The organism is Aurantimonas sp. E1-2-R+4, assembly GCF_036549515.1.
Taxonomy (GTDB): Bacteria; Pseudomonadota; Alphaproteobacteria; order Rhizobiales; family Rhizobiaceae; genus Aurantimonas; species Aurantimonas coralicida_A.
The window spans coordinates 1-54,911 of record NZ_JAZHLK010000024.1 but is presented as its reverse complement, the minus strand read 5'-3'; the positions used below and the strand labels follow the sequence as shown (position 1 = coordinate 54,911).

Here is a 54,911-nt window from a genome sequence, read left to right as displayed (position 1 = left end):
CGCGCGCTCGTGCGGGAGGTGCTGGGTTGAGCGAGGTTTGGGCACTTGTATGGGCGAATGCAGAGACAGCAACCTACGTCGCTTCTTACCCCGCGACCGCTGCTAATCGCATCCGTAGACGCCACAGACCTTCAGGCCATTGCCGAACTGATTAGTTGGACTGTCTGGATGAAACTGACTGCCCGCACCGAACTGATTGTTGATGCTGTCCGGCGAGAATTGGCTGCCGTACCTCCCGAAGGGGTTGGCAACGCTGTTCGGATCGAATTGGTTCGAGTTCAAATTACCGCGGAATTGCCCATCGTTGCTATAGAGTCCGGGGCTGTTTGAGCTACTGCCAAACTGCCCGCCACCGCTGCCTGTATAGGGGTCTGGCCGGTATGGATTGGCGCCGTAAGTGCCATAGGTCTGGGCAAGCGAAGGGGTAGCGATAGCGAGCGCAATCGTCACTGCAGCTGTAAATTTGAACACACGTTCCTCCCAGAAGCTTCATCGATGGGCTTTCTCGTACAACAGTGGGCCGGGGCGCAGAAAAAGGAAAGGCCGGCGTTGCGACCGGCCCTTTTCTGGAACCTGACTGCGGGGGCAGGTTATCGGATGAAGCCTTCAGCACAGAACGATGCTGCCTCCTGCGCCTCCCCATGTTCGTCCTCGAACTCGGGCTCGTCGCCGGCACATTCCTCGCCATCGAGAAACGGCAGTCGCGAAGCCAACGCACTGTAGCCGATGCCTCGCTCGGCCTCCTCGTCGGTCCAGCCGAGAGACGGTTCGTCATCCTCTCCCGGTTCTCCCCTGTCGCATTCATCGTCCTCGCGGTCGCCGTCCGTGAAGCAGACGCCAGGACCTGTGCCAACCCATGCAAGGTACGGCTCCAGATCGCCGGTTTCCTCAAGGTCCTCGTCGCCGTCCAGCGCGTCGAGCAGGGCGATGGCAATTTCGATCACCTCTTCCAGTCGCTGGCGACGCCTCGAAGTGACGAAGGCATGCGTTTCATGGATTCCCATGATTATGCCCTCCGATTTGCGGTGGCGCGCAGATCGCGAGCGATTGCCGCAAGGAGGTCATCTGCTTCAACGGCCCCCGTCTTGCTGACGCGCAGCTTGACGAGCATCCCGTCCGACGTGAGTGCCCGCGTTCTGGTAATCCTCCGTGCGATGCGGTCTGCCTTCTCCAGCAATGCATTCATGCGCCGCTCGGCAGCCCTCACCCCCGTCTCATTCTCGATGCGCCGAAGATGGGCCTTTCTCGCCTGTCGGCGCGCTTCGTTGCGGGCACGGTGGTCGCTCAAGGCGACGTTCAGCGGATGATCCCGGATCTTCCAATCGCCGATGCGCATGTCGTTGATACGGCCCTGCAATTCGGCAGGTATAGGCTCGTCCTGTGCAGGGGCGGGCTTTGCCGCGAAATAGCGCCGCTCGGCTTCGTCGTGGATCTTGGCGGCGACCCTGTAGCGCGCCATCGCCTTCTTCCAGTCTTCCTCCATCGCAAAGAGCGCTGTGTCGGGGTTCGACTGGTGGTGGTTGCGGGCTGATCTGTTGCCCAGGAGCAGCGGCGGGCGATCCGTGCTGGCTGGTTCGACAACAGCGTACCACTCGCCACCATTATGATCGGCGAGGGCATCCGACAACTCGAAGCCGATCCGCTTCACCTTTTGGGCGCTGTTCTCGTCGAACGCCGCGGCAGTGGTCGGGATGGCAACCGTGGCGGCCGCAGCGGCGCCGGATGCCAGAAGGGCGCGGCGGGTGATTGTGGGCATGGCTTCGCCATTCGCCCCGATTGGGTCGTTTTGCATGGTTTTTCTCCGATGTTGCCTGTCGTGGATGCGTGGCCGATTTATACGGCCGGGGTTATGCCGCTATGGCGAGTTCAGCACGTTGCCGAGAGGCCGACATGCGGAACGGGGTGGCGCTGATCATCATTTCGCGGATATCGGCGGCAGTCGGCTCGTGGAAGATTCCGGCGGCGCGCTCGGCTGTAAGCTCAGCCCGAACCCGCTCGGCTAGCGCATCTTGGGCCGCCCGTATTGCGACTATGCCGGCGCGATCCTTTGCTTCCTTCCATGCCCAAATGAGCGCGGCGCGAAACCACTGGCGATTGAAAAAGCGGGACTTTCCCTTGTTGTAGCGAGCCCAAGCGGCTTGCATGATGGCGCGGCGGTCGTACATTCGGTCTGTCTCCATTGCTGCAACCTTGCATCAATGGTATAATGCTACGTTTGGTCCAAGTCAACACTTTTGATGCAAGGTTACACCGATTGTCTCTCTCATCTGCTCAATGCCGCGCTGCCCGCGCACTTCTGGGATGGTCACAAGACGAACTGGCCAAGGCGTCCAAAGTCGCAAAGGCCACGATAGCGAATTTCGAGAGGGGTAACCGGAGTCCCTACAATCGCACCTTGGCCGATTTGGTTTCAGCCCTTGAAGCTGCCGGGGTCGAGTTCATCGCCGAGAACGGCGGCGGCGCCGGGGTCAGGCTGAGAAATGACCGCTGTTCCTGAAACTCGCTAGCGTAGAATCCATCGCCAGGAGCGGCGGCGGCCGTGGCGGCCAGCGGTCGCTACTCGTCAGACCATTCGACGCGGATGGTGGGGCAATAGCATCGAAATCACCGGCTGATCCCGTCACACCGGGAATTGCACCCGATAACGTTTCAGCGACGATGGAGCGGGCCTTGCGCAGCTGCAGACCGTTAACCAAATTTTCGTCGGATCGTTGTTTCGTTTATTGCGTTTATAGAAACCGAGCGCTATACGAAGAACACATTCACACGAGAGGAGAGTTCGATGGAAGCCGACCTATTGGAACGGCCCGGCACTGTGATTCCATCAGCTGACGACAAAGAGTTGGCTGAGGAAGCCAGTCGAGCTTTGGCCAAGAACGCGAAAGGGCCCCTTCGGGTCAAGCTAGATGACGGCCAGGAATTAACGCTTCCCGTTTCCGCCGCCCGCCTATTGTCTCATCTTCTGCGGGAAATGGGCATGGGAAATGCAGTCACCCTTATACCGATCCATGCGGAGCTAACCACTCAGCAGGCGGCGGATTTGCTCAATATTTCACGTCCGCATTTGATCGGCTTGTTGAGTAAGGGGGAAATGCCTTTCCACACAGCCGGCACCCACCGGCGCATTCGGTTCAATGACCTTGAAGCATTCCGCATAAAGTCAGAAGAATCACGTAAAAAGGCTTTGGACGAATTGGCGGAAGATCTGCAAGATATGGGGATGAAAAATTAGGATTTCAAAGTACACAGTCATATACGATGCATGCGTACTCTATCCAGCGCCCCTCCGGGACCTCTTGCTTACGCTGGCCTCGTCCGGTTTATTCCGCGCCAGATGGACAAATGACATCCACGACGAGTGGATGAGAAACCTTATCAAGAACCGCCCTGATCTCGACGAAAGCCGCCTTGCAAGAACCAAACAGTTGATGAACAGGGCGGTTCTTGATTGTCTCGTCGAAGGCTACCAAGACCTCATCCCTTCCCTCCACTTGCCGGATGAAAATGACCGGCACGTGTTGGCTGCTGCGATTAAATGCGCTGCAGATGGGATCATCACATTCAACCGGCGAGATTTCCCGGCGGTTGAGGTGGACACATATGAGATCGAGGTGCAGCACCCGGACGACTTTCTCCTAGCTCAATTCGATCTCGACGAAGCTGCGGTAATAAATGCGATCCATACGTGCAGGAAGCGCCTAAAGAAGCCGGAGAAAACGGGCGAAGAGTACCTTGACACGTTGGAGCAGCAGTCACTCCCAAAGTTTGTAAATGCATTGCGGCCTTGGACCGCAATCATCTGACCGAAGCTCCGATATAATCCGTACCCCTCGACACGACCCGCAGCGTCTCGCCCGCCAGCGCGCGTTTGCGTCTCGATCGCTGTTTTTAGGATGCCGGAAAACGCCTGGAGCGCGTCACCGGCCTCGCATGGCGCTCGGCTGCATAACCCAGATTTGGGTTATGGGAAATCAGGTCATCACCATCACCGCGGCCACACCGACCGCGACCGCCGCGCCGGCAATTGCAACGCCAGCTAGGATCGTGTTTTCGCGTCGAATGGTCGTCCGGCACTCTTCCACGGTCACACCCCGCGAAATCAACTCGGCTACGAGGTCGCGAGAAAACTGCGGATCGCCGCTCTTCTCGACAGCACGGCATAAGCTTGAGACGTTTTGCTTCGCTGGATTTGCATAGAAACTGGACTGGCTCGCGGCGCAGCCCTGAAGTGCGACGGCTATCGCGAGTAAAAATGCTTTTGTACGCACGAAACAATTTCCTCCGACCTGATCTCAAGGGAATAAAAAGCACCCCCGGTCCAATGTCCATGTGCGTCAGCGCGCGGGACCGGCGCGCCTATAGCCATGAATGCCATCGGGTCGAGTGCTGTAGATTTGGCGGATCTCCATGCCGAGCGGAGCCAGATGTCCATCTCGTCGCGCTTGTGCAGTTCTTTGAGCACAGCTTCCCATGCGCTTCCCAATAAGGCTTCTTGGGAAGCAATCTGCGCAATTCAGAAACTAAGTCATTGAAATTTTTGGTGCCGCTTAGGTGACTCGAACACCTGACCCCATCATTACGAATGATGTGCTCTACCAACTGAGCTAAAGCGGCCTTGGCCGGCGGGCGGATCACCCACGGACGGCGTCCTGATAGCCTTAAACGGGGCCGGGTTCAAGCCGCAATCAGCGCGGTGCCGTTCCGCATCGGCGCGACCGGTGACTGCAATGGGCCGAGGGGCGTGCCGGATCGTTGCGGAGCGCCGCGCTTCGCGGCAGCGGGGCCACCCGGTGTCCGGTCAGCCGCAGATCTGGCGCTTGGCGGTCGCGTATTCCTCGGCCAGGCGGTCGACCAGTGCGCCGGCCGGGCCGACGGACCGCACGGCGCCGATGCCCTGGCCCGAGCCCCAGATCTCCTTCCAGGCCTTTGGCTTGGCGCTGGCGCCGCCGAAATCCATCAGCGTCGCGTCGCTCTCCGGCAAATTCTCCGGATCGAGGCCCGACGCTTCGATCGAGGCGCGCAGATAATTGCCGTGAACGCCGGTGAAGAGGTTGGTGTAGACGATGTCGCCGGCGCGGCCCTTCACGATGCCGTTCTTGTAGTCCTCAGCCGCGCGCGCCTCGTCGGTGGCGATGAAGGCCGAGCCGACATAGGCCCCGTCGGCGCCCATCGCCTCGGCCGCCAGCACCGCCCGGCCATTGGCGATCGCGCCGGATAGGAACAGCGGCCCGTCGAACCATTCGCGGATTTCCTGGACCAGCGCGAAAGGCGACAGCGTGCCGGCATGGCCGCCGGCGCCCGCCGCGACGGCGATCAGCCCGTCGGCGCCCTTTTCGATCGCCTTGCGGGCAAAACGGTCGTTGATGATGTCGTGCAGCACGATACCGCCATAGGAATGCACGGCGTCGTTGAGTTCCGGACGGGCTCCGAGCGAGGTGATGACGATCGGCACCTTATGCTTCACGCAGGCCGCCAGATCCTGCTCCAGCCGCCCGTTGGACTTGTGGACGATCTGGTTGACGGCGAAGGGCGCCGCTGGCCGCTCTGGATGGTCGCGGTCGTGGGCGGCCAGCGCTTCCTCGATCTCGCAGAGCCACTCGTCGAGCTGCTCGGCCGGCCGGGCGTTGAGCGCCGGAAACGAGCCGACGATTCCCGCCTTGGCCTGGGCGATCACCAGCGGCGGGTGCGAGATGATGAACAGCGGCGCCGCGATCACCGGAATCTTAAGCCGGCCGTCGAGGATCGGGGGAAGTGCCATCAGCGCATCTCGCGGTTTATTGACGTAAACGTAAGAATGGGTGTCGGTTAGCAGATCGTGCCGAGCGACGCAAAGAAGCCCCGATCTCTATGCGAGGTGGGTCGCACTGTCACGATGAGCCGCGCGGGCGGTCTCGAAGCACCACACCGACTTGCGTCCTGTCCCGGAGCGGGCGATTTTGTCGGTCCATGTCCGAGCTGTTTCCACCCGTCCCGACGACGCCCTCGCTGTCCGCCGATCTGCTCGTGCCGCTCGTCCGGGTGATCGACACGGAAACGGCGGGCCAGCGGCTGGAGGAGGACGCGGTGATCGAGATCGGCTCGGTCGACGTGGATCTTTCGACCGGCGCCATCGGCAACCCGATGCAGAGTTTCTGCGACCCGGCCGGCGTGGCGATCAACCCGCACGCCCGCCGGGTTCACCAGATCACCGATGAAATGCTCGAAGGGGCGCCGTCCTTCGCCGAAGCGGTGAAGCCGTTCGCCGCCGCGTCCTGGTTCGCCGCCCAGCGCGCCAGCTTCGACCAGCCGCGCCTGCGGCTGACCGGCCGCTGGCTGTGCACGCACAAACTGGCGCTGCGGGCGTTTCCGCATGTAAAGGCGCACGGCCTGCAAAGCCTTATCAAATACGTGCCGCTCGATCTGTCGCCGGTCGCCCCGCTGCTGCAGGACTTGCACCCGCATCGGGCGCTCTACGACGCCGTCTGCACCGCGGTTCTGTTGCGCCAGATCGCCGCGGCGCTGAGGCCGCGCTGCGCCGATCTCGCCGATTTTCTCGAGCGGGCCGAGCGGGTCTCCAACGAACCGGCGCTGCTGGCGCGGCTGCGTTTCGGTCGGCACAAGGGCGTCGAGATCGCCAAGGTGCCGGACGACTATCTCGAATGGCTGATCCGGGAACCCGGCATGGACGCCGACGCGGTGTTCACCGCCCGCCATCATTTGCGGCTGCGCGGCATGCGCGGGGCAGGGCCGCTGCCGGCCAGCGCCGTTTAGGAGAGACGCAGACGGTGACATCCGCCCCTGAAGCGGGCGAGCCGGTGCCCTATCTATCGCCGACATCCATCTGTCTTCGGAACACGATGCAGCGTTTTGCCGAACTTCTCGACCGCCTGGTGCTGACACCGTCGCGCAACGGCAAACTCAAGCTGATGACGGATTTCTTCGGCGCCGAGCCCGACCCCGAGCGCGGCTATGCGCTGGCCGCGATCACCGGCGATCTCGACATCAAAAGCGTCAAGCCGGCGATGCTGAGGGCGCTGATGGCGAGCCGCATGGATTCGGTGCTGTTCGGCTATTCCTACGACTATGTCGGCGATCTCGCCGAAACTATCGCCTTGGTCTGGCCGTCGCCCGATGACGCAAAGGCGCGCGCGTCGGCTCCCCCGCCGACGCTGGCGGACGTGGTCGCGACGCTGGACAGCGCCGCGCGGAAAGATGGCCCGGCGCTGGTCGAAGCCTGGCTCGACCGGCTGGATTCCTCCGGCCGCTACGCCTTGCTCAAGCTCGTCACCGGCGGGCTGCGGGTCGGGGTGTCCTCGCGCCTCGCCAAGCAGGCGCTGGCCGATTTCGGCGGCAAGGCCATCGCCGAGATCGAGGAACTCTGGCACGGGCTGGAGCCGCCCTATGAGCCGCTGTTCGCCTGGCTGGAGGGCCGGGCGGAAAAGCCGGTCTCGGCCGCCGCGGCGCCGTTCCGCCCGGTGATGCTGTCGCAGGCGCTGGCGGAGCCGGACTACGAGCGCATCGACCCTCATAGCTACGCGGCCGAGTGGAAGTGGGATGGCATCCGCGTGCAGGCGACGGCCGAACGGGGCACGCGGCGACTCTATTCGCGCACCGGCGACGATATCTCCGGTGCGTTTCCGGATCTTCTCGACTTCATGACCTATGAGGGTTCGCTCGACGGAGAATTGCTGGTGGCGACGCCGAAGGACGCCCGGTCAGGGACGGCCGAAGTCGCGGAGCATGAAGGTCCAACGCAAGACGAACTCGTCGTCGGCACCTTCTCCGACCTGCAGCAGCGGCTGAACCGCAAGACCGTTTCGGCCGCCGTGTTGAAGCGCTATCCGGTGTTTCTGCGCGCCTACGATCTCCTCCAGGATGGCGCAACCGATCTGCGCGGACTTGCCTTCGCCCAGCGCCGCGAACAGCTGGAGTCCTTTCTCGCCCGGCTGGAGCCATCGCGCTTCGACCTCTCGCCCTTCGTGCCGTTCGAATGCTTCGCCGACCTCGAAGGCCTGCGCGCCGCGCCTCCGCATCCGGTGATCGAGGGGCTGATGCTGAAGCGCTGGGATTCGGCCTATGTACCGGGCCGCCCGAAGGGGCCTTGGTTCAAATGGAAGCAGGACCCCTATCTGGTCGATGCCGTATTGATGTATGCCCAGCGCGGCCACGGCAAACGGTCGAGCTTTTATTCCGACTATACGTTCGGCGTGTGGACCGGGCCGGTCGACGCACCGGAGTTGGTTCCGGTCGGCAAGGCCTATTTCGGCTTCACCGACGCGGAGCTGAAGCAGCTCGACAAATATGTCCGCGACAACACCGTCGAGCGCTTCGGGCCGGTGCGCTCGGTGCGGGCCGAGCCGGACCACGGCCTGGTCATCGAGGTGGCGTTTGAGGGGCTGGCTCGGTCGAGCCGGCACAAATCCGGCGTCGCGATGCGGTTTCCGCGCGTTTCGCGGCTTCGATGGGACAAGCCGGCCTTCGAGGCGGACCGGCTGGAGACGTTGCAGGCGATGCTGCCGGACGGGCCGGCGAGGTAACGCGGGCGGAGTTTGGCCTCCGGTTTCCGCATTGCCGCTCGACCTTGCGTCATCGCGATGCTCGGCCTACCTGCGACGGGACGAACGAGGACTGGAGAGACCAATCATGTCGGAACGGGTGAACAGTTTCCTCGGCGGCTCGCCGCTGGGCGTCATCGTCAAGCTCGTGCTCCTGTCGATCGTCGTCGGCGTGATTTTGTCCTGGCTGCAATGGAGCCCGGCGAACGTCGTCGACTGGGTCGTCGATCTGTTCCAATGGCTGTGGGGTAGCGTCTTCGGCTCGCTGGAGCGGGCGATCGACTATTTCATCCTCGGCGCCGCGATCGTCGTGCCGATTTTCATCATCTCGCGGCTGTTGACGCTCGGACGGCGCTAAAAGGACGTTGCGCGGCGCCGAAAACTGAACGGCCTGTAACTTAGGGCCCGAACTTCTTTGCTACAGCCGCCGCTTTCGCCGTTACCGCGGCTTTCGCTGCTTCTGCTGCAAGCGCTTTTGCCGCTTCTGCTAGTTGCGTTTTTGCTGTCGTTTTTGGCTCTCTCGCCGCTTCCGCCACTGCCGCTTCCGCTGCTTTCGCCGCCTCTTCCGCAGTCGCTTCCGCTGCTGCCGCCTTCGCTTCCGCCGCAGCTACTTCCGCCGCGACTACTTCCGCCGCTTGGGTTTCCCGCCCGGCCTCTGCCCGCTCCTTCATCGCTTTGGCGCTCTGGCTGATTGTTTCCATGATCTGGTGGATAGGGTCGGCGCCACCCGCGAGAAGCGCTCCGACGAGGAGGATATCGACCAGCCGCATTGGGATTTTCATTGTATAATCGGGCGCCATCATTGCACCCAGAATGCTGACTCCGGCAAGGCCCATCAAAGTGCCCAGGATGAGCGAGAAGATCGTGGCTCGCAATTTGGTCGCTGCCTTGCCCATGACGTCGCCCGGGCCGGGCAACGCTGACGGGGTCTTCGGTTGGTTGGGTTCCAGAAATACCGACACATAGACCTCGGTCGTCCTTTCTACGAACAAGGCAAGCGCGACGAAGATGCCCAGTCGTTCGAGGACGGGCACGATCGCCCCATCATTTACCGCAAAGACGGAGAAGGAATCGGATTTGGTGTCGAGGAGCCATGCCGTCAAAGCCACAAGTACGATGCCGGAGACGACCATGAGAAATAATCGACCGAGAGACGATTGCATGGAAGCATACCCCCGAAAGCATTGACTTCCGTAAAGGAATTCTGATGAGAATGATCCCATAATTTCAGTTATACAAGTAGTTTATTGAGTTTTATTAACAAAATTTGGACGTTGCGGACTGGCGGTCAACCGAATTCCCGCGCCACGCGTTGCAGGATGGTGTGGCGACGTGAGAGCGCCTCGATATCGCGCGAATAGCCGCCTCCGACGACGCAGGCGACCGGAATGTCCCGGTCGCGGAAAAAGCCGATAACCGTGCGGTCGCGCTCGGCAATCCCCGAATCCGATAGCGCCAGACGCCCAAGCCGGTCCTCCGCGTGCGGGTCGACGCCGGCATTGTAGAACACGATCTCCGGCTGGGACTGCCGCGTCGCCTCGGCCAGCGCCGCCCCGAGTGCTTCGAGATAGGCGGCGTCGCCGGTGCCGTCGGCGAGCGGCACGTCGAGGTCCGACTTCGCCTTGTCGGTCGGATAGTTCTTCGCCGCGTGGATCGACAGCGTGAAGACGCGCCGGTTCTCGGCGAAGATCCGAGCCGTGCCGTCGCCCTGATGCACGTCGCAATCGACGACCAGCACCTGGTCGACGTCGCCATCGGCCAGCAGCACGGCGGCGGCGACGGCGACGTCGTTGAACACGGAGAAACCCGCGCCGCCGGAACGGTGGGAATGATGACTGCCGCCGGCGGTATTGCAGGCAAGGCCCTCGGCCAGTGCCAGCTTGGCGGCGAGCACCGTGCCGCCGGTGGCGCAGCGCGAGCGCATGGCGACCCGCTCGTCCACCTTGAAGCCGATCGCCTTTTCGATCGCCGGCGGCACGGCGGTAAACAGCACCTGATCGACATAGAGCGGATCATGGGCGAGCCGCAGCCAGCCGGGTAGCGCCGGCGCCGGAATATGGAAGCCGCCGGGCGCGACGACACCGTCCTCGACGAGAATCTGGGCCAGCCGCGTGAATTTCGACATCGGGAAGCGATGATGGGCGTCGAATTCGGCGTCGAAGGCGGGGTGGTGGATCATCGGAACTGGCATAACCTGGCAAGATAGGGCGTTGCGGGCCCGGGGCACCGCGACAAGGTTTCGCTTGCCCGGCCTCGAGCGGAATGCCAATTCCCGTCGATGCGACGTGACGGTGACGATCAGATCGAGAGTGCGGCGGAGTCCGGCCCAGTAGCGGGGCCGGGGCGTTCGCGGCCTTTCACGGTCAGCCATCGAGAGGTCTGGGCGATCACGTTGCCGATGACGCTGGCGTTCCTGACCACGCCGCTGATCGGCCTGACCGACACCGCCGTTGTCGGGCGCATCGGTGACGCGACGTCGCTGGGGGGGCTCGTGGTCGGCGCGTTGATCTTCGATTTCGCCTTCGCCACCTGCAACTTCCTGCGCTCGGGCACGACCGGACTGACCGCGCAGGCGATGGGCGAGGCGGACGGTCGCGAGGCGCAGGCGGTATTCTGGCGCGCCATGGTTCTCGCGCTCGGCATCGGCCTTTTGCTGATCCTCGCCGAATCGCTGGTGACATCGCTCGGGCTGCTGGCGATCGCGCCGGGACCCGGCGTCGCCGAAACCATCCGGCTCTACGTCTTCCTGCGGATGTTCTCGGCGCCCTTCGCGCTGGTGAATTACGCCATCCTCGGCCAAGTGCTCGGCCGGGGGCGCGGCGGCCTCGGACTTGCGCTGCAGATCGTCGTCAACGGCACCAATATCGCCCTGTCGATCCTGTTCGGCCTGGTCATGGAATACGGCATCGCCGGCGTTGCGGTCGGGACGGTCTGCGGCGAGGCGGTGGGGGCGGGCGTCGGCTTCCTGGTGGTTGTGCGCGGTTTCGATCGCGCCGAGCGGCCGTCGTCGGCCCGAATCTTCGACCGGCGGGGCATCACGCGGATGATCGCGGTCAATCGCGACATCATGATTCGCACCTTCTGCCTGCTCGGTGCCTTCGTGCTGTTTACCCGCCTCGGCGCCCGCACCGGCGCGCTGACGCTGGCCGCCAACGGCATCTTGATGAACTTCTTCCTCGTTGGCGGCTATTTTCTCGACGGCATGGCGACGGCGTCCGAACAGCTCGTCGGACGGTCGGTCGGGGCGCGATTCCGCCCGGCCTTCGACCGGGCCGTCAAGCTGACGCTCGTCTGGGGGCTCGGGCTCTCGCTGGCGCTGTCGGCGCTTTTCCTCGTGTCGGGCGAGGCGCTGATCGCCTTCCTGACGACGGACCCGGCGGTGCGGGACGCGGCCGGCGAGTATCTGGTCTGGGCGGCGCTGACACCCTTGGCCGGCGCGCTCGCCTTCATCATGGACGGCATCTTCATCGGGGCGACCTGGTCGCGGACGATGCGCGACATGATGATCGCATCCTTCGTCATCTTCGCCGTCGGCGCCTATGCGCTATCGCCGGTCTTCGGCAATGACGGGCTGTGGGCGGCGCTGCTGGTCTTCCTCGGCTTTCGCGGCATCAGCCTCATGGCACTGCTGCCGCGCCGCCGGGCCGAAACCTTCGGCACGGCCGGGATCTGAACCGGCTCAGTCCGAGGGCGGTGGCTCGGCCAGGATCTCGTCGGTCCGGCTGCCACGCAGTTGCGAGATATGATCCAGGCCGGTCCGGTCGAGATAGCGGACCATCTCCTTCAGGATACGCACCGGAAGGTCCGGCCCTTCATAGACGAGCCCCGTATAGAGCTGCACGAGATTGGCGCCCGCCTCGATCTTGCGCAGCGCCGTGCGGGCATTTTCGACGCCGCCGACGCCGATCAGCGGAAAACTCGGCCCGAGCGCCTGCCGAAATTGCGCCAGCACATAGGTCGAGCGGTCCATCAGCGGCCGGCCCGACAGGCCGCCGGCTTCGAGCGCGTGCGGCTGGCCCGCAACGCCGGCCCGCGACAGCGTCGTATTCGACACGATCAGTCCGTCGATTCGCCGCTTGCGCACGGCGGTGACGATCTCGTCGATCTGATCGGAGGCCAGATCCGGGGCGAGCTTGAGGAAGAGCGGCTTGGCCGGGCCGCCCGAGAGCGCGGCGTAGCCGTCGCGGGCCGCCACCACCGCCTTGAGCAGACCGTCGAGGTCCGAGCCGGTCTGGAAGGCGCGCAGCCCCGGCGTGTTCGGCGAGGAGATGTTGACCGTCAGATAGCTCGCCACGGCCTCGAAGCGGTTGACGCCTTCCACATAGTCGGCGACCCGATCCTTGGAATCCTTGTTGGCGCCGATGTTGACGCCGACGATCCCGGCCTTGCGAATGCGCGCTTCCAAGCGCTCGAACGCCTCGGCGTGGCCGTCATTGTTGAAGCCGAGCCGGTTGATGACCGCATGCGCCTTTTCGAGGCGGAAGATGCGGGGCTTCGGGTTGCCCTCCTGCGGCTGCGGCGTCACCGTGCCGACCTCGACGAAGCCGAAGCCGAGCCGCAGCGCCGCGTCCGGAACCTCGGCGTTCTTATCGTAGCCCGCGGCAAGACCGAGCGGATTGGGAAAGGCGATGCCGGCGACGACGGTCCGTAGCCGGTTGTCGACCGGCGTGTTGACCCTCGGCATCAGCCCGCGCTTCAAGGCCGCGATCGACAGGGCATGGGCGCGCTCGGGATCGAGGCGAAACAGGGCCGGACGAGCCAGCCGGTAGAGCCGATTCATCTGACCGAGCCGGGAAACTGGTGGCCGCCGTCGATTCCCAGCGGCAGATCCTCGACCCAGACCACCGCGTCGAGGGGAAGCGGGCCGTAAAGATGCGGGAACAGTGCGCCGCCGCGCGATTTCTCAAAGCGCAGCGCGTCGCCCAGTTTGTCCGGGTTGACCGCGATCAGCACCAGATCGCTCTGACCGGCGAAATGCCGGGCGGCGGTCTCGCGGACCTGCCCGCCGGTGGAGAAATGAATGAAGCCGTCCGCTTCGTCGATGGGCGCGCCGTCGAACTGGCCTTTCGCCTTGGCGGCTTCCCAGAGCGGTCGGGGCGCGATCTTGTAGATGGGCTGATCCATGACAAACCGGTGCCAGAGCGGCGGCGCCAGGTCAATCACCCGCTGCCTTGAGACGGTCACGCGGTAGGTCTACGCTTTCGATTGCCTGCCGCGTCTCTCAAGGGCGGCAGGGTCGCATTGATGGAGCCAGCGATGATGTCCCGACTCGTCTCAGTCCTCCTCGCGGCCGGCATGGTGGCCACCGTGCCGGCATCCGCCCAGTCGATCCTCGACAGCAGCGGCGGCCGCTATCAGATGCAGCCGGTCGAGGGCGGCATCGCCCGGCTCGATACACAGACTGGAGCGGTCGATCTCTGCCGGATCGAGGGCGATGCCTTGGTCTGCAAGGGCTCGAGCGAGGGCCAGCGGGCCGATGCCAGCCGGATCGCCGATCTCGAAGCGCGGGTCGCGGCGCTCGAAGGCGGGAAAAGCGCTGTCGACGACGTGGACGCGGCCGATCAGGCGATCAAGACGATGCGGCAAGTCTTCCGCGGCTTTGCCGACATCGTCCGCGAACTGGAGCGCGATCTGGGCTCCGGTAAGGACAAGGCAGACGGTGAGGCCGAACCGGATCGGACCTGATCGCCCTTTTGATCACGTCGGGATGTCGAAAACCGGAAACTCCATCCGCCGCTTGAGAAAGTCTTCCATCTCGTCGAGCGAGCGCTCTGTCGCCTTGGTCGGAAAGGCCTGGAAGACGTGCGCCCCGCCATTGGTCAGCGCCAGTTCTGCCTCGATGCCGCTGGAAATCCAGCGCGCCGCCATGAACAGCGTGTCGTCGATGAGGAGATCGCGTGTTCCGCAACTGAACAGAGCGGGCGGCAAGCCTTTCAGATCGGCGTAGAGCGGCGAGACGGTCGGGTCCTTGAGGGAGTAGCTTTCCGGCACGAAGCGCAGGACGAATTCCTTCACATCGTCGGTATTGAGGACGAGGCGCTCGTCGCCGAAATTGCGCACGCTCGGCGTCAGCGATAGATCGTAGCAGCCGGCGACGAGATTGGCCGCCTTGAACGGTGTCACGCCGTATTCGTCGCGCAACCGGAGCAGCGTCAGAACGGCGAGATGCGCGCCGGCCGACTCGCCGCCGATCGCCAGGAAGCCGCGCGGCAGATCGGCCAGATGGCCGTTCGCCAGCGCCAGCGCGATATCGGCGCAGTCATGCAGAGCGGCCGGGAAAGGGTCTTCCGGCGCCAGACGGTATTCGACCGAGGCAACGGTGAGCCCGGTGTTGTCGGCGAGCCGCCGCAGCCGCGGGTCGGATTCCTCGGACCCGCCGAAAACCCAGCCGCCGCCGTGGATGTGCAGAAAGGTGCCGCGTGTGGCTCCGTCCGTGGGCCTGAGCACCCGAACCGCGATCTCGCGTCCGGCGCTGCCGATATGGACGATCGTCTCGGCGGCCTTGTCCTTCGGAGCAGGTGGGAACACGCCGCGCCCTTCCTTGCGCAGCTCCCGAACCCGCTCGACCGGCATGGACCAGGGACTGGGCAGGATCTTCTGTTCGGCGATGATTCTGTCATTTAGCTCGATGATCTCCGGGTCCGTCACGTCCGGGTCGAAAACTGTCGGATCGATCGTCACGCGCGCTTGTGTCATTGCCGTTTCCCTGTTGCCGGGGAAAGAAGTTAGGACGCGCGACGAAGGGTTGTAGGGTCGAGGTGGCCGGTGCGATCCAACGGACGCGTGAAATGCAGGGAGTCCGCCATGCGCCAACATATCGAAACCTTGAGGATTTCGACGCCCGGCCGGTCGATGGTCGAGATCAGTCATCAGATCGCCGAACGTCTCGCCGCGGCGGGAGCCCGCGACGGCCTCGTCACGCTGTTCATCCGGCATACGTCCGCGTCTCTGACAATCCAGGAGAATGCCGATCCCGACGTCCAGCACGATCTGCTGGGGGCACTCGACCGCTTGGCGCCCGAGGATGCCCCCTATACGCACACGATGGAGGGGCCTGACGACATGCCCGCCCACATCAAGTCGGCGCTGACGGCGACCAGCCTCGCCGTGCCGGTTTCGGCGGGACGCATGATGCTTGGAACCTGGCAGGGCATCTACGTCGTCGAACATCGTGCGCGGCCGCATTCGCGCGAAATCGTCCTCCATTTCGCCGGAAGTATCCCGTGAAGCGGCTGCCATTAGGGAATGGTCTTGATCCGGAGGACCAAGAGGGTCAAGAAAAGCCGACAGCCGGGAGGACCGGCCGCCGCAGCGCCGCGGCGGCACCGGGAATACGACGGGAGGAACAACGGACATGAGCCATGTCTTCATCGTGGCCGACGACCATCCACTGTTTCGCGGCGCCCTGCGGGAAATCCTGACGGCGCTGCCGGACCCGGCCGAGATCGTCGAAGCGGCGGATTTCGACCAGGCCGCGGCGGCGCTGACGGCCAATCCGGACGCTGACCTGATGTTGCTCGATCTCAATATGCCGGGCACCAGCGGGCTGTCCGGTCTGGCATTGCTCAGGGCCGATCACCCCTCGGTTCCTATCGCGATCGTCTCCGGCAGCGAAGACGCGCCGATCGTGGCGCGGGCCCTCGATCTGGGTGCCTCGGGGTTCATCCCGAAATCGTCGAGCTTGGACACGATCCGTCAGGCGATTCTTTCGCTTCTCGCCGGCGAGGTCTTCTTGCCGCCGGACATTTCACTCGATGCCGAGCGCGACCCGGAGGTGACGCAGCTGATCCGGCGCATCCGGACACTGACGCCACAACAGACGCGGGTGTTGACCATGCTTGGCCGGGGGCTCCTCAACAAGCAGATCGCCTATGAGCTCGGCATATCGGAGGCGACGATCAAGGCGCATGTCTCGGCCGTGCTCTTGAAGCTCGGCGTCGACAGTCGCACGCAGGCGGTGATCCGCCTCTCCAAACTCGGCATCGATCTGGAAGGCGGTTTCGCGGCCTGAGAGCACCGAGGCCAGGTGTCGGGCTCGGGCCTGGCGCCAGGCTCGGCTACTCGGCCGCTTCGCGGCGGCTGCTCTTGCGGCCCATCGCTGCTCGCAGGGAGGCAGGCTTCAGCGGCTTCGTCAGCACATCGACGTCCATGGCGAGGGCCTGTTCGCGCAGGTCCGGCGACCGGTCCGCCGTGACGAGGATCACCGGAAGCTGCGGATCGAGCGCCGCGCGAAGCAGGCCGATGGCGTCGAGCCCGTTGCCGTCATCGAGATGGTAGTCGACGAGGGCGATATCCGGCAGGATGCCTCGCTTCGAGAGCAGGTCAACGGCCTCATCCGCCGAGCCGAAGGCCTCGACCTCGCAACCCCAACCGGTGAGAAGGACGCGCATCCCCTCGCGGATGGCGACCTCGTTGTCGATACACAACACTCGCGTGCCGCCGAGCGCCAGGCCGGACCGCGCCGGTAGCAGCGGCGTTTCGGTCAGCAGCACGGGTTTGGCCTTGGCGACCGGCAGGGTGATGCGGAAGCGGGTTCCCCGCCCATGCTCCGAGGTCGCCTCGACCGGATGGTCGAGAACCCGCGCGATGCGGTCGACGATGGACAGGCCGAGGCCGAGCCCGCGGGCGGTCCGGCTGCCTTCGTCGAGCCGCACGAACTCCTGATAGATCGTTTCCAGCTTGTCGGCGGGGATGCCGATGCCGCTGTCGGCGATCTCGATGTCGACGCTGCCGCCGACCCGATGCCGGACCCCGACGACGACCTTGCCCGCCCGTGTGTATTTGACGGCGTTCGAGACGAGATTCTGGATCAGGCGTCGGAGCAGGTTACGGTCCGAGCGGACGGCGGCGCTGGTGCGCACGAAGCGCAGCACGATGGCCTTTTCCTCGGCGAGCGGCCGCATGTCGGTCTCGATCTGGCGCAGTAGCCGGTCGAGCGGGAAGTCCTCGACCTTGGCCTGCATTCCCCCGGCCTCGAGACGGGAAATGTCGAGTACCGCGCCGATGATCGCCTCGACGGCCTCCAGCGAGGAGCCGATATTGGCGGCGATCTCCCGGCCGGCACCGGTGTCCTGACGCTCTTGAAGCGCGGCCGCATAGAGCCGCGCGGCATTGAGCGGTTGCAGGATGTCGTGTCCGGCGGCGGCGAGAAACCGCGTCTTGCCGAGATTGGCCGCGTCGGCCACCTGACGGGCCTTGGCGAGTTCGTTGTTGGCGTTCAGAAGTTCGCCGGTGCGGACGCGAACCCGTTCCTCCAGGTTTTCGTTCATCTCGCGCAATGCCGCAGCCTGCATGACGCGCTCCGTCATGTCGGAGACGGTGGCCACCAACCCGCCCTCCGGCATCCGATTGGCGCGGAACTCCAGGACCCGCCCGGAGCGTTTCAGGCCGATCTGGCGCAAGGCCGGGGCGCGTGTCAGGCTCTCGAAGCTCACCTCGTATTCCTCGCGATCGATCTCGCCCGCGTCGAGCAGCTCGTCGAGCACGACGGTGAAGGGCGTGCCGATCTGGCCGAAATCCGGCGACAAGCCGACCAGATCACGGAATTGGCGGTTCCAGAAGGTCAGCCGATAGTCGGAATCGAAGATCGCCAGCCCCTGGTCGACCTGATCGAGCGCGATCCGCAAGAGGTCGCGATTGTATTGCAGCGCTTCGGAGGCGTCGTCGAGGAGCCGAAGCGCCGACCGGCTGGAATCGGCGTGCCGCTGGAACAGGAGCGACAGGACCAGGCGGGAGGAGGCCGAGCCGATCGCGGAGGCCAGAAGCTGTTCGGAGAAGCGGATCGTCGCGCTGTCGGCGGTCGCGTTGGCGTCGAGCGTTCGGCCTTCCTCCTCGGCGAAGCGCGCCAGCGATCGTTCGGTGCGCTCGGCGCCGAGATAGCGCGCGATGGTTGCCGTCAGCTCTCCGACGCTGACGCCGGAGCGGGTGCGGCGCAAGCCGGCGGCCGGGCCGGCGTCCTTGGCCGCGAAGATAGCGCCCTGAATCCGCTCCAATGGGGTCGCCGGGCGGCTGAGCGAGCCGATGACGAGACAGGCGATATTGGCCAGAAGGCTGGCGAGGCAGCCGAACAGCAGCGGATCGATGTCGGGTGTGGCCGCGGCCGCTGCCGCAAGGGATCCGGTGACCGCCGGCGCCTGGATCGCCGGCAGGAGCAGCGTATAGGCCCAGATCAGGATGCCGGCGATGAGCCCGGCCATGGCGCCGCGTGCATTCGCCCTCTTCCAGAACAGGCCGGCGAGGAAGGGCGGGGCGAGCTGTGCGATGGCGGCGAAGGACAGGAGCCCGATCGAGGCAAGACCGCTGCCCGTTCCGGCGAAGCGGTAATAGCCGTATCCCAGGAACACCACGACGAGAATCGCCGAACGGCGCACGTTGAGGATCAGCCGGGTTTCGTCCTGGCGGGTGTCGATGCCGGGACCGCGGCGCTTGAGCAGCCACGGCAGGACGAGGTCGTTCGAGATCATGATCGACAGCGCGACACTGGCGACGATGACCATGGCGGTCGCCGCCGAGAGGCCGCCGATGAAGGCGACGAGCGACAGGGCGTCCTGACCCTGCGACAGGGGTAGCGACAGCACGTAGAGGTCGGCATCGACCGTGCCGCCAAGCTTGATCAGGCCGGCGGCGGCGATCGGGGCGACGAAGATGTTGATCAGAACGAGATAGAGCGGAAACAGCCAGCGGGCGCGGCGGATTTCGTCGCGGGTGCGGTTTTCCACCACGGTCATATGGAACTGCCGCGGCAGCAGCAGGATGGCCAGCGCGCTCAGGCCCATCGACGCGAGGAAGCGGCCTCCGATTTCCGAGCTGAAGGCGCTGGTCACGGCCGGGCTTGCCAGAGCGGCGCTCCAGAGTTCGCCGGGCTCGAACAGCACGAAAGTGACCCAGATCCCGATCGCCAGGAAGGCGGCGAGCTTGACGATCGATTCCATCGCCACGGCGAGGACGAGACCGTCCTGGTGCTCGGTGGCGTCGGCATGACGGGTGCCGAAAAGAATTGCGAAGATGCCGAGAACGGTCGCGACCAGCAGGGCGAGGTCGTTGAACAGCGGCGGCATCTCGGGGGTCGCGCGATAATGGGCGACCAGCGCGGCGACGCTGGTCGAAATCGCCTTGAGCTGCAGCGCGATATAGGGGACCGTGCCGATGATGGCGATCAGCGTGGCCAGGGCCGCGACCGAAGGGTTCTTGCCGTAGCGCGAGCCGATGAAGTCGGCGACGGTGGTGATGCGCTCGGCCTTGGCGTGCCGGACCAGCCGTTCGATGAAGGCCGGCGCGAGCAGGAACACGAGGATTGGACCGAGGTAGATCGCCAGGAAAGACAGCCCGTCCCGCGCGGCGACGCCGACCGACCCGAAGAAGGTCCAGGAGGTACAATAGACGGCGAGACTGAGCGCGTAGACGCCAGGCCGGCTCTGGTTCGCATGGCCGTCCGCGGCCCGCCGGTCGCCCCACCAGGCGACGGCGAACAGCAAAAGCAGATAGGCGATCGCCGTGACGACGATGATGCCGCTGTTCAAATCCAGCCTCCCACGGCGGATGAGGTCCGCCGTCTGTCGGCGAACAAAACCACCGGGACCGCCGCAAGTCCAGATATGGCGGGGAGAATGCCGCCGGTCATGCCGATTGTGTCGGCGCGGCGAGTTTGTATGATCGCGCGCAACCGCGCGACATCACGCCGTCGATATCAGGACGAAGAATGCTTCAGGAATTCAAGGAATTCGCCCTCAAGGGCAACATGGTCGATCTGGCGATCGGCATCATCATCGGGGCGGCGTTTTCCGGCCTCGTCAATTCACTGGTCAGCGACCTGTTCATGCCGCTGGTCGCGGTCCTCACAGGCGGCGTCGATTTCACCAACAAGTTCGTCGCCCTGTCCTCCGTCGTGACCGCGACGAGCCTTGAGGCCGCCCGCGAACAGGGGCCGGTCTTCGCCTATGGCAAGTTCGTGACGCTGACGATCAACTTCCTGATCGTCGCCTTCATCCTGTTCCTCGTGGTCAAGGGCATGAACCGGATGCAGCGCAAGGAAGAGGCCAAGCCTGTCGAAGTCTCCAAGGTGCCGCGTCAGGAAAAATTGCTCGAGGAAATCCGGGATTTGATGGCGGTCGCTACCGACAGAGCGCCGCGCGCGTGAGCCCAGCCGATCATCCGTAAGCGGTGCGAAGGGATTGACGCGGCGCGCGCGAGGCGCGATGGCGAAATCCGCGAAGTTGTCGCGCCGCGATCTCCGTCCTTGAAGGCCGAACCATGAGCGATCTTACCCAGTTGCGGCGCGAAGCGGTCGCGGCACCGGAAAGCGGCATCGTCGCCGTGATCAACTATGCGCGGGAGCGTGAGGGGCTGATCCCGATGTGGGCCGGCGAGGGCGATATCGCGACGCCGGATTTCATCTGCGCCGCCGCCTCGGCGAGCCTCAAGGCCGGGGAGACCTTCTACACTTGGCAGCGGGGGTTGCCGGAATTGCGCCAGGCGCTCGCCGATTACACCGCGCGGCTTTACGGACGACCGTCCTTGCCGGATCGCTTCTTCGTGACCGGTTCGGGGATGCAGGCGATCCAGATCACGCTGGCGGCGCTCGCTGGGGCCGGCGACGAAGTCGTCTTCTTCGGCCCGGCTTGGCCGAATTTCGCGGCGGCGACCGAGCTCCAGGGTGCGGTCGCGCGCGAGGTCGCGCTCGACTGGACCGAGGCGGGCTGGCAGTTGGATCTGCAGAAATTCAAGGATGCGATCGGCCCGAAGACCCGGGCAGTGTTCGTCAATACGCCGGCCAACCCGACCGGCTGGACGGCCGACGAGGCGACATTGCGCGCCATCCTGGAAATCGCCCGTGATGCCGGAATCTTCATCATCGCCGACGAGATCTATAGCCGCTTCTACTATTCCGGCGGACGGGCGCCATCGTTTCACGATGTGATGGAGGAGGACGATCGGATCGTCTTCGTCAATTCCTTCTCAAAGAACTGGGCGATGACCGGCTGGCGGGTCGGCTGGATCGAGACCAATGCCGCCTTTGGCGACATCATCGAGAACCTCATTCAATATTCGACTTCGGGCGTTGCTGCCTTCATGCAACGCGGGGCGCTCGCAGCCTTGGAACAAGGTGAGGCGTTCGTGGAAAGCCAGATCGCTCGTGCTGCCGAAGCGCGGGAGATTTTCGCCTCGCGACTCCTGGCCACCAACCGGGTGTCGATGACGCCGCCTGACGGGGCGTTCTACGCCTTCTTTGCCATCGACGGCATCGCGGATACCCGCGCCGCGGCCTTTCGCATCGTCGACGAGGCCGGGGTGGTACTCGCGCCCGGCACCGCCTTCGGCCAATCCGGCCATCGGTTTCTCAGAGCCTGCTTCCATCGCCGGCTGGACGAGGTGGAAACTGCCGCCGACCGTCTCGTCGATTGGATCGGCCGGGCGGTGTGAGAGCCGTCGACGGTCGCACCCTCTCGCATCGCTTCGCAACGCTCGCCCTCGCCGGACTCGGCGGCCTTGCCGCCTCGGCGCTCGGTCTGCCGGTCGCCTGGCTGCTGGGACCGGTGCTCGCGGTGTCGGCGGCGAGCATCGCCGGGCTCGATACGGAACTGCCGCAGGTATTGCGCACGCTGGCGTTCTTCGTTCTTGGCGTCCAGGCCGGTTCCGGGGTGACGCCGGACGTGCTGGAGCAGATCGCCATCTGGCCGCTGTCCTTCGCCGTCCAGATGCTCGGAGTCGGCGTCGTCATCGTGCTGACCCACGCCTTCCTGCATCGCGTGCTGCGCTGGGACAAGGACACCGCCCTGTTCGCCTCGCTTCCCGGCGCACTGTCCTTCGTGCTGGCCGCCGCCTCCGAAACCCGAGCCGATCTCACCCGGATCACCATCGTCCAGAGCGTCCGGCTGCTCTTTCTGATCGGTGCCCTGACGCCGATCCTCGCTTGGCTGGAAGGCGGCGCCGACGTGGTTGCAATGGCGCGCGGCGCGGAAGGGACTCTCGCCGACTACGCCGTGCTCTTCAGCCTATGCGCACTGGTTGCGTTCGCCGGTCATCTGATCCGGTTGCCCGGCGGGATGATGCTGGGCGCCCTGATCGGCAGCGGGGCGTTGCACGTCGGCGGCGTTTCGACGGTGGCGATTCCACCGGTGCTCGCGATCCCGAGCCTCGTTCTTCTCGGCACGCTGATCGGTTCGCGGCTCAAGGGGATCAATATCACGGCGTTTTCGCGGCTGCTTCCGGCCGCCATCGGGTCCTTTGCGATCGGGCTGGTCGTCTCCGCGGCGGCGGCGGCTGTGGCCGTGGTGGCGCTCGGAATCGGCTTTGGAAAGGTGGCGCTCGCCTATGCGCCTGGCGCTCTGGAGGCGCTGACCGTGCTGGCATTCCAGTTCGACGTCGATCCTGCCTATGTGGCGGCCCATCATGTCGTGCGTTTCGTCAGCATNTGACCGTGCTGGCATTCCAGTTCGACGTCGATCCTGCCTATGTGGCGGCCCATCATGTCGTGCGTTTCGTCAGCATCGCGATGGTGGTTCCCCTGCTCGCGAAGCGCCGCGCGCGACCGGGCGACACGGTCGCGCCCCCCATCGACGAGAAAGAACGCTTGTCAGGCGTCGATGGCAGCGAAGACCGAGGGTGAGGGCGCCGGCGCCTCGCCGCCCGGTGGTCCCCAGAAGACCACCCATGTGACGAAGTTGTCGGACATCCCCTCGAAGCGATGCTCCGTCCCGGCCCGCACGAACAGCGCGTCGCCGGCTCTGACATGTCCGCGCTCGCCGTCCCTGACGACATCCGACTGGCCGGACGCGATGATGTAGAGCTCGTCCTGGCTGTGCGGACGCTGGCGGTCCTCGCCGCGCGGCGCGAAGATCTCGAGCGTCATGGTGCCGTGGGACAGGGCCTCGGCATGAAAGACGCCATCAGGCCATTCGGCGGTGGCCGGCAGCGGCAGCTTTCCCAGGAAATGATCGAGCGAGACTTTCATCAAAATACCCCGCAACGATGGTTGGACGAAGCCTTTTCTAGCCGGGGCTCAGCCGCCGGCTTGCGAAACGACCAGAGGCGTCACCTTCGCGGAGCGTTCGGCATGGGCCGGCCGCTCGGTCGCGAAGGGAATGCCGACGGTCTTCCATGTTTCGACCAGCGCGTCCTTCAGCGTCGCGATCAGAGCGTCGGAATGCAATGGCGTCGGGGTGATCCGCAGCCGCTCGGTGCCGCGCGGCACTGTCGGGTAATTGATCGGCTGGATGTAGATTCCATGCCGCTGCAAGAGATGGTCGCTGGCCTTCTTGCACAGGTCGGGATCGCCGACCGCCAGCGGAACGATATGCGTGTCGGACTCCATCACCGGCAGGTCGGCGCCGCGCAGCACGCTTTTGGCCTGAGCGGCCTGGCGCTGTTGCGCCTCGCGCTCAGCTTGGCTGGTCTTCAGGTGGCGGATCGAGGCGGTCGCCGCCGCCGCCAGCGCCGGCGGCAGCGCCGTGGTGAAGATGAAGCCCGGCGCGTAGGAACGCACCGCGTCGATGACCGCCTTGGTGCCGGCGATATAGCCGCCGAGGACGCCGAAGGCCTTGGCCAGCGTTCCCTCGATCACGTCGATGCGCTGGGCGAGCGCGTCGCGCTCCGAGATGCCGCCGCCGCGAGGGCCGTACATGCCGACCGCATGGACCTCGTCGATATAGGTCATGGCGTTGTAGTATTCGGCGAGTTCGACGATCTTCTCGATCGGCGCGATGTCGCCGTCCATCGAATAGACACTCTCGAAGACGATCAGCTTCGGCTGTGCCGGGTCGGCGGCTTTCAGCAGCTCTTCCAGATGCTCCATATCATTGTGACGGAAGACCTGCTTCCTGGTTCCGGCCTTGCGGACCCCCTCGATCATCGAGGCGTGGTTCAACTCGTCGGAGAAAATGAGGCAGTTCGGCAGGAGCTTGGCGATGGTCGAGATCGAGGCTTCGTTGGAGACGAAGCCGGAGGTGAAGACGAGCGCCGCCTCCTTGCCGTGCAGATCGGCCAGTTCGCGCTCGAGTTCGACCAGCGGATGGTTGGTGCCGGAGATGTTGCGGGTGCCGCCGGCGCCGGAGCCCATCGCCGAGACGGTCGCCGTCATCGCCGCGATCACGTCGGCGTGCTGGCCCATCCCGAGATAGTCGTTGGAACACCAAACAGTGATCTCGCGAACCTTGCCGTCATGCCGCCAGAGCGCCTTCGGGAATTGCCCGGCGATCCGTTCGAGATCGGCAAACACCCGATAGCGCTTTTCGGCATGCAACGCCTCGATCGCCGATTCGAACTGGCTCTGGTAATCGATCATCGCGAACTCCTTATCAGAACGGTTCTAAATGCGGCATGGCGCAAAGTCCACGTCCCGCCAGCATGATGCGGGAGTCCGAGGAACGTGACATTGACCAAGGTCAAGCGACCGGGCGGGTCGCCTCGAACCGTCACGAGTTGGGCTCATCCTGCGGAGCGGAGGAGGGGCCGGTTTCCGCGGCATCGGCCGGATCTCGCTCCGCGCTCTCGTCACGGCGCGCGCGGGCCTGCTCCTTGCGCCGGCGGAGATTTTCCCGCAATTGCGCCTCCAGCCGCTGCTGCCGCCTTGATTTTTGCTTGTCGCCCGCCGTATCGCCGTCGCTCATGATCCACCTCTTGCCAGCCTCATTCGATAGTGTCAGGGGCGGGGCGCCGTCAATTTCCTCTGTGTCGACTCCGATACTCCGGCGCAGTCTTGTCAGGACCATGGCCGGGTTTCGCTGCAAGAGCGGTCCCTGCGCCTCGCGGAAGCTGTGATGAAACGACTGTTCGACCTCTTCGCCAGCCTTGTCGGGCTGATCCTGCTCGGCTGGCTGATCGGCGTCCTCGCCATTCTCGTGCGCCGCGACAGCGACGGTCCTGGCCTTTTCGCCCAGGAGCGGGTCGGTCTGCGGGGTCGAACCTTCGTCTGCTACAAGCTGCGAACCATGCATCGGGCGACCAAATCCGCCGCTTCCCACGAGACGCCCGCCGCGGCTGTGACCCCGCTGGGGCGGCGATTGCGGGCCTTCAAGCTCGACGAGCTGCCGCAATTGTGGAACGTTCTCAAGGGCGAGATGAGCTTTGTCGGGCCGCGCCCCTGCCTGCCGTCGCAGACGGTACTGATCGCCGAGCGGGAACGACGCGGCGTCCTCGAGGTGCGGCCGGGTATCACGGGCAAGGCGCAGGTGATGGGTGTCGACATGTCCGACCCCGTTCGGCTCGCCGAGATCGATGCCACTTATGTCGCGGAGCGCAGCTTCGTCGGCGACCTCGTCCTGATCCTGCGAACCGTTACCGGCAGCGGCCGCGGCGACAGGGTCGCCCAGTGAGGGAACCGGCCGGCCCTGGTATGGTTGCCTCTGCGTCGCGCGAGCCAATTCCATCGGAGCCCATGTTGCTCTAGAACGCGCACACTCCGCCTTGCGGGGCCGCCACCTTAGGACTGTCTGCCTCATGATCGAACGCATCGGCTTTGCCGCCGAGCTCGCCGCCTACACCGACCGGCACGGACCGGTGACCATTGGTCTGGCCGGGGCCGGGCAGATGGGCACGGACATCGTCGTCCAGATCGCGCTGATGACCGGAATCCGCGTCGGCGCCGTCGCGGCGAACAGCGCCCGGCGGCCAATGCAGGCGATCGCCATGGCGGGCTACAGCGACGATCATGGCGTCGTCGCGGCTAGCGCGTCGGACATCGACCGGACGATCGAGGCCGGTCAAATCGCCGTGACCGACGATCTCGGCGCGCTGTGCGCGGCCGGCCGCATCGACGTCGTCGTCGATGCTACGGGCAGCCCGGAGGTCGGGACCTTCCTGGCGATGGAGGCGATCCGCAACGGCAAGCACATCGTGATGTTGAATGTCGAGGCCGACATCACCGTCGGCCGCCTGCTCGCCCGCAAGGCGCGGGAGGCCGGCGTGGTCTATACCGGATCGGCCGGCGACGAACCTGCCTCGACGCTGGAGCTGATCTCGTTCGCCCAGAGTCTCGGCATGGAGGTGGTTGCCGCCGGCAAGGGCAAGAACAATCCGCTGCGCCATTCCGCCATTCCCGAGGAATACGAGGAGGAGGCGCGGCAGCGGGACATGAACGCCCGCATGCTGGTGGAGTTTATAGACGGCTCGAAGACGATGGTGGAGATGACCGCCATCGCCAATTGCACCGGCCTCAAGCCGGACGTGCCGGGCATGCACGGCCCGGAAGCGACGGGTGACAATCTTGGCCAGGTGCTGTGCACGGCCGAGGATGGCGGCATCCTGTCGAAGACCGGATGCGTCGACTACACGATCGGCAAGGGGGTCGCGCCCGGCGTCTTCTGTGTCGTGAAGCCGCGCCACCCCCGCGCGATCGAGCGGATGGCGGATCTGAAGGTCGGCCCGGGCCCGTGCTTTGCGTTGATCCGGCCGTTTCATCTGACCAGTCTGGAGACGCCGTTGTCGGCGGCCCGCGCCGTGATGTATCGCCGTCCGGACATGGTGCCCGTGGATCGGCCGGTGGCCGAATGCGGCGCCATCGCCAAGCGCGATCTGAAGCCGGGCGAGATGCTGGGGCGGATCGGCGAGGCCGACTATCGTGGCTATGCGATGACCTGGGACGACGCGCGCGCCAGGCGGGCCTTGCCGCTCGGCCTGGTCGAGAAGGCGACGGTGGCGCGGCCGGTGAAAGCCGGGGAGCTTGTCACCCACGACAATTGCGCGCCCGACGACAGCCTGCTCGTCACAAGGATGCGGGCCGAACTCGACGCGGCCGACGGCCGGTTCGCCGACTGAATATCCAGATTGCGCCGGGCCGTTCGATCCGGGTCAAGAGGCGTCCGGCCTGTCCCCCGCCATCGTCGAGCGGATCGCGATATCGAGACCTTTCGCCAGGATCTGGCGCTCGTTCTCGCTCAGGGGCTCGAGCGCGGCCGCGATGGACTGCAGGGGGTCCTTCTTCAAAAGGACGACGCCCCGATCGGTCAGTTCCAGCTGTTCGGCGCGGCCGCGTCCGATCGTGCCCAGCTTGGCGAGATAGCCCTTGGTGATCAGGGTGCGGACGGTGCGCGCGACGGCACCCGACGCGAGGCCCTGGAAGCGGGCGAGATCGATCGCCGTGCGCAAGTGCGGCGGCGCCGACTGGACATAGCGCAGCGCCGCCCACTGGGCCGGAAACAGCTGCGAGGCATAGCCCTGCGAGTGCAGCCGGCGCGCGATCTGTTCGAGCAGTCCGGCCAAATCGGCAGTGGTAACCGGGTCCGTGTCCAAAAATTCGCGCCATCGTCGTTGAATTACGCCTGCGTCTTATCGCGGAAGCGCAGGAATGTTCAATCTGATGCCGTCCGGAATGGGCGGGCGTCGGCGCGATCTTGCCGGAAAAGCGCCAGGAACCCGCCGAAGAGATGAACGATCCATTACTTGGGACAATCAAAGGCTTTTGAACCAGGCCGTTGCGAAGCTCGGACGGTCACGCGGCTGAAGGATGCAGGCTCGCCCAACGCGGCTGGGCATCGACGGCATGGGTCAACAAGGCTGCCAGCTTGAGAACGAAGCCGTCGGCATAGCGCGGTCCGACGATCTGTACGCCGATCGGCAGCCCGGATCCGGTAAACCCACCGTTGATGCTGATCGCCGGCTGCTCGCCGACATTCCACGGCAGAGTGAAGGCGATGTGCTCGAACGGCCGGGCGGGATCGTCGATCGGCGAGGCCCATTCGGCCGGCCAGGATGCCTGCGGGTTGACCGGCGAGAGGATGGCGTCGAACCGGACGAAGGGGGCCGCGGCGGCCGCCTTGATCGCCTGGATCTGGTCGAAGGCCTCGGCGACATCGGTGCCGGAAAGGACCGCCGCGCCGGCCGCCCATTCGCGGATATAGGGCAGCACCATCGCGCCTTTGTCGTCGGGCAGGGCCGACATTGTCGCCCAGAACCTGGCGCGAAAGAAGTGGTCGAAACCGTCCAGCATGGCGCGGGTGAGGGTTCCCGGTATCGGTTCGACGACGGCGCCAGCCTCTTCCAGGGCGCGCGTGCAATCGGCGAGCGCCGCCGAGACGTCCGGGTCGACGGGCAGGCCACATCCAGCCTCCGCCATGACGCCGATCCGCAGCCCCTTCGGGTCGAGCGTGAAGTCGCTCCAGTCGATCGCCGATGGTGGCAGGCCGGTCGGATCGCGGACGTCCGGCCGCGATAGCGTCGCCATCATCAGCGCTGCGTCGGCAACGGTCCGGGTCATCGGTCCGGCGACGCGGCCGATATAGGTTGGATCGATCGGCACGCGGCCGTAGCTCGGCTTGAAGCCCACCGTTCCGGTGAGGCCGGCGGGAATGCGGATCGAGCCGCCGATGTCGGTACCCAGATGCAGCGGCCCCAGGCCGGCGGCGGCTGCTGCGGCGGCGCCGGCACTGGAGCCGCCGGGATTGAGCCGGATGTCCCAGGGATTGCGCGACAGTTTGTGGAAGCTCGACAGGCCCGACGACAGCATGCCGTAATCGGGGCAGGTGGTCTTGGCGAAGATGATCGCGCCGTCCTCGCGCAGCCGCGCCGCCGGCGGCGCGTCTTCAGGCGCGGGAACGAGCGTCGTCGCCGCGGTGCCGTTGGGCGCCGGCGCGCCCTTTGTCGCGATCAGTTCCTTGATAGTGACCGCCACGCCGTCGAGCGGACCTTTCGGCGCGCCCTTGGCCCAGCGCTCTGTGGCCGCCGCCGCGTCCGCCCGGGCGCTCTCAGGATCGTAGGCCCAGAGCGCCGCGATCGACGGCTCCCAGGCCGCGATGCGGCGCTCGACGTCGGCCCAGACCTCCGTTGGGGACGTTTCGCGGCTGCGGAACATGGCGAGTAGGTCGCTGGCCGGAATGTCGCTGAGATCCGTCATGGGGAAACGCTCATGGTCTGCGCAGCCAGTAGACCCTCAGCGGTTGGGCGAAGATGTTGGCGCCCTCATCTTTTGTGGCCTTCGCCGCGAACAGGCGCTCGACCTCGCCGCGCTTGGCTTCGACCGTCGCCGCGCGGGTCGGATCGACGGACACCACCCGGCGGATGAACGCATCCACGTCGGCAAAGCGTTCCTTGCGCTCGAAGACGACGTTGCCGCGCAGCTCGAACCGGCCATCCCGGCAGGCATCCGCCACCGCGCGGTTCGCCGCCTCGCGAATGTTGGTCTCGTCATCGATGGGGCGCACCGCCTCGAAGAACGGTCCTTCGGCGAGCGGTTCGACGACGAGAACGGTGCCGCCTGCCCGCGTGACGCGTGCGGCCTCGCCGAGCGCATCGAGCATCCGGGCCTTGGGCACATGATGCAGGGAATTGAGGAATACGGCGGCGTCGAAGCTGTGGTCCGCGAAGGGCAGTCTTTCACCGGGGGCCACCACGAAGTCGGCCTCGGGCGCAGCCGTTCGGGCCGCTTCGATCGCCGCCTCGCCAGGGTCGATGCCAGTGACGCGAAAGCCACGCGCCGTCAGAGCTTTGGCAAGGCCGCCATGGCCGCAGCCGATGTCGACGACGGTGGTTGCGCCGTCCATGGCCAGCGTTTCGGTGATGACAGCGGCGGTGTCGCCCGCTGCGAAGGCTGCGTTGAGCGCGGTGGGTGGTTGCATGGCGGATCCCTTCGGCGTGGGTGAGAGCGCTTACCGTCTCCCGGTCGCTCGGATGGACCGCCGCCCCCGACAGGGCGAGGGGCGGCATCCGATGGTCCGTCTCAGGCGGTTTCGGCGTAGTTCGACGGGAACAAGGCGCGCAGCGCGGCTTCGTCGCGCTCCGACTTGAAGGAGACGTCCTTGGCGATCTGCCGCGCCTCGGCGACGGCCGGGCGCGCGTTGACGCTATCGAACCAGCGCTTGAGGTTTGGATAGGTGACGAGTCCATTTTCGCCGAGCACGTTGGCGACCCGGTCGATCCAGCCCCAAGCGGCGATGTCGACGATGGTGTAGCTGTCACCGACAAAGAATTCCCGGCCGGCCAGGTGGTCGTCCAGCACCTTGTAATGGCGCTGCGCCTCGCGCGTGTAGCGGTTCTCCGCATAATCGGACTTGCCCTTGGCCGCCGTGCGGAAATGCACCGACTGACCCGAATACGGACCGAGGCCGGTGGCGACGAACATCAGCCAGGACAACAGCTCACCCCGGTCCTCCGGCTTGCCGCCGAATTGGCCATGCTTGTCGGCGAGATAGAGCAGGATGGCGTTGGAATCGAACACCCGCTTGCCGTTATCCTCGATCGCCGGCAGCTTGCCGTTGGGGTTGATCGCGCGGAAGGCCGGCTGGTGCTGTTCACCCTTCAGCGTGTCGACCGGCACCAGTTCGTAATCGAGGCCGGCCTCTTTCAGGAACAGCGCGATCTTCATCGAGTTCGGCGTCGGGTGGAAGTGGAATTTCAGCATTGGATCTCCTGTATCGCGATCTGAGCGAATATCGTGACGTGACGGCGTTTCGACACCATTCGGGGCGGTGAGGCAAGCGGATCGGCCGTGACCCCGGAGGCCGCTGAACGGTTTGACGACGGCGCGGCGCCATGTTCAGCCTTCGCCAGGCTGGGTTGGCGGAGCCCCACGACAAGGACGACGATCCGTTCACGATGATCGCGCCGCCGCGGCAGGGGTCGCTTTATCCGCGTCGCGTTCTCCTGTAACGGCTGAAACGTTGTCATTCGCAACGGCAGACCCTCTTGGAGGGCAGGGCAGCGTATCCGCCTCGACGCGGCGCGAATGAGAGGAGCCGAAGATGATTGCGACCGACATCGCGACGCGCGTCTGGAACCATACCTTCAAGCTCGACACGATCGTGCGCAGCCTGCTCGATACGGATTTCTACAAGCTGCTCATGCTGCAGATGATCCACGGGCTGCATCCGGATGTCGCGGCGACGTTCGCGCTGAACAACCGCAGCAAGCACGTGCGTCTCGCCGAGGTGATCGACGAGGGGGAACTGCGCGAGCATCTCGACCATACCCGCTCGCTCTCCTTCACCAAGCGCGAGATGATCTGGCTGGCCGGTAATACCTTCTACGGTACGCGACAGATCTTCCGCCCGAAATTTCTCGAGTGGCTGGAGGATTTCCGGCTGCCCGAATACGAACTGCGCCGGGTCGACGGCCAGTTCGAGCTGTATTTCCATGGGCCCTGGACCCACACGATGATGTGGGAGATTCCGGCGCTGGCGATCATCAACGAACTGCGCTCGCGCGCTGCGATGAAGGATTTCAAGCGCTTCGAGCTCGACGTCCTCTATGCCCGCGCCAAAGCCAAGATGTGGCAGAAGGTCGAGCAATTGCAGGCGCTCCCCGATCTGCGCATCTCCGATTTCGGTACCCGCCGGCGGCATTCCTTCCTGTGGCAGCGCTGGTGCGTGGAAGCGCTGAAGGAAGGGCTGGGCGACCGGCTGATCGGCTCCTCCAACGTGCTCTTGGCCATGGAAACCGACCTGGAAGCGATCGGCACCAACGCCCACGAGCTGCCGATGGTGCTGGCGGCGCTCGCCGACAGCGACGAGGAATTGCGCCGGGCGCCCTACGACGTCTTGAAGGAGTGGCAGAGCTATTACGGCGGCAATCTCCTGATCGTCCTGCCCGACACCTTCGGCACTCCGGCCTTTCTGAAGAACGCGCCGGCCTGGCTCGCGGAGTGGACCGGCTTGCGGCCCGACTCCGCCCCGCCGATCGAGGGCGGTGAGGAAATCATCGCCTGGTGGAAGCAAATGGGCGAGGATCCCCGCGAAAAGCTGCTGGTGTTTTCCGACGGTATGGATTCCGACACGATCGAGCGGACCTACCGGCATTTCGAGGGCCGAGTGCGCATGAGCTTCGGCTGGGGCACCAATCTGACCAACGACTTCCGCGGCACGGCGCCGGAGCCGATGAGCGGCCTCGACCCGATCTCGCTGGTCTGCAAGGTGGTCTCGGCGAATGGCCGGCCGGCGGTAAAGCTGTCGGACAATGCCGCAAAGGCCAGCGGCGAACCCGCGGCAATCGCCCGCTATCGCCGGGTGTTTGGCGAGGCCGCCTATGCGGAGCGCGCACTGGCGGTGTGAGGGCCTTGTTCGTCAATCGCCGATGGCGACACCCTCGCGGCGCGGGTCGGCGCCGCCCAGCAGGCCGTCCGGGCCGATGACGATGCCGTGCAGGCCCGACGTGAGTTCGCGCGCCTCGACCTCGAAGCCGAGATCGCGCAGCGGCTGGGCGAGGGCCTCGGCGGACGTGCCTTCCTCCACATCGAACGTGCCGAAACGATTGACCAGATGCGTCATCGCGACCGCTTCCTGAACATCCATGTCCCAATCGATCAGTCCGATCAGCGCCTGGGCGACATAGCCGATGATGCGGCTGCCGCCCGGCGAGCCGATGGCTATGACCGGCTTGCCGTCTTTTAGGACGATGGTCGGCGCCATCGATGAGCGCGGCCGCTTGCCGGGCGCCACGGCATTGGCGATCGGCCGGCCATCCTCATCATGGGTCTCGAAGGAAAAGTCGGTGAGCTCGTTGTTGAGCAGAAACCCACCGGTCATCAGCCGCGAGCCGAAGCCGTTCTCGATCGTCGTGGTCATCGAGACGACGTTGCCGGCGGCATCGACGATCGAAAAATGACTGGTCGAGGGCAGTTCGATCGCCATGTCGTCGCCCATCAGCATCGCGTGATCCCAAGGCGGCGAGCCTGGTTCGACGGCATCCTTGGATAACGCACTCTCGCCGGCCAGCAGCTTCGACCGGTCGTTCAGATAGGCCTCGTCCAGAAGGCCCTTGAGCGGCATCGGCACGAAGTCGATGTCAGCCATGTAGCGGCCACGATCGGCGAAGGCGAGGCGCGAGGCATCGCCGATGAGGCGCCAGGCCTCAGGGCTCGCCGGGCCGAGCGCGGCCATGTCGGACGGTTCGATCAGGCCGAGGATCTGTCCGACAGTGAGTGCGCCGGAGGAGGGCGGCCCCATGCCGCAGACGTCGTATTGGCGATAGTCGACGCAGACCGGTGCGCGCTCGACCACCCGATAGGCGGCGAGGTCGGCCAGAGCGAGCTTGCCGGGATTGTCTGTCGCGTTCTGCACGGTCTCGACGATAGCTTGCGCGATCGGACCTTCGTAGAAGCCCTCCGCGCCCTTCTCGGCGATGGTCTCAAGAGTTTCCGCATAGGCCTCGTTTTTCAGCAGCGTGCCGACCGACAGCGGTTCGCCGTCGGTGCCGAAGAAGTAGTCGCGGGTCGCCGCAAAGCGGCCGAGGCGCTCCTTGTCCTCGGCGACGAGGTCATTGAGGCGTTGCGAGACCTCAAAGCCGTTGCGTGCGAGGTCGATTGCCGGCTGGACGACATCCTTCCATGGCAGTTTGCCGTAGCGTTCATGGGTCTTGAAGATCAGCTTCACGGTGCCCGGCGTGCCGACCGAGCGGCCGCCGACGACCGCGTCGTAGAATTTCAGCGGCTGGCCGGCATCGTCGAGAAACAGCTTCGGCGTCGCCGCAGTAGGCGCCGTCTCGCGGCCGTCGAAACTGGTGAGATTGCCGGCGCCGGCGTCGAAATAGACCAGGAAGGCGCCGCCGCCGAGACCCGACGATTGCGGCTCGACCAGACCGAGGACGAGCTGGACGGTGACCATCGCGTCGATGGCGCTGCCGCCCTGGCGCAGGATGTTTATGCCGGCCTCGGCGGCGAGCGGATTGGCGGCGGCCACCATCTGCTTGTCGGCCCTGACCAGTGTCCTTGCGCCGGCCTCGGACGCGATTTCCGGCTGGATCGCGTCGGTGGCCTGCTCCTGGGCAAAGGCAAATGACGGGAAAAAGAGGCTGAGCCAGAGCAGGGCGGCAAGGGGTATCCTGGACATCGGCGCATCCTCTCCTGGCTGATCGGGGCCGAGCCTAGGCCAGTCGCGCGGCGGTGCAAAGCCCGGGCCGGACGCTTCGGTCGCGAGCCCCGCCGAACTTGCGATCATCTTCGTCGTCCGATGTTCGCACGGGGCAAGCAAACCCGGTCGGCTCGACCTGTTTCGTCTATGGTGGGATGCTGAAGGCCGTGTAGCCCCTGGCGTGGGCTATCTTGAGCTCCCATGAAGTCCCTTGATCTGGTGAATAAATGTCGCTACATAAAATGACGTGAGGATCACCTGCGATCCCGCGAAGCGCGAGACGACGTTGCGCGAACGCGGTCTCGATTTCATGCAGGCCGAGCGGGTGTTCGCGGGCCGCACGCTGACGCTCAAGGATGATCGCCGAGATTACGGCGAGACCCGGTTTCAGACCTACGGCGTTCTCGACGGCCGGGTCGTCATGGTCGTTTGGACACCGCGGGAAGACGTCCGCCACGTCATATCCATGAGGCACTGCCATGACCGTGAAGCCCAAAAAATCCGTCGTCGCCTGGGTTGATCAGGACGATGCACCGGCGTGGACGGACGCCATGTTCGACCGGGCCGAACTGGCCGAAGGCGGCAAGGTCATTCGGCCCGCAACCGGCACCGTTGCGCGGGGGCGTGGCCGGCCGCCTTCCGAAAACCCCAAGACACGGCTGACGCTCAGGCTCGACGCCGAGATCGTTCGGCATTTCCGCGCCACCGGTCCCGGCTGGCAGTCGCGGATCAACGATGCCTTGAAGGAACTGGTCCGGCGGGGATAGCGGGCGCCTCATCGGGCGCGCGACAGCCCCTACAGCCCCCGTAACCCGCCCTGTTCCGCCAACACCTCCAAATGATGATCCGCATCCCCAAAGGCGAGATCGATCATCGCCGTGCGCTTGAAGTGGTGGGCGACCTCGTATTCCATCGTCACGCCGACTCCGCCATGCAGCTGCACCGCGTTCCGGCCGATAAACGTCGCCGAGCGGCCGATCTGCACCTTCGCTGCTGAAATGGCCTCGCGCCGCGTTTCAGCGTCCGGCTCTGCGGCGTTCATGGTGGCGTAGAGCATCATCGAGCGGGCTTGTTCCAGCGCCATGTACATTTCGGCGCCGCGATGCTGGAGCACCTGGAAATCGCCGATCGGCACGCCGAACTGCTTGCGCTCCTTGAGATAGGCGATGGTCAGTTCGTGCATCCGCGCCATCGAGCCGACCGCTTCGGCCGAGAGCGCGGCGATGGTCTCGTCGACGACCCGCGCGATCGCCGGAAAGGCGCCCGCCGGATCGCCCAGGACATGGGAGGCCGGGACGGACACGGCCTCGAAGCTCAGTTCCGCCGCGCGCATGCCGTCCTGGGTCGGATAGCCCCGGCGCGACAGGCCGCTCGCCCCGGCCGGAACATAGAAGAGGCCGATGCCGGCTTCCTCGCCGGGCGCGCCGCTGGTGCGGGCGGTGACGATGAAACCATCGGCGCTGTCGCCGTGTAGCACCAGCGTCTTTTCGCCGGAGAGTCGGAAGCCGTCCCCGTCCGGCTTGGCCTTCAGCGCGACGAAGGCGGGATCATAGCGCGAATGCCGCTCGGCGAAGGCGAAGGCGAGGCGGATCGAGCCGTCGGCAAGGCCCGGCACCCACGCGGCGCGCTGTTCGGCACTGGCGGCATGGCGGATAGCGCCGCCGGCCATGACGATCGAGGCCAGATAGGGCTCGACGACGAGGCCGCGGCCGAAGGCCTCCATGACGATCATCGTCTCGACCGGCCCGCCACCGAAGCCGCCGTCATCCTCGGCGAAAGGCACCGCCGTCAGGCCGAGTTCGGCGAAGGCCGCCCACATATCGCGGCTGAAGCCGGGCTCCTCGGCGCGGTAGGCGTTGCGCTGCTCGAAGCCGTAGCGATCCAGGATCAGGCGCTCGACCGAGTCCTTGATCATGGCCTGTTCGTCGGAGAGGTCGAAATCCATGCGTTTGTGTCCTGCGTGAAAGGCTGGGGCGCGGCTGGTCGTGCCGGGGTCGAGTTCAGAGGCCGAGGATCGCCTTGGCGATGATGTTCTTCTGGATCTCGTTGGAGCCGCCGTAGATCGACACCTTGCGGTAGTTGAAATAGCCGGGCGCCAGCGGCGCGGCGTAGTCCGGCCCGACCGGCGGCTCGTTTCGACCCTCTTCGCGCGACGGCTCGTAGGGCAGGGCGTAGGGGCCGATCGCCTCCATCAACAGCTCGGTGGTCGCCTGCTGCAGCTCGGAGCCCTTGATCTTGAGGATCGATGAGGCGGGATCGGGCTTGCCGTGGGCGCGCTTGGCCTCGGCCGAAAGCACCCGCAATTGGGTCATCTCCAGCGCCTTCAACTCGATCTCCACCGCCGCGACCTTCTCGCGGAAGCGGCGGTTCTCCCAGACCGGTACGGAGCCGGCGAATTCCAGCTTGGCGATCTCCTTGAGGCGGCGGATGCGCTCCTTGGAGCCACCGACGCGGGCGATGCCGACCCGTTCGTGGCCAAGCAGGAATTTCGCGTAGTCCCATCCCTTGTTTTCCTCGCCGACCAGATTTTCGACCGGCACGCGCACATCGTCGAAGAACACCTCGTTGACCTCGTGGCCGCCGTCGATGGTCTGGATCGGGCGGACGGTGACCCCAGGCGTCGTCATGTCGATCAACAGGAAGGAGATGCCCATCTGCTTCTTCGGCGCGGCCGGGTCGGTGCGCACCAGGCAGAAGATCCAGTCGGCATATTGGCCGAGCGTCGTCCAGGTCTTCTGGCCGTTGACGACGTAATGGTCGCCGTCCTTCTCGGCCTTCGTGGTCAGGCCGGCGAGATCGGAGCCGGCGCCCGGCTCGGAAAAGCCCTGGCACCACCAGTCGTCGAGATTGGCGATGCGCGGCAGGAATTTGGCCTTCTGCGCGTCGTTGCCGAAGGTGTAGATGACCGGGCCGACCATGTTGTGGCCGAAGGGCAGCATCTGCGGGGCGGGCGCCTGCTGCAGTTCGTCCTGGAAGATGTACTGCTGGACCGGCGACCAGCCGGTGCCGCCGAACGCTTCCGGCCAGTGTGGCACCGACCAACCCTTGTCGTTGAGAATGCGGGTCCAGCGCACCATCACGTCCTTGCCGACCGAGCGGCCATCGTGCAGCGCGGCGGTGACGTCCTCCGGCACATGATCACGGATGAAGGCGCGGACCTCGTCGCGGAACGCCGTCTCTTCCTCGGTGAATCGCAGATCCATGGGCTTGGTCCTTCGTTCCGGCCGCGACGGCGCGCGGGCAATGCGCGGATCGCGAAAAACCACGGTCCGCCATTTGCCTCAGATGTGACGCCGCCCTAGCGTGGTGTCAACGAGATCCGGCCACCCATGCGGCCCGGATAACCGCCGGCCTTTGCTGCGCCGGGATCGCTGCAATTGCGAATGGATACGCTCGACATGCTCCTGATCAACGACGCGGCGACGCTGGACAATGACGGCGCCATCGCCCTTCTGACGCTGCACAACCCGCCGGTGAACGCGTTGTCGCAAGTGCTGCGCGAGGGCATCGCGGCGGGCATCGAAGCGGCCGTCGCCGACGATGCGGTCAAGGCCATCGTGCTGATCTGCGAGGGCCGGACCTTTATCGCCGGGGCCGACATCAAGGAGTTCGGCAAGCCGATGGAAGGCCCGTCGCTGCGCGAGCTGGAGGATATCGTCGAGAACTGCCCCAAGCCGGTGATCGCGGCGCTGCACGGGACGGCGCTGGGCGGCGGGCTGGAACTGGCGCTCGCCTGCCACTATCGCGTCGCGCTCCCTTCGGCGAAACTCGGCCTGCCGGAGATCAAGCTCGGCATCATTCCCGGCGCGGGCGGCACCCAGCGGTTGCCGCGGATGATCGGCCTGAAACGCGGGCTCGACATGATCCTCACTGGCACGCCGGTGGGCGCGGCGACGGCGCAAACGCTCGGTATCGTCGACGAACTGGCCGTTGGCGAATTGCGCGCCGAGGCGGTGCGGTTCGCGAACGACATCCTCCGGGAGGGACGGCCGCTGCGCAAGGTCAGCGAGGAAGACGACCGGCTGGCGCGTGAGGACATCGAGGCGGCCATCGCGGAAGCCCGCGCCGCCCACGGCCGCAAGATGAAGGGCTTCGACAGCTTCGACAAGGCGCTGGAAGCGGTCGCCAACGCGGCGCGGCTGCCCTTCGCGGAGGGCATGGCGCGCGAGAGCGACATCTTCGCCGAGCTGCTCGGCGGCATCCAGTCGAAGGCGCAGCGCTATGTCTTCGGCGCAACACGGGCGGCCGCCAAGATCCCCGACATTGCGGCCGACACGCCGACCCGGCCGATCCGCACCGTCGGCATCATCGGCGCCGGCACGATGGGCGGCGGCATCACCATGAATTTCCTCTCGGCCGGCATCCCGGTGACGATCGTCGAGGCCAAGCCGGAGGCGCTGGAGCGCGGCACCCGCATCATGCGCAAGAACTACGAAGCCGCCGTGAAAAGGGGCCGCATCCGCCCGGAAGATGTCGACAAGGCGATGGGCCTGCTCTCGCCGTCGCTGGACATGTCCGATCTCGCTGATTGCGACCTCGTCATCGAGGCGGCGTTCGAGGAGATGGCGGTGAAGAAGGACATCTTCGCCCGGCTCGACGGTATCGCCAAGAAGGGCGCGATTCTCGCCTCCAACACCTCCTATCTCGATATCGACGCAATCGCCTCGAGCACCAAGCGGCCCGAGGACGTGATCGGTCTGCATTTCTTCTCGCCGGCCAACATCATGAAGCTGCTCGAGGTGGTGCGCGGCGAGAAGACCGCGACGGACGTGATAGCCACCGCGATGAAGCTCGCCCGCAACATCGGCAAGACGGCGGTGCTGGTCGGCGTCTGCCACGGTTTCGTCGGCAACCGCATGCTCAACGCTCGCCAACGCGAGGCGAACAAGCTGATCCTGGAAGGCGCGATGCCCTGGGACGTCGACAGGGTGCTGACCGATTTCGGTCTGCCGATGGGGCCGTTCCAGATGGCCGATCTCGCCGGCCTCGACCTTGGCTGGAACCGTGAGACCTCGAAGGGCGAGACCATTCGCGAGCAGCTGTGCGAGGCGGACCGACGCGGCCAGAAGACCGGCGCGGGCTTTTACGACTACGACGACAAGCGCAAAGGCTCGCCATCCAAGCTGGTGGAGAAAATTATCCGCGCCAAGTCGCGCGAGGAGGGCATCAAACGCCGGAATATCTCCGACGACGAAATCCTCCAACGGCTCGTCTATCCGATGATCAACGAGGGCGCGAAGATCCTCGACGAGGGCATCGCGCTCAGGGCATCGGACATCGATGTCGTGTGGATCAACGGCTTTGGCTGGCCGGTCTATCGCGGCGGACCGATGTTCTTCGCCGACACGATCGGGCCGGAGGTGGTTCTGGCAAAGATGCGCGAAATGGAGGAGCGGATGGGCGAGGATTTCAAACCCGCGCCGCTGTTGGAGCGGATCGTCGAAGAGGGGCGGAGCTTTACCGGCGCGGCCTGAACGGCTCACGGTCTTTCGATCGCGGGACTTTTTCCCGTATCCGCTTGGCGGGGAGCCGAAAGTCCACGGACCCCTTCACCTGCGCCGGGTGCCGTCATACTCATGGGAAAATGGCGAGAACGGCAGGAGGGAGGACATGATGGCCAACAGCCGCTCACGCATCAGGTGGATCGCCGCGATGGTCGCGTCCGCCCTGCTTCTGCCCGCCGGATATGCCAGCGCTCAATCGGCGCTTCCGCCGGACAGGGTTGTCGGCCCCGCCGGCGCGTTCAAGATCCCGACGACCGGCAGCGTGCCGAATGCCGCCATCGCCGACTATCCGACCGACGTGACGGCCGACTACGTGTTCGGCTGCATGGCCAGCAACGGCAACACGCGCACCGCGCTGGAGCAATGCTCCTGCTCCTTCGACGTCGTCGCGTCGCTGCTTCGCTATGAGCGCTACGTCGAGGCCTCGACCTTCCTGTCGATGGGGCAGGTGACGGGGGAGAAGGGCGTTCTGTTCCGCACCAGCGCCGAGGCCAAGTCGGCCGTCGGCGACCTCAGGCGCGCCCAGGCCGAAGCGGAAATCCGCTGCTTCGATTGAGAGCGCCGCCGCCGAGTCCAGTCGCCGCTTTCAATCAAAAGCTGTAAAAGCCGTAGCTGCCCCGATCGTCAGGACTGTTCCGGGACAAAGGTCTTTTCGAAGACCTTGCCCTCGGTGTCCGTTGCCTTGGCGTGGAAGGGCACCGACGGATCGCCGGTATAGTTGAAGCGGAAGCTCGGATCCTCGGAGATCGAAATCCCGCCGGTCATCGAGAACAAGCGCTCGCCGCCGCGATCGACCGCGAGATCGGTGATGAAATGCGCCGGGATATAGAGAAGCGTCACCTGATCCTTCTGCAACCCGGAATTGTTCGGATGCCGGATCATCAGCTGCGCCTCATGCGTCGCCGTGCCGCCGATATCCGCCGCGGCGAAAGCCCGCAGTTTCATCTGGCCCATCTGCTTGGCGGCGACTTCCGCGTCCTTCGCCGCCGGGGCGGCGCAGCCGCCGGCCGCCTTGACGTATTGCTTGGTGACATAGAGCGTGCCGTCGGCCGCTTCGGCCACCGCGTGGATGTCGGTGTAGGCGTTGACCCTGACGCGGGTCGACAATTCGGTGAGGCCGGAGCCTTCGGCGATGTCGAAGGTCGCGGCCACCGGGGCGGGGTTCTCGTCGATGACGAGCGTCACCTTGCGAATGTTCATGGCCGGATCGAGCGTCAGCTTGATCGGCACGATCGCCGGGTCAGTGGCACGGCGTGGCGCTTCCAGCATGATCGCATCGGTGCCCTCGATTAGCGGCCGGTCGCCGAACAGGTCGTCCTTCAGGCCGGGCCAGGCGGATTCCATGGCGGCGGCCGCCGCTTCGGCGGGCGAGAGCGTCGATTGGGCAAACGCGGCAGGCGTGGAGAGCGTAAAAGCGGAAGCGGCGAGAACGGCGAGCGAAAGAACGCTGGCCAGCGAGGTCCGCCGACGGGACCCGTGCGTCGCCTGACGGTGCGGCCCGGCATGAGCGTCCAGCATGACAATCTCCCAATTTTCGTCGCGAGTGCCCGTTCGCTCCTTGGCTAATGTGACGGCATTGCCAGGCGAGGACAAGGGAGGGCCGTCTCAACTCGCCTTGATCGATACGCCTTGATCAATCCGGGAGAGTCGGACAGAAGCCGCGCCTTGCGCCGGGTCATTCCCATTCCAGCTCGGCGAAGGCGGCGGTGGCGTTGCGGGCGTTGAAGGCGTCGAAGACCTGCCATTTACCGGCCTCGCTCCGTCCGGCGGTCTTGACTGCGTCGGCGAGTGGAACGCCATCGGCGATCATCTGGCGGAGATCGGATGCGAGCCTTTCAAGATAGGCCGTCTGCGGCGCGATCGCCTGCGGCCATGGCGCGCTCGCTGGACCGTGCCCCGGCACGACGCGGCTTGCCGGCAGCGCTTCGAGGTCCGGTGTCTGGGCGAGCCAGCCCTTGAGGCTGCCGTCGATGACCGGCAAGTGCTCCATGAAGACGAGATCGCCGGCGAACAGCGTTCCGGTCGCCACGTCGAGGACAGTCAGATCGTTGTCCGTATGGGCGGTGCCCCAGGCCGTCAGCGTCAGCTTGCGATTGCCGAGGTCGATGATGCGCTCGTCCTCTACGGTCTCGTCCGGAAGCGTGACGATGACCTCGTCGGCGAGCACCGGGCCGAGCTGTTCGCGCATCGACTGCTTGTAGAAATCCGCCCGTGCGGCGAGCGCGGCGGGCAGCTTGCGATGCCCGATCAGCGTCGCGCCGGCCGCCTTGAACACCTGGTTCCCGAAGATGTGATCGGGATGCATATGGGTGTTGACGAGGTAGCGGACCGGCTTGTCGGTGACCGCGCGGATCGCCTGCAAGGCCGAGCGGGCGACCGCGACGCTGCCGCCACTGTCGATCACCGCCACGGCGTCGTCGCCGATCACAACACCGATATTGGCGATGTCGCCCTGGTTTTGAGGGCTGGTCTCCTCGACCAGACCGGCGTGGACGTAGATTCCGGGGGCGATCTCCTCCAACGCCAGTGGCGCGGCGAAAGCAGCGGCGGCGCCAGCGAAGGCGGCGAGGGCAACCAGGGTCGCCGCTGCGCAGCGCCGGAGGAATGTAAGACGCGTCGACATGACTCCATCAGACATGCCCGCGCGCTGTGGGGCAAGACCACCGGCGGTTCCATGGCGCGTGACCGGTCCTGCGGCGATTCGACACCACTACGGTCGGTGCCGTCTCGCCGAAGACGCCGCAGACCGGCGACGGGAATGTGGCTTGGTGATGCGGTGCCATTGCTTGGAGAGGCGATGGACAGTTTTTCTGACGTCGGCTTGGTGGGCGCGCGCGCTGCCGCAACAGCCGCCGGGCAAGCAAACCTCCTCAACGCCGCGAAGTAACAGGAGGTTCTCGGCAAGTGTGGGGACCGGTCCTGCTCTATAGAGCGACGATATATTGCGATGCACACCAAAAATGCTGCGTCGCACATAGGAAAAGTGCCATTCGGAGCTTGCGCAGGAAAAATTCCCGAACTAGCATCGCGTCATGGTTTCCGGCTTCAAGGTCGCAGTGTTGGGAGCGCTGCGAGTCCTCGAAGGCCACGGTAGGTGTCGATCAACGGTGCCCACCAAGACCCCTATTGGCGGTCGTGACACGCTGCCGGAAACCTTCCCCCAGACTATCGTTGGCTCAACGTTCGTCGGCAATCCTGCCGTCACGCGTCACCGCTACAGTTCCTTGGGAGGACACCGATGTTCAAGACAATCACGAAGGCCGCGCTGGCATCCAGCCTGCTCATCTCGATCGGGGCGGGCGCCTCGGCGAACGAGAAACTGCAGGAGATGCAGGGCGACGCCGCGCAGTGGGTAATGCCCACGGGCAACTACGCCAATCAGCGCTACTCGACGCTGGACAAGATCAACAAGGACAACGTCGGCGACATGGTCCCGGCCTGGGGCTTTTCGACCGGCGTTCTGCGCGGCCACGAGGGCTCGCCGCTCGTCGTCGGTGACACGATGTACGTGCACACGCCGTTCCCCAACATCGTCTATGCGCTCGACGCCAAGAACGACGGCGAGATCAAGTGGAAATACGAGCCCAAGCAGGATCCGAACGTCATCCCGGTGATGTGCTGCGACACGGTCAATCGCGGCGTTGCCTACGCGCCGGCGCAAGGTGACGGCGGCAAGGACCTGGTGATCCTGCATCAGGCCGACACGACCGTCGTCGCGCTCGACGCCGCAACCGGCGAGCAGGTTTGGTCGGTGAAGAACGGTGATGCGTCGAAGGGCGAGACCGGTACCGCGGCGCCGATGGTGTTCAAGGACAAGGTGCTGATCGGTATTTCGGGCGGTGAGTTCGGCGTGCGCGGTTCCATCACCGCCTACAACGTTTCCGATGGTACGCAGGCCTGGCGGGCCTATTCGACCGGCCCGGACGACGAGATGCTGTTCGATCCCGAGAAGACCATGGAACTCGGCAAGCCGGTTGGCGCGGATTCCTCGCTCAACAGCTGGGAAGGCGACCAGTGGCAGATCGGCGGCGGCACGACCTGGGGTTGGTTTGCCTATGATCCCGAACTGAACCTGATCTATTACGGGACCGGTAACCCCTCGACCTGGAACCCGGCGCAGCGGCCCGGCGACAACAAATGGTCGATGGCGATCATGGCGCGCGATGCCGACACCGGCGTGGCGAAGTGGGTCTATCAGATGACCCCGCATGACGAGTGGGACTTCGACGGCGTCAACGAGATGATCCTCGCGGACATCGACGTCGGCGGTACGCCAACCAAGGCGCTCGTCCACTTCGACCGCAACGGTTTCGCCTACACGATGAACCGTGAGACCGGCGAATTGCTGGTCGCCAAGAAGTACGATCCGGCCGTCAACTGGGCGACCGAAGTCGTCATGGACAAGGAATCCGACCAGTACGGCCGCCCGCAGGTGGTCGCGGAGTATTCGACCGAGCAGAACGGCGAGGACACCAACTCGACCGGCATCTGCCCTGCGGCGCTGGGAACCAAGGATCAGCAGCCGGCGGCCTATTCGCCGGAAACCAAGCTGTTCTACGTGCCGACCAACCACGTCTGCATGGACTACGAGCCGTTCCGCGTCGCCTATACGGCCGGACAGCCTTACGTCGGCGCGACACTGTCGATGTACCCGGCGCCCAACAGCCATGGCGGCATGGGCAACTTCATCGCCTGGGACGCCGGCAAGGGCGAGATCGTCTGGTCGCTGCCCGAGCAGTTCTCGGTATGGTCCGGTGCTCTGGCCACCAAGGGCGGCATCGTCTTCTACGGTACGCTCGAGGGCTATCTGAAGGCTGTCGACGCCACCACGGGCGAGGAACTCTACAAGTACAAGACCCCGTCGGGCATCATCGGCAACGTGATGACCTACGAGAATGAAGGCAAGCAGTATGTCGGCATTCTCTCCGGCATCGGCGGCTGGGCTGGTATCGGCCTCGCGGCGGGCCTCACCGATCCCAGTGCCGGTCTCGGCGCGGTCGGCGGCTATGCGGCGCTGTCGAAATACACCGCCCTCGGCGGCGCGCTGACGGTGTTCACGGTCCCGGACCAGACGGCCGCGAAATAAGCCACAAGACGGGGCCCCACTCTTTGCGGAGCGGGGCCCCGATGCGTGACGAGAGGGCCCGATGTCAGGCTTCGGCCTTGATGCCGGGCCATTGTTTTGGAGGGCGGTGGGCGCCCTGCCATCATCGCCGAGAAGCCGGGCCGAGGATTCGCCCGCGTGTCGATCCGTGAGGTTTGAATGAATTCCAAGTTGATTGCGTTTGCTGGCATCGTGCTTCTTTCGGCCAGTAGCCTGACCTTCGCGCAGAGTGACGGAACCACCATCGTGCCGGCGGGCCAACAGGCGCCGGACGCGACGACCCCAACGGCACCGGCCGGAGATGCGGCTGCAACCCCCGCCCCCGCGGCCGATCCCGCGCCCGCCAATGCCGCGGTGGCCGACCCGGTCGGGTCCTCGCAGGCCTCCACCGCAAGCGGCGAAAAGGCGATGGCGAGCGGCGAGACCATGAAGGTCGACGCGCATCCGTCGAAGGATACGGCAACCGAAGGCAACCAGCCGAGCGAAGGCGAGATGGGCAAATTCGTCGATCCTGCTGGAAACCCGACCTACAGCATGACCGAAGACGGCACCGCCGATTGGTACACCTGGCGTGGCTACAAGAAATACGGCGCCAACTGCCTGCAGTGCCACGGCCCGGATGGTCTGGGTTCGTCCTTCGCCCCGAACCTGACGGAATCGCTGCAGACTCTGAGCTATTTCGACTTCGTCGGCGTCGTCGTCAGTGGTCAGCAGAACAAGTGGAATTCGTCCGGAAATTCGATCATGCCGGCCTGGGGCGAAGATCCCAACGTTATGTGCTCACTGGATGCAATCTACATCTATCTGCGCGCCCGCACCGACGGCGTCGTCGGGCGGGGCGAGCCAAAACGCCCGACTAAGAACGAGGCGGGGCAGAAGGCCGAATACGATTGTCTGGGATTTTGATGCGATGATCCGCTTCGTCACAGCGGCTGTCGGCATCGCGAGCGCCTTGGCGCTGGCGTTGCCGGCGGCGGCCCAGGATCGGGAATTCGGCGGCGAGATCGAGCTCGTCGATCCAAACGTGCTGCGGGTCTGCGCGGACCCCAACAACTTGCCGTTTTCCAACGAGGCCGAAGCGGGCTTCGAGCAAGAGGTCGCCCGGTTCCTGGCCGACAAGCTGGGGCGGCAATCGGTGTCCTATACCTACTTTCCGCAGGCGACCGGCTTCGTGCGGATGACGCTCGGCTCCAATCTTTGCGACGTCATCATGAGCTATCCGCAGGGCGACGAGCTGGTTCAGAACACCAACGCCTATTACCGGACGGCCTATGCACTGGTCTATCCGAAGGACGGCGATCTCGCCGACGTCGAGACGATCGCGGACCCGAAGCTGAAGGACAAGCGCATCGGTATCGTCGCCGGCACGCCGCCGGCGACCTATCTCGCCCGCGCCGGCCTGATCGGGAAGGCCAAACCCTACCAGCTGATGATCGACACGCGGTTCGACAATTCCGCCAAGGCGATGATCGACGATCTTGACAGTGGCGAGATCGACGCGGCGATCCTCTGGGGGCCGATGGCCGGCTATTACGCCAAGGAATCGGGCAAGGATTATGCCGTCGTGCCGCTCACCCACGAGGGCAAGGGGCCGGCGACGACCTTCCGGATCACCATGGGTGTGCGGGCCTCCGACCAGCAGTGGAAGCGCACGCTCAACCAGGCGATCCAGGATTATCAGGGCGAGATCGACGAGATACTGTTGTCCTACGGCGTGCCGCTGCTCGACGAAGAGGACCGCCCGATCGTGTCGAAGGCGGGCGATGTGGCGCCGGAACCGCGGGAGCCGAAGGGATGAGAGCGGCCCGCCCGCCGGCCGCCCTGTTCGGTCTGGTTCGCGCGAGCGCCCTCATCTGGATACTCTTGGCGCTCGTCTTCGCGCCGCCGTCAGTGTCGGCAAAGGAAGATGCTGTGGTCCCGGCGCCCGAGATCGCCGTCGAAGAACCAACTACCGCAACCGTTCCCCAGCCCGAGCCCGAGGACTATCGGACCGAGGCCTATCGCGCGTCGGTTCCGGAAAGTCTTGCGGGCGGCACCGTCGTCGATACGGCGACCGCCAAGACGCTGCATGACGAGGACGCAGCATTCGTCGACGTCCTGCCGCGCGCGCCACGGCCGGAGGGCCTGCCTGCCGATACCATCTGGCGGCCGAAGCCACGCAGCAATATTCCGGGCTCGATCTGGCTGGTCGACACCGGCTATGGCGAGCTGGCGCCGGCGATGGAGCGTTATCTCCTCGAGGGGCTCGCCGAGGCCACGCAAGGCGACAAGGGCCGGCCGATCGTCATCTACTGCCTGCGCGATTGCTGGATGAGCTATAACGCCGCCAAGCGCGCGATCCGCGCCGGCTATGCGGCCGTCTACTGGTATCCGGACGGCACCGATGGCTGGGCGGAATCCGGCTACGCGCTGGCGCTGTCCGAGCCGGAGCCGCGACCGGACGAATAGACGCGCGCGTTTCGAGCCGTCCGGTCACAGCGCGCTGGCGATTGCCCGACCGAGGCCGAAGGCGCGCTGTTCGATCAGCACCGGCACTTCGCAGACATAGGTGAGAGACTGCCGCCGCTCGTCGAAGATGCGGGTGTCCCAGAGAAGAGCCTGTCGGGCTTCTTCGATCTCCGTCGGCGAGGCGTCCGGCTGCTGCCGCAGCCTGGCGAATTCCGCGCTCTCCTCGCGCAATCTTTGCGCCAGCGCCTTCTGCTTGGCGCCGTAGCGCTCGATACCGACCATCACCTCGCCGCGTTCGGCATTCAGCCGGTCGAGGATGTCGGCCAGGATCGCGGTCGCCGTCGCCTCGCGTTCGGCTTCGGGCAGTCCGCCGACGAAGTCCTTGACCATCATTGCGGCTTCATCGAGCGGCAGCCGGCGCGCGACAATTTGGTCGATCAGCACCCGCATCGCGTCGGTCCGCTCGACATTCGCGGCATTGGCGACGTCCGGGCCGTTCCAGATCTGAGCCGGGGAGATTGTCTCGACGCGGCGCTGGATGCAGGGCCAGTCGGTGGTGCCTTTTTCCGGTGTCCGGGCGAAGCTCATCGGGCTGGCCGGAGTTTCGGCTGGCGACGGCGGCTTCGCCTCCTCGGCTTCCGGCGCGTTGACGGGCGGCGGGCCGGGCAGCACGAAGCCTTCGGGGATGTCGCGCGGCGCCGCGCCGTCCTGGGCGCTCGCGGGAAGGACGGCCAAGTGCAATAGAAGCGCGAGCGAACCCGCGACAAGCGCGGTTCCACCGATCCGACGGTGTGCGTTCGTGGACATGAAAGCCTCCCTTCGATCGCGGCTCAGGTGGCGTCTCACTGGCGTTTGCGGCTGATCAGGCCGCGCGCCGGATCGTAGGCGAGGATGGCGCCGCCGAGAAAGACGGCCGTGCAGCCGATGACGACGGCGAGCGCTTGCCAGTTGATCTCGCCATAGAGAGCGAAGCGCACCAGCTCCACCGCGTGCGTGAACGGGTTGAACAGGGTGATCGTGTAGAGCGGCGGACTCGACTCCTGCACCCGCCAGAGCGGATAGAGCGCGGACGAGGCGAAATACATCGGGAAAATCACGAAGTTCATGACACCGGCGAAATTCTCCAGCTGCTTGACCAGCGAGGACAGCAGCATACCGAGCGAGCCGAGCATCAGGCCGGTCAGAATCAGCGCCGGCAGCACGGTGAGATACCCCGTCCAATGCGGCTGGACCTCCCAGAACCAGGCAATGGCGAAGAACACATAGACCTGGACGACACCGACCGCGACGCCGGCGGCGAGCTTGGAGACGAGCAGGAACCAGCGCGGCAGCGGCGAGACGAGCAGGGTCTTCATGGCGCCGGTCTCGCGGTCGTAGACCATCGACAGCGACGACTGCATGCCATTGAATAACAGGATCATGCCGACGAGGCCGGGCGTGATGTAGACCTCGTAGAGAATGTAGGTCTGGTAGGGCGGCGTGATCGAGACGCCGAGCACCTGGCGAAAGCCGGCGGCGAAAATGAACAGCCAGAGCAGCGGGCGCACCAGCGCCGAGACGAAGCGCTCGCGCTGATGCAGAAAGCGCAGCGCCTCGCGCCAGACGATGCCGCGAAAGCAGATGAGATAGGCAGACAGCGGAAAGCCGCTGGGGGTCGCGTCCGCCGAAGCGCTTGCCGGGGTGCTCACGAGGCCATCTCCGGTTCGACGGTGCTCTTGGCCAATCCGGTGAGGCGGGTGAAGGCATCGCGGATCGAGCCGGCGCTTTCCGCCGCGACGATATCGGGGACGTTCCCCTCGGCCAGAACCTTGCCGTGGTGGAGCACCACGACCCGGTCGGTCTCGTCGATCTCGTCTATCAGATGGGTCGCCCACAGGACGCTGACGCCTTCGTCTTTCACGAGCCGCCGCACTTCCGAGACGATCTCGGCGCGCGAGCGGATGTCGAGCCCAACCGTCGGCTCGTCGAGCAGGATGAGGCGCGGCCGGTGCATGAAGGCCCGGACGATCTCGATACGGCGAAGCTGGCCGCCGGAGAGGTTGCGCGCCTTCTCGCCCATCCGGTCGATCAGTTCGGAGCCGCGAAGGATTTCCGCGATCCGGCGACTGGCTTCGGCGCCGGTCATGCCGTGCAGGGCGGCGTGATATTTGAGGTTCTGGCGGATCGACAGGTCGAGATCGAGCGTTCGCGCCTGAAACACCACGCCGAGGCGGCGCAGCGCCTCGCCGGGCTCCTCGTTCAGGCGGCGGCCGAGAATGCGGATTTCGCCATCACGGACATTGAACAGCCGGGTCACCAGCGAAAACAGCGTCGACTTGCCGGCGCCGTTGGGGCCGAGGAGGGCGGTGAATGAGCCCTGCGGCACCGCGAACGACACGTCGTCGAGGGCCTTGCGGTCGCCATAGGAATGGCTGACACGACGGACGTCGAGCGCGGGAGGGGCGTCCGGCGCCCCGGCGCTGAGGTCGGGTGTCATGATCGCGGCATCCAAGGCCATCGTGCTCCATTGCGGTCGGTGGGACCCCCCGGCAGCCTATCGCCGGGTCGGTCGGGAAGACAGTGGCGAAGTACGATTCGTGGCGGTGGGTGCTCCTTGGCGGCGCCTGATGCCGCGCTATGGAACGATGGTGATCGTGCCCTTCATGTCCTGTTCTTCATCGAGGCCCTCGACATACCAATCGTAGCGGCCGGGCCGGGTGGTCTGAAACTGCACGGTGATCACGCCGGTCGCGTCGAATTCCAGCCAGGCCGGCGGGCCGGCCATATGCACCTCGAGATCGGAGATGACGATCTGGTTCATCCAGACATTGCGGAAGAAGCCGGGCGCGTGGAACTTGTATTCGAGCCCGCCCTCGGAGGCGATGTCCCAGCGATAGGCCTGGTTGGCCCTGAGATAGATGTCGGTGTGGCTGACGGCGAATTCTCTGTCGGGGGCGCCGAGGACCAGTGGCGTGACGATCTGGCTCGACAGCGAGACGGGCGGCAGGCCGATCTGGTCGCCGTTCAGGGCGCTCGCCGGCATCAGCTCCGAGCCCTTCGGGATGGTCAGTTCCTCGGCCGTCGGCACCATCGCGGCGCCGGTTGCTCCGTCATCGTCATCATCATCGTCGTCCTTATCGGCGGCCGCCTCTCCGGCTGCCCCCGAATCCTGCGCCGCAACGACCATGATCGGCGCGAAGGCGAGGATCGCCGCCATCAGCAAGAGCCAGATTCGTTTCATTGCTCGGTTCCCTCCCAATTTCGCGCGTGCGGACGCGCCTCGCTCCGTCCGCCGGCTTATTCGCCGGGCGTGACGGCGACGCCCCAGGGCTGTTGCCCGACCTGGACGGACTTGATCACCTCGTCATCCGCGACGTCGATGATCGAGATGTCGTTGGAGACGCCGTTGGTGGTGAAGAGGTGCGTTTCACCCGGCGAGAAGGCGAGCTGCCAGACCCGCTGGCCGACGAGCAGATAATCGATCACCTCATAGGTCTCGGCGTCGATCACCGCGACGCGGTTGGCCGGCCCGAGCGCCACATAGGCCTTCTTGCCGTCGGCGGTGATCCGCACGCCGACCGGCTGGATCGCCTCGGAGCGGATTCCCTGAATCTCGAAGGTGATCTTTTTCTTGATCTCCTTCGTGGCCGCGTCGATCACGCTGACCGTGCCGCCGATCTCGGCCGATACCCAGACCTCCGAGCCGTCCCGCTTGTATTCGGCGAAACGGGGCCGGGAATCCACGAGGACGTTGGCGGTGATCTGGTGGCTGTCGCTGTCGATGAAATGGGCCATGTTCGTCGTTTCCGACGTGTTGACGATGGTCGTCCCGTCGGGCGAGACCGCCATCCCCTCCGGCTCGACGCCGACCGGGATTTCCGCGAGGCGCGCCCCGGTTTGAAGATCGATTGCGGTGACGAGATTGTCGTCCTCATTGGCGACGTAGAGCCGCTTGCCGTCCGGCGACAGGATCAGCAGTTCGGGATCGGGGCCGGAGGGCAGGGTCTTGAGAAACTTGTAGGTCGCCGTGTCGTAGACCTGGATGGTGTCGTCGTCGCTGGCGCAGACGAAGATCTGGCTGCCGTCGGCGCTGACGGCGATGCCGCGCGGCCGCTGGCCCACCTTGAAGGTGTCGATAACCTCGAAATTCTCCGAGTCGAGGACGGTGATGTCGTTGCCCTTCTCGTTGGACACGAAAATCTTGTAGGCGAAGGCGGGGCTGGCGGACAGCGCCAGCGTCGCGGCGAGAGCCACGCTCATCAGTCGTCTCATGACCCGCTCGTTCCTTCCGTTCGATTGCCGGTGCCCACCGTCCATCAAACCACGCAACGCCATCCCGCCGACCTCCGCAGTGGCAGAACGAGGTCGCGCCCGATCGTCCCGGCTTTGGGAGCAGCAGGGGCGGGCAGCAACCTCGAAGGTGAAAGCTTCGCAGAGGATTCCGGGCGCCACAACGGGATAACTTCCCGTCTTCCCGAAAGTCGTGGGGTCGGCGAAACTCATGGCCGCTCGCGATCGAGCATGCGGCCGCCCTTCGTCTCCAGCGCGAAGCGGACGAGGTCGGAGGTGCGGTCGACGCCGAGCTTCTCCTTCATGCGTGAGGAGGTGTTGGCGATGGTCTTGTAGGCGACGCCGAGCCCTTGCGCGATGTCGGTGAGGCTCTTGCCCTCGCCGAGCATGTGCAGGATCTGCAATTCGCGCCGCGACAGCTCCTTCGTTCCCCCCTCGGAGGACTCGTGGCGGGCCATCAGCGCCGTCGTCTCGCTGTCGACATAGCTTTCGCCAACCAGCGCCTTTTCGATCGCCACCAGCAGTTCGTCGGTCGGAGCGCTCTTCGACACATAGCCGAGCGCGCCGTCGCGCCGGGCCGAGGCTGCATAGACGATGTCGGAATACATCGAGAACACGACGATCTTCGCCTTCGGGTCGTCGGCGCGCAAGCGCCGCAGGGCGTCGAGGCCGCTGCCGTTTTTCAGGTTGATGTCGAGGATGGTAACGTCCGGCCGGAACTTGCGGAACATCGCCAGCGCCTCGGACGGCGTCTCCGCCTCGGCGATCGCAGTGGCTGGCAGCGCCTCGACCAGCCGCCTGACGCCGTCGCGCACCACCGTGTGATCGTCGACGATCAGGATCTTCATGCCGCGTCTCCACCCATGCCGGAGACTACCGCGCCGGGGGGCGCGCTGTCACGGGGAAGCGGCACCCGTCCTTCCAACCGCACGCCGGGCGGGAACGGCACCTGCGACATCGTCAGTTCGCCGCCGGCCGCCTCGACCCGCTCGCGCATGCCGAGAAGGCCGAATCCGCCTTCTGTCCCTGGCTCGGCGAGGCCGCCGCCATCGTCGACGACGCTGAAGGCGAGATGGTTCTCGCCTGGCGCCACGCGGACGGCGACCCGCGTCGGCGCGCTGTGGCGCAGCGCGTTGTTCAGCCCCTCGCGCACCGCCCGGTGGACCAGCACCTCCAGCGGCCCGCCCCAGTCGCCTTCGGCCAGCTCGGCGGAAAACGCCACGTCGCCGTGGCGGCGGGAAAGCTCCGCGATCAGTTCCTCGATCGCCGCCTTGAGGCCCAATCCCGGCGTCAGGCCGGGCCTCAGATCGGAGAGGATGCGCCGTACCTCCTGACGGGCGCGATGGGCGGCGGTCTTGATCGCCTCGGCGCGGCCCGTCACCTTGTCGTCGGCGCTCCTGGCGAGGCGGGCGATCGCCGAAGCGTCGACGTCGATGGCAAACAGCAGCGGCCCGATGTCGTCGTGGAGATCGCGGGCGAGCTCGGCCCGCTCCTCGTCCTGCAGCCGCAACAGCTGTTCCGACAGGCGGCGGTTGCGGGCGGAGATTTCGGCAAGCCGCACCGCCATCTCGTTGCAGCGGGTGGCGAGCACTCGCATTTCCGGCGGGCCGGACGGTGCGACGCGGCTTGCGTAATCGCCGGCGCCGATGCGCGCGAAGGCCGCCTGGATCGCCCCGAGCGGCCGCAGCGCCCGGTCGGCGACCACCCAGATGGCCGCGAAGGCAAGCAGCACGAACAGGACGAGGCTGCCGAGGCCGAGGCCAAGATCGGTCCAACTGGTGGCGATCTCGTTGCGCGGATCGATCGAGACGGCCACGGCGGTCATCGGCAAAGCGGCGCCCGACAGCGGCATCACCGTGGTCGAGGTGTCCGGCGCGAGCAGGCGGACGAACCAGTCCGGCAGGGCGCCGTAATCCTTGGCGGGGGTGGAAAAATCCCGGACCGCGCCGGTGGAATCGATCAGCAGCACCTGCACATGCCGGTCGCCGTTGAAGGCGCGCACGAAGCTGGCAAGCTCCGCCGCCGTGTCACGCGAGGCGGGCAGCTTGGCGACGAGCTGGGCGACCCGGTTGGCGGCGACGCTGCGCGCGGCGGAGAGCTCGGCGGCGACGTTCTTCGTCGCCTGATCGTAGGTCAACAACCCGCCGATGATCAGGATCGCGACGAACGCGGCGCTCAACGTGGCGGCAAGGCGGGTTTTGAGGGACACGGGCTGACCGGGTTGGACGAGGGGTCGGGCGGCTGCCCGGCGGAGGCTATGCGGGAAGGGGGATGGGGGGAAGGGTGGGGGGACCAGCCGCCTGACTGTTCTCAGGTGAGCGATCCACAAAATCGGACCCAGTTGTCACTCCTTCTGCCCCATGCAATCGCCAGCGGCTTACGTGAGGTTCTGAGCAATGAAATTTTGTTTATTTTCTCGCGCGCCGCAATCGAAATGCGCGCAGTGAACTACGTGGTATCCGTCTGCGCTCCTGCCTCGGCTGTCGGTGCAACCGGCAATTCTAACAACTGCAGCAACGCTGGCGCTCGGCCGGAGAGGCGATAGCGCAACAATTCGCCACGTTTCGCAATCCTCGTGGCGAACTCGGGCGCGCCCTTGAGCGCCCGGTTGGTGTTGTATTTCCGGACGGCAAGACCTTGCTCCACCGTGACGGCGGCGATCTCATCGCAAGTCGCTGCCCGACCGATCTCTCGTAACGCTCTCAACGATCGATGCAACTCCGACCGAGGAAGGCGGTGGTCAGCCGGACGTTCGATCGTGTTGACTAACTCGTCGATCCGGCGCCGATAGGTTAAATGATCCGCGTCATTGCGGATCACGACATCGGCGATCTCATGGGCGACCCTCAGCGCCCCGAAGTGCATCTGCTCCTCGTCCCGTGCCTGGAAGTCGCGAAAGGTGTGGACATCGTCCGATCGAGCGCGCTTCACGTGCCGCTCGAACCGGGTGCGAACATCGGCCTCTACAAGAATGATTCGCGCGTCCGGAAAAGCCGATCGCAGCCAGAGCACTTCCTCCACGGTCCTCATGCCGGTCACTACGCTGAGATCAGCTCCCTCGCGGGATAGATACTCGGCAGCGCGCTTCGCAACTACGTCCCAACCCCGGCTCATGAGAAAGCTGAAAGCTTGATCCGACGTATCGATATCAATGCCTTCGTCGGTGCCAATCTGTCTAAGTGTCGGTCCACAAAGAAGTTGAATGATATGAATCGTTTGTGATTCCATGCTGTTGATTTGATTCGACGAGGGCATGGAAGCGATGTGGACGAAAGCAAACCGC

The 54,911-nt window shown here is 65.3% G+C and carries 56 protein-coding genes, 1 tRNA gene and 2 pseudogenes (1 of these 59 running past the window's edge); 26 read left to right on the top strand and 33 right to left on the bottom strand.

All coding sequences use genetic code 11. The features are described from left to right. Positions 1-30, top strand: partial view of an HGGxSTG domain-containing protein gene (locus VQ045_RS12490; protein ID WP_331830331.1) — the end only. The gene continues 222 nt to the left of window position 1, outside the view; the window shows 30 of its 252 coding nt (coding positions 223-252); its start codon lies beyond the left edge, outside the window; it ends in the stop codon at positions 28-30. Between the two features lie 72 nt (positions 31-102). Here the strand turns inward: VQ045_RS12490 and VQ045_RS12485 are convergent, their stop codons facing one another. The 4 genes from VQ045_RS12485 to VQ045_RS12470 form a co-directional block, all read right to left on the bottom strand. Beyond that, positions 103-471, bottom strand: coding sequence for a hypothetical protein (locus VQ045_RS12485; RefSeq protein ID WP_331830330.1), 369 nt, complete (start codon positions 469-471; stop codon positions 103-105). A gap of 119 nt (positions 472-590) precedes the next feature. After that, a complete protein-coding gene (locus tag VQ045_RS12480) occupies positions 591-1,004 on the bottom strand; it encodes a hypothetical protein (protein WP_331830329.1) in 414 nt (137 codons plus the stop codon). A 2-nt stretch (positions 1,005-1,006) separates the two neighbouring features. Beyond that, a complete protein-coding gene (locus VQ045_RS12475) occupies positions 1,007-1,792 on the bottom strand; it encodes a hypothetical protein (protein WP_331830328.1) in 786 nt (261 codons plus the stop codon). Positions 1,793-1,847: 55 nt separating this feature from the next. Then, the gene (locus VQ045_RS12470) at positions 1,848-2,165 is read right to left on the bottom strand and encodes a hypothetical protein (RefSeq protein WP_331830327.1); all 318 of its coding nucleotides are present in this window, start codon (positions 2,163-2,165) and stop codon (positions 1,848-1,850) included. 89 nt (positions 2,166-2,254) lie between these two features. Between VQ045_RS12470 and VQ045_RS12465 the strand changes: the two are divergent. The 3 genes and pseudogenes from VQ045_RS12465 to VQ045_RS12455 form a co-directional block, all read left to right on the top strand. Next, a pseudogene (locus tag VQ045_RS12465) lies at positions 2,255-2,476 on the top strand (helix-turn-helix domain-containing protein); the annotation flags it as partial. 306 nt (positions 2,477-2,782) lie between these two features. Continuing rightward, positions 2,783-3,232, top strand: a complete 450-nt coding sequence (locus VQ045_RS12460; protein WP_331830326.1) for an excisionase family DNA-binding protein — start codon at positions 2,783-2,785, stop codon at positions 3,230-3,232. Then, positions 3,228-3,803, top strand: a complete 576-nt coding sequence (locus tag VQ045_RS12455; protein ID WP_331830343.1) for a PIN domain-containing protein — start codon at positions 3,228-3,230, stop codon at positions 3,801-3,803. The genes VQ045_RS12460 and VQ045_RS12455 overlap by 5 nt, the downstream gene beginning before the upstream one ends. Positions 3,804-3,971: 168 nt before the next feature. Here VQ045_RS12455 and VQ045_RS12450 read toward each other — a convergent pair whose 3' ends face one another. From VQ045_RS12450 to VQ045_RS12440, 3 genes are all read right to left on the bottom strand, one after another. Continuing rightward, on the bottom strand, positions 3,972-4,268 hold the full coding sequence (locus tag VQ045_RS12450) for a hypothetical protein (protein WP_331830325.1): 297 nt from the start codon (positions 4,266-4,268) through the stop codon (positions 3,972-3,974). 270 nt (positions 4,269-4,538) lie between these two features. Beyond that, positions 4,539-4,614 (bottom strand) — tRNA-Thr (locus VQ045_RS12445). A 184-nt stretch (positions 4,615-4,798) separates the two neighbouring features. Next, the gene (locus VQ045_RS12440) at positions 4,799-5,758 is read right to left on the bottom strand and encodes an NAD(P)H-dependent flavin oxidoreductase (RefSeq protein WP_331830324.1); all 960 of its coding nucleotides are present in this window, start codon (positions 5,756-5,758) and stop codon (positions 4,799-4,801) included. Positions 5,759-5,946: 188 nt separating this feature from the next. Between VQ045_RS12440 and VQ045_RS12435 the strand changes: the two genes are divergently transcribed. From VQ045_RS12435 to VQ045_RS12425, 3 genes are all read left to right on the top strand, one after another. Then, complete coding sequence (locus VQ045_RS12435) at positions 5,947-6,750, top strand: exonuclease domain-containing protein (protein WP_331830323.1); 804 nt, start codon at positions 5,947-5,949, stop codon at positions 6,748-6,750. Between the two features lie 86 nt (positions 6,751-6,836). Further along, positions 6,837-8,516, top strand: coding sequence for a cisplatin damage response ATP-dependent DNA ligase (locus tag VQ045_RS12430; RefSeq protein ID WP_331830342.1), 1,680 nt, complete (start codon positions 6,837-6,839; stop codon positions 8,514-8,516). 106 nt (positions 8,517-8,622) lie between these two features. Next, on the top strand, positions 8,623-8,892 hold the full coding sequence (locus VQ045_RS12425) for a DUF6460 domain-containing protein (protein WP_327645683.1): 270 nt from the start codon (positions 8,623-8,625) through the stop codon (positions 8,890-8,892). A 40-nt stretch (positions 8,893-8,932) separates the two neighbouring features. Here VQ045_RS12425 and VQ045_RS12420 read toward each other — a convergent pair whose 3' ends face one another. Next, positions 8,933-9,697 (bottom strand): hypothetical protein, encoded by a 765-nt coding sequence (locus tag VQ045_RS12420; RefSeq protein WP_331830322.1) that lies wholly within the window; start codon positions 9,695-9,697, stop codon positions 8,933-8,935. Positions 9,698-9,822: 125 nt separating this feature from the next. Beyond that, on the bottom strand, positions 9,823-10,725 hold the full coding sequence (locus VQ045_RS12415; protein ID WP_331830321.1) for a histone deacetylase family protein: 903 nt from the start codon (positions 10,723-10,725) through the stop codon (positions 9,823-9,825). A gap of 207 nt (positions 10,726-10,932) precedes the next feature. Here VQ045_RS12415 and VQ045_RS12410 point away from each other — a divergent pair, with 207 nt between their 5' ends. Further along, positions 10,933-12,207 carry an MATE family efflux transporter gene (locus VQ045_RS12410; protein WP_327625721.1) on the top strand — a complete coding sequence of 425 codons (1,275 nt, stop codon included), beginning with the start codon at positions 10,933-10,935 and terminating at the stop codon, positions 12,205-12,207. 6 nt (positions 12,208-12,213) lie between these two features. Here VQ045_RS12410 and VQ045_RS12405 read toward each other — a convergent pair whose 3' ends face one another. Both VQ045_RS12405 and VQ045_RS12400 read right to left on the bottom strand, forming a co-directional pair. Then, a complete protein-coding gene (locus tag VQ045_RS12405; protein WP_327625722.1) occupies positions 12,214-13,314 on the bottom strand; it encodes a quinone-dependent dihydroorotate dehydrogenase in 1,101 nt (366 codons plus the stop codon). After that, positions 13,311-13,658, bottom strand: coding sequence for a DUF952 domain-containing protein (locus VQ045_RS12400; protein ID WP_327625723.1), 348 nt, complete (start codon positions 13,656-13,658; stop codon positions 13,311-13,313). The genes VQ045_RS12405 and VQ045_RS12400 overlap by 4 nt, the downstream gene beginning before the upstream one ends. A 135-nt stretch (positions 13,659-13,793) precedes the next feature. On the opposite strand from VQ045_RS12400, the gene VQ045_RS12395 reads away from it, so the two are divergent. Then, the gene (locus VQ045_RS12395; protein ID WP_327625724.1) at positions 13,794-14,219 is read left to right on the top strand and encodes a hypothetical protein; all 426 of its coding nucleotides are present in this window, start codon (positions 13,794-13,796) and stop codon (positions 14,217-14,219) included. A 12-nt stretch (positions 14,220-14,231) separates the two neighbouring features. Here VQ045_RS12395 and VQ045_RS12390 read toward each other — a convergent pair whose 3' ends face one another. Then, entirely contained in the window at positions 14,232-15,230 is a 999-nt protein-coding gene (locus VQ045_RS12390; RefSeq protein WP_327625725.1) for an alpha/beta hydrolase, read from the bottom strand. 108 nt (positions 15,231-15,338) lie between these two features. On the opposite strand from VQ045_RS12390, the gene VQ045_RS12385 reads away from it, so the two are divergent. Together VQ045_RS12385 and VQ045_RS12380 are read left to right on the top strand one after the other, a co-directional pair. Next, positions 15,339-15,761 (top strand): secondary thiamine-phosphate synthase enzyme YjbQ, encoded by a 423-nt coding sequence (locus VQ045_RS12385; protein ID WP_331830320.1) that lies wholly within the window; start codon positions 15,339-15,341, stop codon positions 15,759-15,761. A gap of 127 nt (positions 15,762-15,888) precedes the next feature. After that, entirely contained in the window at positions 15,889-16,545 is a 657-nt protein-coding gene (locus tag VQ045_RS12380; protein ID WP_327625507.1) for a response regulator transcription factor, read from the top strand. Between the two features lie 46 nt (positions 16,546-16,591). Here the strand turns inward: VQ045_RS12380 and VQ045_RS12375 are convergent, their stop codons facing one another. Further along, positions 16,592-20,053, bottom strand: coding sequence for a hybrid sensor histidine kinase/response regulator (locus VQ045_RS12375; RefSeq protein ID WP_331830319.1), 3,462 nt, complete (start codon positions 20,051-20,053; stop codon positions 16,592-16,594). A gap of 179 nt (positions 20,054-20,232) precedes the next feature. Between VQ045_RS12375 and mscL the strand changes: the two genes are divergently transcribed. The 4 genes from mscL (at position 20,233) to VQ045_RS12355 (ending at position 23,139) form a co-directional block, all read left to right on the top strand. Next, complete coding sequence (mscL, locus tag VQ045_RS12370) at positions 20,233-20,670, top strand: large conductance mechanosensitive channel protein MscL (RefSeq protein ID WP_253962464.1); 438 nt, start codon at positions 20,233-20,235, stop codon at positions 20,668-20,670. A 113-nt stretch (positions 20,671-20,783) separates the two neighbouring features. Continuing rightward, positions 20,784-21,953: a pyridoxal phosphate-dependent aminotransferase gene (locus VQ045_RS12365; protein ID WP_327645669.1), complete on the top strand. Its 1,170-nt coding sequence runs from the start codon at positions 20,784-20,786 to the stop codon at positions 21,951-21,953. Then, complete coding sequence (locus tag VQ045_RS12360) at positions 21,950-22,948, top strand: AbrB family transcriptional regulator (RefSeq protein ID WP_331830318.1); 999 nt, start codon at positions 21,950-21,952, stop codon at positions 22,946-22,948. Before VQ045_RS12365 ends, VQ045_RS12360 begins: the two co-directional genes overlap by 4 nt. 2 nt (positions 22,949-22,950) lie before the next feature. After that, positions 22,951-23,139 carry a hypothetical protein gene (locus VQ045_RS12355; protein ID WP_331830317.1) on the top strand — a complete coding sequence of 63 codons (189 nt, stop codon included), beginning with the start codon at positions 22,951-22,953 and terminating at the stop codon, positions 23,137-23,139. On the opposite strand, the gene VQ045_RS12350 is transcribed toward VQ045_RS12355, so the two are convergent. From VQ045_RS12350 to VQ045_RS12340, 3 genes are all read right to left on the bottom strand, one after another. Beyond that, on the bottom strand, positions 23,107-23,484 hold the full coding sequence (locus tag VQ045_RS12350; protein WP_327625511.1) for a cupin domain-containing protein: 378 nt from the start codon (positions 23,482-23,484) through the stop codon (positions 23,107-23,109). The genes VQ045_RS12355 and VQ045_RS12350 overlap by 33 nt on opposite strands. A gap of 48 nt (positions 23,485-23,532) precedes the next feature. Beyond that, positions 23,533-24,810: a 5-aminolevulinate synthase gene (hemA, locus tag VQ045_RS12345; protein ID WP_331830341.1), complete on the bottom strand. Its 1,278-nt coding sequence runs from the start codon at positions 24,808-24,810 to the stop codon at positions 23,533-23,535. A 133-nt stretch (positions 24,811-24,943) separates the two neighbouring features. Beyond that, on the bottom strand, positions 24,944-25,138 hold the full coding sequence (locus tag VQ045_RS12340; protein ID WP_331830316.1) for a hypothetical protein: 195 nt from the start codon (positions 25,136-25,138) through the stop codon (positions 24,944-24,946). A 150-nt stretch (positions 25,139-25,288) separates the two neighbouring features. Between VQ045_RS12340 and VQ045_RS12335 the strand changes: the two genes are divergently transcribed. Next, the gene (locus VQ045_RS12335; protein WP_331830315.1) at positions 25,289-25,843 is read left to right on the top strand and encodes a sugar transferase; all 555 of its coding nucleotides are present in this window, start codon (positions 25,289-25,291) and stop codon (positions 25,841-25,843) included. Between the two features lie 124 nt (positions 25,844-25,967). Further along, positions 25,968-27,284, top strand: coding sequence for an NAD(P)H-dependent oxidoreductase (locus VQ045_RS12330; RefSeq protein ID WP_327625514.1), 1,317 nt, complete (start codon positions 25,968-25,970; stop codon positions 27,282-27,284). Positions 27,285-27,317: 33 nt separating this feature from the next. Here the strand turns inward: VQ045_RS12330 and VQ045_RS12325 are convergent, their stop codons facing one another. The 4 genes from VQ045_RS12325 to VQ045_RS12310 all read right to left on the bottom strand — a co-directional run bounded on the left by VQ045_RS12325 (position 27,318) and on the right by VQ045_RS12310 (position 30,861). Continuing rightward, positions 27,318-27,758, bottom strand: coding sequence for a MarR family winged helix-turn-helix transcriptional regulator (locus VQ045_RS12325; RefSeq protein WP_331830314.1), 441 nt, complete (start codon positions 27,756-27,758; stop codon positions 27,318-27,320). A 199-nt stretch (positions 27,759-27,957) separates the two neighbouring features. Next, positions 27,958-29,358 carry an amidase gene (locus tag VQ045_RS12320; RefSeq protein WP_331830313.1) on the bottom strand — a complete coding sequence of 467 codons (1,401 nt, stop codon included), beginning with the start codon at positions 29,356-29,358 and terminating at the stop codon, positions 27,958-27,960. 10 nt (positions 29,359-29,368) lie between these two features. Further along, a complete protein-coding gene (locus tag VQ045_RS12315; RefSeq protein ID WP_331830312.1) occupies positions 29,369-30,079 on the bottom strand; it encodes a class I SAM-dependent methyltransferase in 711 nt (236 codons plus the stop codon). Positions 30,080-30,180: 101 nt separating this feature from the next. Further along, positions 30,181-30,861 (bottom strand): glutathione S-transferase family protein, encoded by a 681-nt coding sequence (locus VQ045_RS12310; RefSeq protein WP_331830311.1) that lies wholly within the window; start codon positions 30,859-30,861, stop codon positions 30,181-30,183. A 340-nt stretch (positions 30,862-31,201) separates the two neighbouring features. Between VQ045_RS12310 and pncB the strand changes: the two genes are divergently transcribed. After that, the gene (gene pncB, locus VQ045_RS12305; protein ID WP_331830310.1) at positions 31,202-32,506 is read left to right on the top strand and encodes a nicotinate phosphoribosyltransferase; all 1,305 of its coding nucleotides are present in this window, start codon (positions 31,202-31,204) and stop codon (positions 32,504-32,506) included. 12 nt (positions 32,507-32,518) lie between these two features. On the opposite strand, the gene ggt is transcribed toward pncB, so the two are convergent. Next, positions 32,519-34,282 carry a gamma-glutamyltransferase gene (ggt, locus tag VQ045_RS12300; protein ID WP_331830309.1) on the bottom strand — a complete coding sequence of 588 codons (1,764 nt, stop codon included), beginning with the start codon at positions 34,280-34,282 and terminating at the stop codon, positions 32,519-32,521. 268 nt (positions 34,283-34,550) lie between these two features. Between ggt and VQ045_RS12295 the strand changes: the two genes are divergently transcribed. Together VQ045_RS12295 and VQ045_RS12290 are read left to right on the top strand one after the other, a co-directional pair. Beyond that, positions 34,551-34,823: a BrnT family toxin gene (locus VQ045_RS12295; protein WP_327625522.1), complete on the top strand. Its 273-nt coding sequence runs from the start codon at positions 34,551-34,553 to the stop codon at positions 34,821-34,823. Further along, positions 34,783-35,070, top strand: coding sequence for a BrnA antitoxin family protein (locus VQ045_RS12290; RefSeq protein ID WP_327625523.1), 288 nt, complete (start codon positions 34,783-34,785; stop codon positions 35,068-35,070). Before VQ045_RS12295 ends, VQ045_RS12290 begins: the two co-directional genes overlap by 41 nt. Before the next feature lie 29 nt (positions 35,071-35,099). Here the strand turns inward: VQ045_RS12290 and VQ045_RS12285 are convergent, their stop codons facing one another. Further along, on the bottom strand, positions 35,100-36,248 hold the full coding sequence (locus VQ045_RS12285; protein WP_331830308.1) for an acyl-CoA dehydrogenase family protein: 1,149 nt from the start codon (positions 36,246-36,248) through the stop codon (positions 35,100-35,102). A gap of 55 nt (positions 36,249-36,303) precedes the next feature. After that, positions 36,304-37,506, bottom strand: coding sequence for a pimeloyl-CoA dehydrogenase large subunit (gene pimC, locus VQ045_RS12280; RefSeq protein ID WP_331830307.1), 1,203 nt, complete (start codon positions 37,504-37,506; stop codon positions 36,304-36,306). 195 nt (positions 37,507-37,701) lie between these two features. Here pimC and VQ045_RS12275 point away from each other — a divergent pair, with 195 nt between their 5' ends. Further along, complete coding sequence (locus VQ045_RS12275) at positions 37,702-39,777, top strand: 3-hydroxyacyl-CoA dehydrogenase NAD-binding domain-containing protein (RefSeq protein ID WP_331830306.1); 2,076 nt, start codon at positions 37,702-37,704, stop codon at positions 39,775-39,777. Positions 39,778-40,051: 274 nt separating this feature from the next. Then, complete coding sequence (locus VQ045_RS12270; protein ID WP_442872929.1) at positions 40,052-40,363, top strand: hypothetical protein; 312 nt, start codon at positions 40,052-40,054, stop codon at positions 40,361-40,363. Positions 40,364-40,431: 68 nt separating this feature from the next. Here VQ045_RS12270 and VQ045_RS12265 read toward each other — a convergent pair whose 3' ends face one another. Together VQ045_RS12265 and VQ045_RS12260 are read right to left on the bottom strand one after the other, a co-directional pair. Further along, positions 40,432-41,325, bottom strand: a complete 894-nt coding sequence (locus VQ045_RS12265; protein ID WP_331830305.1) for a quinoprotein dehydrogenase-associated SoxYZ-like carrier — start codon at positions 41,323-41,325, stop codon at positions 40,432-40,434. A gap of 157 nt (positions 41,326-41,482) precedes the next feature. Then, on the bottom strand, positions 41,483-42,430 hold the full coding sequence (locus VQ045_RS12260) for a quinoprotein relay system zinc metallohydrolase 2 (protein ID WP_331830304.1): 948 nt from the start codon (positions 42,428-42,430) through the stop codon (positions 41,483-41,485). Positions 42,431-43,045: 615 nt separating this feature from the next. Here VQ045_RS12260 and VQ045_RS12255 point away from each other — a divergent pair. From VQ045_RS12255 to VQ045_RS12240, 4 genes are all read left to right on the top strand, one after another. Next, positions 43,046-44,893 (top strand): methanol/ethanol family PQQ-dependent dehydrogenase, encoded by a 1,848-nt coding sequence (locus VQ045_RS12255; RefSeq protein WP_331830303.1) that lies wholly within the window; start codon positions 43,046-43,048, stop codon positions 44,891-44,893. 177 nt (positions 44,894-45,070) lie between these two features. Beyond that, positions 45,071-45,817 (top strand): c-type cytochrome, encoded by a 747-nt coding sequence (locus tag VQ045_RS12250; RefSeq protein WP_331830302.1) that lies wholly within the window; start codon positions 45,071-45,073, stop codon positions 45,815-45,817. Between the two features lie 4 nt (positions 45,818-45,821). Continuing rightward, on the top strand, positions 45,822-46,709 hold the full coding sequence (locus tag VQ045_RS12245; RefSeq protein WP_331830301.1) for a substrate-binding domain-containing protein: 888 nt from the start codon (positions 45,822-45,824) through the stop codon (positions 46,707-46,709). After that, entirely contained in the window at positions 46,706-47,359 is a 654-nt protein-coding gene (locus VQ045_RS12240) for a PQQ-dependent catabolism-associated CXXCW motif protein (RefSeq protein ID WP_331830300.1), read from the top strand. Before VQ045_RS12245 ends, VQ045_RS12240 begins: the two co-directional genes overlap by 4 nt. A gap of 24 nt (positions 47,360-47,383) precedes the next feature. Here VQ045_RS12240 and VQ045_RS12235 read toward each other — a convergent pair whose 3' ends face one another. The 8 genes and pseudogenes from VQ045_RS12235 to VQ045_RS12200 all read right to left on the bottom strand — a co-directional run. Beyond that, positions 47,384-48,166 carry a hypothetical protein gene (locus tag VQ045_RS12235; protein ID WP_331830299.1) on the bottom strand — a complete coding sequence of 261 codons (783 nt, stop codon included), beginning with the start codon at positions 48,164-48,166 and terminating at the stop codon, positions 47,384-47,386. Between the two features lie 35 nt (positions 48,167-48,201). Beyond that, positions 48,202-49,047 (bottom strand): ABC transporter permease, encoded by an 846-nt coding sequence (locus tag VQ045_RS12230; RefSeq protein WP_442879864.1) that lies wholly within the window; start codon positions 49,045-49,047, stop codon positions 48,202-48,204. After that, positions 49,044-49,856 (bottom strand): ABC transporter ATP-binding protein, encoded by an 813-nt coding sequence (locus VQ045_RS12225; protein WP_442879863.1) that lies wholly within the window; start codon positions 49,854-49,856, stop codon positions 49,044-49,046. Before VQ045_RS12225 ends, VQ045_RS12230 begins: the two co-directional genes overlap by 4 nt. Positions 49,857-49,973: 117 nt before the next feature. Beyond that, a complete protein-coding gene (locus VQ045_RS12220; protein ID WP_331830297.1) occupies positions 49,974-50,579 on the bottom strand; it encodes a hypothetical protein in 606 nt (201 codons plus the stop codon). Between the two features lie 56 nt (positions 50,580-50,635). Then, positions 50,636-51,610, bottom strand: a complete 975-nt coding sequence (locus VQ045_RS12215) for a YVTN family beta-propeller repeat protein (protein ID WP_331830296.1) — start codon at positions 51,608-51,610, stop codon at positions 50,636-50,638. 227 nt (positions 51,611-51,837) lie between these two features. Next, on the bottom strand, positions 51,838-52,476 hold the full coding sequence (locus VQ045_RS12210; protein WP_331830295.1) for a response regulator transcription factor: 639 nt from the start codon (positions 52,474-52,476) through the stop codon (positions 51,838-51,840). Beyond that, the gene (locus tag VQ045_RS12205; protein ID WP_331830294.1) at positions 52,473-53,837 is read right to left on the bottom strand and encodes a sensor histidine kinase; all 1,365 of its coding nucleotides are present in this window, start codon (positions 53,835-53,837) and stop codon (positions 52,473-52,475) included. Before VQ045_RS12205 ends, VQ045_RS12210 begins: the two co-directional genes overlap by 4 nt. A 239-nt stretch (positions 53,838-54,076) precedes the next feature. Beyond that, a pseudogene (locus VQ045_RS12200) lies at positions 54,077-54,911 on the bottom strand (hypothetical protein); the annotation flags it as partial.

What these genes read in the sequence shown, in the direction of transcription:
- VQ045_RS12320 (WP_331830313.1), bottom strand. Translation starts at nt 29,358, where the DNA reads ATGACGGATCTCAGCGACATTCCGGCCAGCGACCTACTCGCCATGTTC.
- VQ045_RS12210 (WP_331830295.1), bottom strand. Translation starts at nt 52,476, where the DNA reads ATGAAGATCCTGATCGTCGACGATCACACGGTGGTGCGCGACGGCGTC.
- VQ045_RS12250 (WP_331830302.1), top strand. Translation starts at nt 45,071, where the DNA reads ATGAATTCCAAGTTGATTGCGTTTGCTGGCATCGTGCTTCTTTCGGCC.
- VQ045_RS12265 (WP_331830305.1), bottom strand. Translation starts at nt 41,325, where the DNA reads ATGCTGGACGCTCATGCCGGGCCGCACCGTCAGGCGACGCACGGGTCC.
- VQ045_RS12240 (WP_331830300.1), top strand. Translation starts at nt 46,706, where the DNA reads ATGAGAGCGGCCCGCCCGCCGGCCGCCCTGTTCGGTCTGGTTCGCGCG.
- VQ045_RS12405 (WP_327625722.1), bottom strand. Translation starts at nt 13,314, where the DNA reads ATGAATCGGCTCTACCGGCTGGCTCGTCCGGCCCTGTTTCGCCTCGAT.
- VQ045_RS12275 (WP_331830306.1), top strand. Translation starts at nt 37,702, where the DNA reads ATGCTCCTGATCAACGACGCGGCGACGCTGGACAATGACGGCGCCATC.
- VQ045_RS12440 (WP_331830324.1), bottom strand. Translation starts at nt 5,758, where the DNA reads ATGGCACTTCCCCCGATCCTCGACGGCCGGCTTAAGATTCCGGTGATC.
- VQ045_RS12225 (WP_442879863.1), bottom strand. Translation starts at nt 49,856, where the DNA reads ATGGCCTTGGATGCCGCGATCATGACACCCGACCTCAGCGCCGGGGCG.
- VQ045_RS12420 (WP_331830322.1), bottom strand. Translation starts at nt 9,697, where the DNA reads ATGCAATCGTCTCTCGGTCGATTATTTCTCATGGTCGTCTCCGGCATC.
- VQ045_RS12365 (WP_327645669.1), top strand. Translation starts at nt 20,784, where the DNA reads ATGAGCGATCTTACCCAGTTGCGGCGCGAAGCGGTCGCGGCACCGGAA.
- ggt (WP_331830309.1), bottom strand. Translation starts at nt 34,282, where the DNA reads ATGTCCAGGATACCCCTTGCCGCCCTGCTCTGGCTCAGCCTCTTTTTC.
- VQ045_RS12475 (WP_331830328.1), bottom strand. Translation starts at nt 1,792, where the DNA reads ATGCAAAACGACCCAATCGGGGCGAATGGCGAAGCCATGCCCACAATC.
- VQ045_RS12410 (WP_327625721.1), top strand. Translation starts at nt 10,933, where the DNA reads ATGACGCTGGCGTTCCTGACCACGCCGCTGATCGGCCTGACCGACACC.
- VQ045_RS12245 (WP_331830301.1), top strand. Translation starts at nt 45,822, where the DNA reads ATGATCCGCTTCGTCACAGCGGCTGTCGGCATCGCGAGCGCCTTGGCG.
- VQ045_RS12435 (WP_331830323.1), top strand. Translation starts at nt 5,947, where the DNA reads ATGTCCGAGCTGTTTCCACCCGTCCCGACGACGCCCTCGCTGTCCGCC.
- pimC (WP_331830307.1), bottom strand. Translation starts at nt 37,506, where the DNA reads ATGGATCTGCGATTCACCGAGGAAGAGACGGCGTTCCGCGACGAGGTC.
- VQ045_RS12310 (WP_331830311.1), bottom strand. Translation starts at nt 30,861, where the DNA reads ATGCTGAAATTCCACTTCCACCCGACGCCGAACTCGATGAAGATCGCG.
- VQ045_RS12220 (WP_331830297.1), bottom strand. Translation starts at nt 50,579, where the DNA reads ATGAAACGAATCTGGCTCTTGCTGATGGCGGCGATCCTCGCCTTCGCG.
- VQ045_RS12400 (WP_327625723.1), bottom strand. Translation starts at nt 13,658, where the DNA reads ATGGATCAGCCCATCTACAAGATCGCGCCCCGACCGCTCTGGGAAGCC.
- VQ045_RS12335 (WP_331830315.1), top strand. Translation starts at nt 25,289, where the DNA reads ATGAAACGACTGTTCGACCTCTTCGCCAGCCTTGTCGGGCTGATCCTG.
- VQ045_RS12255 (WP_331830303.1), top strand. Translation starts at nt 43,046, where the DNA reads ATGTTCAAGACAATCACGAAGGCCGCGCTGGCATCCAGCCTGCTCATC.
- VQ045_RS12235 (WP_331830299.1), bottom strand. Translation starts at nt 48,166, where the DNA reads ATGTCCACGAACGCACACCGTCGGATCGGTGGAACCGCGCTTGTCGCG.
- VQ045_RS12330 (WP_327625514.1), top strand. Translation starts at nt 25,968, where the DNA reads ATGATCGAACGCATCGGCTTTGCCGCCGAGCTCGCCGCCTACACCGAC.
- VQ045_RS12290 (WP_327625523.1), top strand. Translation starts at nt 34,783, where the DNA reads ATGACCGTGAAGCCCAAAAAATCCGTCGTCGCCTGGGTTGATCAGGAC.
- mscL (WP_253962464.1), top strand. Translation starts at nt 20,233, where the DNA reads ATGCTTCAGGAATTCAAGGAATTCGCCCTCAAGGGCAACATGGTCGAT.
- pncB (WP_331830310.1), top strand. Translation starts at nt 31,202, where the DNA reads ATGATTGCGACCGACATCGCGACGCGCGTCTGGAACCATACCTTCAAG.
- VQ045_RS12480 (WP_331830329.1), bottom strand. Translation starts at nt 1,004, where the DNA reads ATGGGAATCCATGAAACGCATGCCTTCGTCACTTCGAGGCGTCGCCAG.
- VQ045_RS12425 (WP_327645683.1), top strand. Translation starts at nt 8,623, where the DNA reads ATGTCGGAACGGGTGAACAGTTTCCTCGGCGGCTCGCCGCTGGGCGTC.
- VQ045_RS12340 (WP_331830316.1), bottom strand. Translation starts at nt 25,138, where the DNA reads ATGAGCGACGGCGATACGGCGGGCGACAAGCAAAAATCAAGGCGGCAG.
- VQ045_RS12385 (WP_331830320.1), top strand. Translation starts at nt 15,339, where the DNA reads ATGCGCCAACATATCGAAACCTTGAGGATTTCGACGCCCGGCCGGTCG.
- VQ045_RS12285 (WP_331830308.1), bottom strand. Translation starts at nt 36,248, where the DNA reads ATGGATTTCGACCTCTCCGACGAACAGGCCATGATCAAGGACTCGGTC.
- VQ045_RS12380 (WP_327625507.1), top strand. Translation starts at nt 15,889, where the DNA reads ATGAGCCATGTCTTCATCGTGGCCGACGACCATCCACTGTTTCGCGGC.
- VQ045_RS12395 (WP_327625724.1), top strand. Translation starts at nt 13,794, where the DNA reads ATGTCCCGACTCGTCTCAGTCCTCCTCGCGGCCGGCATGGTGGCCACC.
- VQ045_RS12415 (WP_331830321.1), bottom strand. Translation starts at nt 10,725, where the DNA reads ATGCCAGTTCCGATGATCCACCACCCCGCCTTCGACGCCGAATTCGAC.
- VQ045_RS12390 (WP_327625725.1), bottom strand. Translation starts at nt 15,230, where the DNA reads ATGACACAAGCGCGCGTGACGATCGATCCGACAGTTTTCGACCCGGAC.
- VQ045_RS12215 (WP_331830296.1), bottom strand. Translation starts at nt 51,610, where the DNA reads ATGAGACGACTGATGAGCGTGGCTCTCGCCGCGACGCTGGCGCTGTCC.
- VQ045_RS12350 (WP_327625511.1), bottom strand. Translation starts at nt 23,484, where the DNA reads ATGAAAGTCTCGCTCGATCATTTCCTGGGAAAGCTGCCGCTGCCGGCC.
- VQ045_RS12315 (WP_331830312.1), bottom strand. Translation starts at nt 30,079, where the DNA reads ATGCAACCACCCACCGCGCTCAACGCAGCCTTCGCAGCGGGCGACACC.
- VQ045_RS12260 (WP_331830304.1), bottom strand. Translation starts at nt 42,430, where the DNA reads ATGTCGACGCGTCTTACATTCCTCCGGCGCTGCGCAGCGGCGACCCTG.
- VQ045_RS12460 (WP_331830326.1), top strand. Translation starts at nt 2,783, where the DNA reads ATGGAAGCCGACCTATTGGAACGGCCCGGCACTGTGATTCCATCAGCT.
- VQ045_RS12470 (WP_331830327.1), bottom strand. Translation starts at nt 2,165, where the DNA reads ATGTACGACCGCCGCGCCATCATGCAAGCCGCTTGGGCTCGCTACAAC.
- VQ045_RS12430 (WP_331830342.1), top strand. Translation starts at nt 6,837, where the DNA reads ATGCAGCGTTTTGCCGAACTTCTCGACCGCCTGGTGCTGACACCGTCG.